This is a genomic window from Ruegeria sp. CDSC068, from assembly GCF_059610545.1.
Map to the genome: position 1 here is coordinate 510,131 of NZ_JBXWNV010000002.1, position 52,807 is coordinate 562,937.

General features: G+C 58.2%; 60 protein-coding genes and 1 tRNA gene (1 of these 61 only partly in view). 47 read left to right on the forward strand and 14 right to left on the reverse strand.

Going from position 1 to position 52,807, the window contains the following annotated elements; translation table 11 throughout:
* The 34 genes from AC2FID_RS07200 to AC2FID_RS07365 all read left to right on the forward strand — a co-directional run.
* Positions 1-507: the end of an AMP-binding protein gene (locus AC2FID_RS07200; protein ID WP_496836133.1), read on the forward strand. The gene continues 957 nt to the left of window position 1, outside the view; the window shows 507 of its 1,464 coding nt (coding positions 958-1,464); the start codon falls outside the window, past its left edge; the stop codon is at positions 505-507.
* Positions 497-1,297, forward strand: a complete 801-nt coding sequence (locus AC2FID_RS07205) for a hypothetical protein (RefSeq protein ID WP_108861589.1) — start codon at positions 497-499, stop codon at positions 1,295-1,297. Before AC2FID_RS07200 ends, AC2FID_RS07205 begins: the two co-directional genes overlap by 11 nt.
* Positions 1,294-2,898 (forward strand): carboxyl transferase domain-containing protein, encoded by a 1,605-nt coding sequence (locus AC2FID_RS07210; RefSeq protein ID WP_496760795.1) that lies wholly within the window; start codon positions 1,294-1,296, stop codon positions 2,896-2,898. Before AC2FID_RS07205 ends, AC2FID_RS07210 begins: the two co-directional genes overlap by 4 nt.
* A gap of 1 nt (position 2,899) precedes the next feature.
* The gene (locus AC2FID_RS07215; RefSeq protein WP_108861587.1) at positions 2,900-3,325 is read left to right on the forward strand and encodes an ASCH domain-containing protein; all 426 of its coding nucleotides are present in this window, start codon (positions 2,900-2,902) and stop codon (positions 3,323-3,325) included.
* A gap of 3 nt (positions 3,326-3,328) precedes the next feature.
* Positions 3,329-5,257 carry an acetyl/propionyl/methylcrotonyl-CoA carboxylase subunit alpha gene (locus AC2FID_RS07220; protein ID WP_496836090.1) on the forward strand — a complete coding sequence of 643 codons (1,929 nt, stop codon included), beginning with the start codon at positions 3,329-3,331 and terminating at the stop codon, positions 5,255-5,257.
* A gap of 66 nt (positions 5,258-5,323) precedes the next feature.
* Complete coding sequence (locus tag AC2FID_RS07225) at positions 5,324-6,178, forward strand: hydroxymethylglutaryl-CoA lyase (RefSeq protein WP_496768031.1); 855 nt, start codon at positions 5,324-5,326, stop codon at positions 6,176-6,178.
* A gap of 9 nt (positions 6,179-6,187) precedes the next feature.
* Positions 6,188-6,976: a crotonase/enoyl-CoA hydratase family protein gene (locus AC2FID_RS07230; RefSeq protein WP_282119178.1), complete on the forward strand. Its 789-nt coding sequence runs from the start codon at positions 6,188-6,190 to the stop codon at positions 6,974-6,976.
* Positions 6,977-7,164: 188 nt separating this feature from the next.
* On the forward strand, positions 7,165-7,530 hold the full coding sequence (locus AC2FID_RS07235; RefSeq protein WP_058274389.1) for an NADH-quinone oxidoreductase subunit A: 366 nt from the start codon (positions 7,165-7,167) through the stop codon (positions 7,528-7,530).
* Complete coding sequence (locus tag AC2FID_RS07240; RefSeq protein WP_037307875.1) at positions 7,521-8,054, forward strand: NuoB/complex I 20 kDa subunit family protein; 534 nt, start codon at positions 7,521-7,523, stop codon at positions 8,052-8,054. Before AC2FID_RS07235 ends, AC2FID_RS07240 begins: the two co-directional genes overlap by 10 nt.
* Before the next feature lie 11 nt (positions 8,055-8,065).
* Positions 8,066-8,671, forward strand: coding sequence for an NADH-quinone oxidoreductase subunit C (locus AC2FID_RS07245; protein ID WP_058274390.1), 606 nt, complete (start codon positions 8,066-8,068; stop codon positions 8,669-8,671).
* The gene (locus AC2FID_RS07250; protein ID WP_058274391.1) at positions 8,671-8,844 is read left to right on the forward strand and encodes a hypothetical protein; all 174 of its coding nucleotides are present in this window, start codon (positions 8,671-8,673) and stop codon (positions 8,842-8,844) included. The genes AC2FID_RS07245 and AC2FID_RS07250 overlap by 1 nt, the downstream gene beginning before the upstream one ends.
* A gap of 1 nt (position 8,845) precedes the next feature.
* On the forward strand, positions 8,846-8,977 hold the full coding sequence (locus tag AC2FID_RS07255; RefSeq protein WP_496836093.1) for a hypothetical protein: 132 nt from the start codon (positions 8,846-8,848) through the stop codon (positions 8,975-8,977).
* Positions 8,977-10,200: an NADH-quinone oxidoreductase subunit D gene (locus AC2FID_RS07260; protein ID WP_472723305.1), complete on the forward strand. Its 1,224-nt coding sequence runs from the start codon at positions 8,977-8,979 to the stop codon at positions 10,198-10,200. Before AC2FID_RS07255 ends, AC2FID_RS07260 begins: the two co-directional genes overlap by 1 nt.
* Complete coding sequence (locus AC2FID_RS07265; RefSeq protein WP_282119181.1) at positions 10,197-10,673, forward strand: hypothetical protein; 477 nt, start codon at positions 10,197-10,199, stop codon at positions 10,671-10,673. Before AC2FID_RS07260 ends, AC2FID_RS07265 begins: the two co-directional genes overlap by 4 nt.
* Positions 10,673-11,779 carry an NADH-quinone oxidoreductase subunit NuoE gene (nuoE, locus tag AC2FID_RS07270; protein ID WP_496836018.1) on the forward strand — a complete coding sequence of 369 codons (1,107 nt, stop codon included), beginning with the start codon at positions 10,673-10,675 and terminating at the stop codon, positions 11,777-11,779. The genes AC2FID_RS07265 and nuoE overlap by 1 nt, the downstream gene beginning before the upstream one ends.
* 34 nt (positions 11,780-11,813) lie before the next feature.
* Complete coding sequence (locus tag AC2FID_RS07275; protein ID WP_496836019.1) at positions 11,814-12,035, forward strand: DUF5337 domain-containing protein; 222 nt, start codon at positions 11,814-11,816, stop codon at positions 12,033-12,035.
* A gap of 12 nt (positions 12,036-12,047) precedes the next feature.
* Positions 12,048-13,346 (forward strand): NADH-quinone oxidoreductase subunit NuoF, encoded by a 1,299-nt coding sequence (gene nuoF / locus AC2FID_RS07280; protein ID WP_496754911.1) that lies wholly within the window; start codon positions 12,048-12,050, stop codon positions 13,344-13,346.
* 58 nt (positions 13,347-13,404) lie between these two features.
* Positions 13,405-13,821 carry an MAPEG family protein gene (locus tag AC2FID_RS07285; RefSeq protein ID WP_282168782.1) on the forward strand — a complete coding sequence of 139 codons (417 nt, stop codon included), beginning with the start codon at positions 13,405-13,407 and terminating at the stop codon, positions 13,819-13,821.
* A complete protein-coding gene (locus AC2FID_RS07290; protein ID WP_282119184.1) occupies positions 13,821-14,210 on the forward strand; it encodes a hypothetical protein in 390 nt (129 codons plus the stop codon). The genes AC2FID_RS07285 and AC2FID_RS07290 overlap by 1 nt, the downstream gene beginning before the upstream one ends.
* The gene (locus AC2FID_RS07295; protein WP_496836097.1) at positions 14,207-14,713 is read left to right on the forward strand and encodes a DUF5333 domain-containing protein; all 507 of its coding nucleotides are present in this window, start codon (positions 14,207-14,209) and stop codon (positions 14,711-14,713) included. Before AC2FID_RS07290 ends, AC2FID_RS07295 begins: the two co-directional genes overlap by 4 nt.
* A gap of 3 nt (positions 14,714-14,716) precedes the next feature.
* The gene (nuoG, locus tag AC2FID_RS07300; RefSeq protein ID WP_496836099.1) at positions 14,717-16,738 is read left to right on the forward strand and encodes an NADH-quinone oxidoreductase subunit NuoG; all 2,022 of its coding nucleotides are present in this window, start codon (positions 14,717-14,719) and stop codon (positions 16,736-16,738) included.
* Complete coding sequence (locus tag AC2FID_RS07305) at positions 16,735-16,950, forward strand: hypothetical protein (RefSeq protein ID WP_108861577.1); 216 nt, start codon at positions 16,735-16,737, stop codon at positions 16,948-16,950. Before nuoG ends, AC2FID_RS07305 begins: the two co-directional genes overlap by 4 nt.
* Complete coding sequence (gene nuoH, locus AC2FID_RS07310) at positions 16,943-17,980, forward strand: NADH-quinone oxidoreductase subunit NuoH (RefSeq protein ID WP_496836100.1); 1,038 nt, start codon at positions 16,943-16,945, stop codon at positions 17,978-17,980. The genes AC2FID_RS07305 and nuoH overlap by 8 nt, the downstream gene beginning before the upstream one ends.
* A gap of 95 nt (positions 17,981-18,075) precedes the next feature.
* Positions 18,076-18,600 carry a hypothetical protein gene (locus AC2FID_RS07315; RefSeq protein ID WP_496836101.1) on the forward strand — a complete coding sequence of 175 codons (525 nt, stop codon included), beginning with the start codon at positions 18,076-18,078 and terminating at the stop codon, positions 18,598-18,600.
* Between the two features lie 3 nt (positions 18,601-18,603).
* Positions 18,604-19,098, forward strand: a complete 495-nt coding sequence (gene nuoI / locus AC2FID_RS07320) for an NADH-quinone oxidoreductase subunit NuoI (protein WP_050602762.1) — start codon at positions 18,604-18,606, stop codon at positions 19,096-19,098.
* On the forward strand, positions 19,095-19,505 hold the full coding sequence (locus AC2FID_RS07325; protein WP_282168777.1) for a carboxymuconolactone decarboxylase family protein: 411 nt from the start codon (positions 19,095-19,097) through the stop codon (positions 19,503-19,505). Before nuoI ends, AC2FID_RS07325 begins: the two co-directional genes overlap by 4 nt.
* Positions 19,502-20,104: an NADH-quinone oxidoreductase subunit J gene (locus AC2FID_RS07330; protein ID WP_282168776.1), complete on the forward strand. Its 603-nt coding sequence runs from the start codon at positions 19,502-19,504 to the stop codon at positions 20,102-20,104. Before AC2FID_RS07325 ends, AC2FID_RS07330 begins: the two co-directional genes overlap by 4 nt.
* A 4-nt stretch (positions 20,105-20,108) precedes the next feature.
* Positions 20,109-20,414, forward strand: coding sequence for an NADH-quinone oxidoreductase subunit NuoK (gene nuoK, locus AC2FID_RS07335; protein WP_005984024.1), 306 nt, complete (start codon positions 20,109-20,111; stop codon positions 20,412-20,414).
* A 6-nt stretch (positions 20,415-20,420) separates the two neighbouring features.
* The gene (gene nuoL / locus AC2FID_RS07340; RefSeq protein ID WP_496754903.1) at positions 20,421-22,574 is read left to right on the forward strand and encodes an NADH-quinone oxidoreductase subunit L; all 2,154 of its coding nucleotides are present in this window, start codon (positions 20,421-20,423) and stop codon (positions 22,572-22,574) included.
* Positions 22,574-24,118: an NADH-quinone oxidoreductase subunit M gene (locus tag AC2FID_RS07345; protein WP_496836105.1), complete on the forward strand. Its 1,545-nt coding sequence runs from the start codon at positions 22,574-22,576 to the stop codon at positions 24,116-24,118. Before nuoL ends, AC2FID_RS07345 begins: the two co-directional genes overlap by 1 nt.
* A gap of 15 nt (positions 24,119-24,133) precedes the next feature.
* The gene (gene nuoN / locus AC2FID_RS07350) at positions 24,134-25,576 is read left to right on the forward strand and encodes an NADH-quinone oxidoreductase subunit NuoN (RefSeq protein ID WP_058279639.1); all 1,443 of its coding nucleotides are present in this window, start codon (positions 24,134-24,136) and stop codon (positions 25,574-25,576) included.
* A gap of 54 nt (positions 25,577-25,630) precedes the next feature.
* On the forward strand, positions 25,631-26,380 hold the full coding sequence (locus tag AC2FID_RS07355; protein ID WP_496836107.1) for a biotin--[acetyl-CoA-carboxylase] ligase: 750 nt from the start codon (positions 25,631-25,633) through the stop codon (positions 26,378-26,380).
* 11 nt (positions 26,381-26,391) lie between these two features.
* Complete coding sequence (locus AC2FID_RS07360; protein WP_058274409.1) at positions 26,392-27,171, forward strand: type III pantothenate kinase; 780 nt, start codon at positions 26,392-26,394, stop codon at positions 27,169-27,171.
* Positions 27,168-28,835 (forward strand): ribonuclease J, encoded by a 1,668-nt coding sequence (locus tag AC2FID_RS07365; RefSeq protein WP_058274410.1) that lies wholly within the window; start codon positions 27,168-27,170, stop codon positions 28,833-28,835. The genes AC2FID_RS07360 and AC2FID_RS07365 overlap by 4 nt, the downstream gene beginning before the upstream one ends.
* A gap of 22 nt (positions 28,836-28,857) precedes the next feature.
* Here the strand turns inward: AC2FID_RS07365 and AC2FID_RS07370 are convergent, their stop codons facing one another.
* Both AC2FID_RS07370 and AC2FID_RS07375 read right to left on the reverse strand, forming a co-directional pair.
* Positions 28,858-29,559, reverse strand: a complete 702-nt coding sequence (locus AC2FID_RS07370) for an NUDIX hydrolase (RefSeq protein ID WP_058279673.1) — start codon at positions 29,557-29,559, stop codon at positions 28,858-28,860.
* 25 nt (positions 29,560-29,584) lie between these two features.
* Complete coding sequence (locus tag AC2FID_RS07375) at positions 29,585-29,983, reverse strand: DUF983 domain-containing protein (RefSeq protein ID WP_058279642.1); 399 nt, start codon at positions 29,981-29,983, stop codon at positions 29,585-29,587.
* 190 nt (positions 29,984-30,173) lie between these two features.
* Between AC2FID_RS07375 and AC2FID_RS07380 the strand changes: the two genes are divergently transcribed.
* The 4 genes from AC2FID_RS07380 to AC2FID_RS07395 are packed head-to-tail and all read left to right on the forward strand — an operon-like array spanning position 30,174 to position 32,078.
* Positions 30,174-30,641, forward strand: coding sequence for an EF-hand domain-containing protein (locus tag AC2FID_RS07380; RefSeq protein ID WP_058279674.1), 468 nt, complete (start codon positions 30,174-30,176; stop codon positions 30,639-30,641).
* A 6-nt stretch (positions 30,642-30,647) separates the two neighbouring features.
* Entirely contained in the window at positions 30,648-31,262 is a 615-nt protein-coding gene (locus AC2FID_RS07385) for an RNA polymerase sigma factor (RefSeq protein ID WP_282119195.1), read from the forward strand.
* Complete coding sequence (locus AC2FID_RS07390; protein ID WP_496704544.1) at positions 31,255-31,608, forward strand: hypothetical protein; 354 nt, start codon at positions 31,255-31,257, stop codon at positions 31,606-31,608. Before AC2FID_RS07385 ends, AC2FID_RS07390 begins: the two co-directional genes overlap by 8 nt.
* Entirely contained in the window at positions 31,605-32,078 is a 474-nt protein-coding gene (locus AC2FID_RS07395) for a periplasmic heavy metal sensor (protein WP_496754894.1), read from the forward strand. Before AC2FID_RS07390 ends, AC2FID_RS07395 begins: the two co-directional genes overlap by 4 nt.
* 5 nt (positions 32,079-32,083) lie before the next feature.
* Here AC2FID_RS07395 and AC2FID_RS07400 read toward each other — a convergent pair whose 3' ends face one another.
* A complete protein-coding gene (locus tag AC2FID_RS07400; protein ID WP_496836111.1) occupies positions 32,084-33,472 on the reverse strand; it encodes a diguanylate cyclase in 1,389 nt (462 codons plus the stop codon).
* 87 nt (positions 33,473-33,559) lie between these two features.
* On the opposite strand from AC2FID_RS07400, the gene AC2FID_RS07405 reads away from it, so the two are divergent.
* The 5 genes from AC2FID_RS07405 to AC2FID_RS07425 all read left to right on the forward strand — a co-directional run bounded on the left by AC2FID_RS07405 (position 33,560) and on the right by AC2FID_RS07425 (position 37,954).
* Positions 33,560-33,841, forward strand: a complete 282-nt coding sequence (locus tag AC2FID_RS07405) for a DUF3572 domain-containing protein (RefSeq protein WP_058279646.1) — start codon at positions 33,560-33,562, stop codon at positions 33,839-33,841.
* Between the two features lie 25 nt (positions 33,842-33,866).
* The gene (locus AC2FID_RS07410) at positions 33,867-34,559 is read left to right on the forward strand and encodes an HAD family hydrolase (protein ID WP_496836113.1); all 693 of its coding nucleotides are present in this window, start codon (positions 33,867-33,869) and stop codon (positions 34,557-34,559) included.
* 120 nt (positions 34,560-34,679) lie between these two features.
* On the forward strand, positions 34,680-36,239 hold the full coding sequence (locus AC2FID_RS07415; protein ID WP_282119200.1) for a trimethylamine methyltransferase family protein: 1,560 nt from the start codon (positions 34,680-34,682) through the stop codon (positions 36,237-36,239).
* Positions 36,240-36,359: 120 nt separating this feature from the next.
* Positions 36,360-36,947 carry a heme NO-binding domain-containing protein gene (locus tag AC2FID_RS07420; RefSeq protein WP_058274418.1) on the forward strand — a complete coding sequence of 196 codons (588 nt, stop codon included), beginning with the start codon at positions 36,360-36,362 and terminating at the stop codon, positions 36,945-36,947.
* Positions 36,944-37,954 (forward strand): diguanylate cyclase domain-containing protein, encoded by a 1,011-nt coding sequence (locus AC2FID_RS07425; RefSeq protein ID WP_496836115.1) that lies wholly within the window; start codon positions 36,944-36,946, stop codon positions 37,952-37,954. Before AC2FID_RS07420 ends, AC2FID_RS07425 begins: the two co-directional genes overlap by 4 nt.
* A gap of 31 nt (positions 37,955-37,985) precedes the next feature.
* Here AC2FID_RS07425 and AC2FID_RS07430 read toward each other — a convergent pair whose 3' ends face one another.
* The 8 genes from AC2FID_RS07430 to AC2FID_RS07465 all read right to left on the reverse strand — a co-directional run bounded on the left by AC2FID_RS07430 (position 37,986) and on the right by AC2FID_RS07465 (position 45,617).
* Positions 37,986-38,684: a CbiX/SirB N-terminal domain-containing protein gene (locus AC2FID_RS07430; RefSeq protein ID WP_496754883.1), complete on the reverse strand. Its 699-nt coding sequence runs from the start codon at positions 38,682-38,684 to the stop codon at positions 37,986-37,988.
* A 70-nt stretch (positions 38,685-38,754) separates the two neighbouring features.
* Positions 38,755-39,687, reverse strand: coding sequence for an AEC family transporter (locus AC2FID_RS07435; protein WP_496836118.1), 933 nt, complete (start codon positions 39,685-39,687; stop codon positions 38,755-38,757).
* A 63-nt stretch (positions 39,688-39,750) separates the two neighbouring features.
* Positions 39,751-40,548: an MBL fold metallo-hydrolase gene (locus AC2FID_RS07440; protein WP_496836120.1), complete on the reverse strand. Its 798-nt coding sequence runs from the start codon at positions 40,546-40,548 to the stop codon at positions 39,751-39,753.
* Positions 40,545-41,351, reverse strand: coding sequence for a TatD family hydrolase (locus tag AC2FID_RS07445; RefSeq protein ID WP_496836122.1), 807 nt, complete (start codon positions 41,349-41,351; stop codon positions 40,545-40,547). Before AC2FID_RS07445 ends, AC2FID_RS07440 begins: the two co-directional genes overlap by 4 nt.
* Complete coding sequence (locus tag AC2FID_RS07450) at positions 41,348-42,469, reverse strand: DNA polymerase III subunit delta' (protein WP_109310414.1); 1,122 nt, start codon at positions 42,467-42,469, stop codon at positions 41,348-41,350. Before AC2FID_RS07450 ends, AC2FID_RS07445 begins: the two co-directional genes overlap by 4 nt.
* A gap of 7 nt (positions 42,470-42,476) precedes the next feature.
* Complete coding sequence (tmk, locus tag AC2FID_RS07455) at positions 42,477-43,103, reverse strand: dTMP kinase (RefSeq protein WP_496760788.1); 627 nt, start codon at positions 43,101-43,103, stop codon at positions 42,477-42,479.
* Positions 43,100-44,266 carry a D-alanyl-D-alanine carboxypeptidase family protein gene (locus AC2FID_RS07460; protein ID WP_108861555.1) on the reverse strand — a complete coding sequence of 389 codons (1,167 nt, stop codon included), beginning with the start codon at positions 44,264-44,266 and terminating at the stop codon, positions 43,100-43,102. Before AC2FID_RS07460 ends, tmk begins: the two co-directional genes overlap by 4 nt.
* A gap of 16 nt (positions 44,267-44,282) precedes the next feature.
* The gene (locus tag AC2FID_RS07465; RefSeq protein ID WP_496836123.1) at positions 44,283-45,617 is read right to left on the reverse strand and encodes an SPOR domain-containing protein; all 1,335 of its coding nucleotides are present in this window, start codon (positions 45,615-45,617) and stop codon (positions 44,283-44,285) included.
* 202 nt (positions 45,618-45,819) lie between these two features.
* On the opposite strand from AC2FID_RS07465, the gene AC2FID_RS07470 reads away from it, so the two are divergent.
* Positions 45,820-45,909, forward strand: a tRNA-Ser gene (locus AC2FID_RS07470).
* Between the two features lie 374 nt (positions 45,910-46,283).
* On the opposite strand, the gene AC2FID_RS07475 is transcribed toward AC2FID_RS07470, so the two are convergent.
* From AC2FID_RS07475 to AC2FID_RS07485, 3 genes are read right to left on the reverse strand one after another with little or no spacing between them, the layout of a single operon-like run.
* On the reverse strand, positions 46,284-47,963 hold the full coding sequence (locus tag AC2FID_RS07475; protein WP_496836124.1) for a recombinase family protein: 1,680 nt from the start codon (positions 47,961-47,963) through the stop codon (positions 46,284-46,286).
* Complete coding sequence (locus AC2FID_RS07480; protein ID WP_271950132.1) at positions 47,960-48,376, reverse strand: DUF2924 domain-containing protein; 417 nt, start codon at positions 48,374-48,376, stop codon at positions 47,960-47,962. The genes AC2FID_RS07475 and AC2FID_RS07480 overlap by 4 nt, the downstream gene beginning before the upstream one ends.
* Positions 48,373-48,603 (reverse strand): DUF3489 domain-containing protein, encoded by a 231-nt coding sequence (locus AC2FID_RS07485; RefSeq protein WP_496677439.1) that lies wholly within the window; start codon positions 48,601-48,603, stop codon positions 48,373-48,375. The genes AC2FID_RS07480 and AC2FID_RS07485 overlap by 4 nt, the downstream gene beginning before the upstream one ends.
* Before the next feature lie 474 nt (positions 48,604-49,077).
* Here AC2FID_RS07485 and AC2FID_RS07490 point away from each other — a divergent pair, with 474 nt between their 5' ends.
* The 3 genes from AC2FID_RS07490 to terL are packed head-to-tail and all read left to right on the forward strand — an operon-like array spanning position 49,078 to position 52,364.
* Positions 49,078-50,472 carry a site-specific DNA-methyltransferase gene (locus AC2FID_RS07490; RefSeq protein WP_282168759.1) on the forward strand — a complete coding sequence of 465 codons (1,395 nt, stop codon included), beginning with the start codon at positions 49,078-49,080 and terminating at the stop codon, positions 50,470-50,472.
* Positions 50,465-50,899, forward strand: a complete 435-nt coding sequence (locus tag AC2FID_RS07495; RefSeq protein ID WP_271950126.1) for a DUF5681 domain-containing protein — start codon at positions 50,465-50,467, stop codon at positions 50,897-50,899. Before AC2FID_RS07490 ends, AC2FID_RS07495 begins: the two co-directional genes overlap by 8 nt.
* Complete coding sequence (terL, locus tag AC2FID_RS07500; RefSeq protein WP_496836127.1) at positions 50,886-52,364, forward strand: phage terminase large subunit; 1,479 nt, start codon at positions 50,886-50,888, stop codon at positions 52,362-52,364. The genes AC2FID_RS07495 and terL overlap by 14 nt, the downstream gene beginning before the upstream one ends.
* Positions 52,365-52,807: the final 443 nt, after the last annotated feature.

The following is a 52,807-nucleotide window of genomic DNA, read 5'->3' on the forward strand; positions in this document are numbered from 1 at the left end:
GAGGACGGCAACCCGACGGCTGATGAGGGTGACGTGGCCATCCGGCGAGGCTCGGCCTCAATGCTGTTGGAATATTGGAACCGCCCCGAGGCAACGGCTGAGAAATTTCGCGGCGATTGGCTGATTACCGGCGACCGCGGTGTGTGGGAGGGTGAGTACCTGCGTTTCGTCGGGCGCGACGATGATGTCATCACCTCGTCCGGTTATCGTATCGGCCCGGCAGAGATCGAGGATTGCCTGCTGACCCACCCGGCGGTGGCAACGGTGGGCGTGGTCGGCAAGCCCGACAAGCTGCGGACAGAAATCGTCAAGGCATATGTGGTTTTGAAACCGGCGGCTGACGCCTCGGAATCCGAGTTGCAGGAGTGGGTTAAAACCCGCCTTGCGCATTATTCTTACCCCCGTGAAGTGGCTTTTGTGCAAGAGTTGCCTTTGACCGTGACCGGAAAAGTAATCCGAAAGGAATTGAAGCGTCGCGCGTCTGAGGAGGGAAATCATGGCGGATAAGTCCAGTATCAGAACGGGGATTGAATTCAGCGCGACGGCAATTGCGGTCATTGGCGCTGCTTGGGCCGGTAAGGCTTACTTCGAGACGTGGATGCGGGACACAATCGATAAAGCCGTCGAAGACAAAATTGCAGTCATAGAGCAACTGCAACTGGCAGACCTTCTAGTTTATTATGATTATCCCGACGAGGCTATCTCTGAATTGCGCAAAGTAGCCGGTCGAGTGGCGAGCCTTGATGACGAAGACAAACGAAAAATTGCATTTTACGACAACTATTTAGATGCGATCTCTGCCTCTTACAGCACCTTGAAATATGAACCCGAAATTCGCATGCTGAGAAGTGTCTTCAGCACCGAGATGCAAACCGACGGATGGCATGATGAAAATCTGGCCTATGTCTCGATGTTCCTGCCGGAAGCGCAAGCGGATGAGAATTTTTACAATCGCGAAGTCGTCGGGCGTTTCAAACTTGCCGTGAGCCAGTACGAGGCGGACGGCGACTATGACGCAATGGGAGGCGCCTATCACAACCTATCCCTGGCCTATTTGTGCCGCGGGGATAACGAAGAGGCCATCGAGGCGATGGAGATGGCGGCCGAGATGCTGCCATTTGACTACTATTTTATGGTCCCGATGTCGGATCTGGAAGATTTTCTGGAAGAGCCAGAGATCAAAAAACTTGACGCAGTTTGTTCCAGCAACGTGGCGCAAGGTTACGCGCGTCTGATGCAGAGCTTTGCAGTCAGCGAAAACCCCGTTCGAGATTTTCTAAGAGAGTACACAAGATGAAGCTCCGATCCTCTGCTTTGCCCTCGTCCAAAGGCTTCCGGGAAAACCGCGCGGCTCATCTGGACGCGTTGGCGCAAATTGCCGACGCCGCCGAGGCCGCCCGCATGGGCGGCGGCGAAAAATCCCGCGCACGGCATGAATCGCGGGGCAAGATGCTGCCGCGTCGTAGGGTGGCGAACCTGTTGGACCCGGGGTCGCCGTTCCTTGAGATCGGCGCGACGGCGGCGCATGCGATGTATGGCGACGCCGCTCCCTGTGCCGGGGTAATTGCAGGGATTGGCCGGGTGCAGGGGCAAGAGGTCATGGTGGTGTGCAACGATGCCACCGTGAAGGGTGGCACCTATTATCCGTTGTCAGTCAAAAAGCACCTGCGCGCGCAAGAGATTGCCGAGGAAAACCAACTGCCCTGCATCTATCTGGTCGACAGCGGCGGCGCAAACCTGCCCAATCAGGATGAGGTGTTTCCCGATCGCGATCACTTTGGCCGCATCTTCTATAATCAGGCGCGGATGAGCGCGAAGGGCATCCCGCAAATCGCTGTGGTGATGGGGTCGTGTACGGCTGGCGGGGCCTACGTGCCCGCGATGTCAGATGTAACGATCATCGTCAGGGAACAGGGCACCATCTTTCTCGCCGGACCACCTTTGGTCAAGGCCGCGACGGGTGAGGTGGTCAGCGCCGAAGACTTGGGTGGCGGAGATGTCCATACGCGCCTGTCCGGGGTGGCGGATTATTTGGCCGAGGATGACGCCCACGCGCTAGCTTTGGCGCGGCGGGCCGTCGGATCGCTGAACCGGCGCAAGCCACAGACGGTGGATTGGGCCAACCCCGAGGATCCGGCCTATGACCCCGAAGAGATTCTGGGCGTCGTCCCCGCCGATCTGCGCACGCCCTATGACATTCGCGAGGTGATTGCGCGGTTGGTCGATGGCTCGCGCTTTGACGAATTCAAGCCGCGCTTTGGTGAGACGCTGGTGACAGGGTTCGCTCATGTCAAAGGCTGCCCGGTTGGGATCATCGCCAATAACGGCGTGCTGTTTTCGGAAGCTGCGCAAAAGGGCGCGCATTTTGTGGAACTGTGTTCACAGCGCAAAATTCCATTGGTGTTTCTGCAAAATATCACTGGCTTCATGGTTGGGCGGAAATACGAAAACGAAGGCATCGCGCGGCATGGGGCCAAGATGGTGACTGCGGTCGCGACGACCAATGTGCCAAAAATCACCATGCTGGTGGGTGGCTCATTCGGAGCGGGGAATTACGGCATGTCAGGACGGGCCTACCAACCGCGGTTCCTGTGGACATGGCCAAACTCGCGCATTTCCGTGATGGGTGGAGAGCAGGCGGCGGGTGTTCTGGCCACCGTAAAACGCGATGGGATTGAACGCCAGGGCGGAACTTGGTCGGCGGAAGAAGAGGCCGAGTTCAAGCGCCCCACGCTGGAGATGTTCGAAGAACAATCCCATCCGCTCTATGCCTCAGCGCGGCTGTGGGACGACGGAATTATCGACCCGCGCAAAAGCCGGGACGTGCTGTCCTTGTCGTTGAACGCGGCACTGAATGCGCCGATTGAGGAGACACGCTTTGGCGTGTTCCGGATGTAAGATGAGCACCGACCTGGAAAAAATAAAAGCGCGTTATCCCGATGCACAGACGTTCAAATTCGGCGACAGTGCAATCATGAGTGCCGAGCTTTTAGCGCTGGTTCGGGCAGGGCAAAAAACGGCAACCTGCGGCGCTCTGCGCGATTATCCCGAAGGCAGCCTTGATACCCCGGTTGTTGGGCGGCGCGATATTGCCCTTGAATGGGATGATCGTCCCGCGTTGGTGATTGAGACGGTCGAGGTTTCGATCTGCCGCTATTGTGACATGACCGAAGACTTCGCCTTAGCCGAAGGTGAAAACGAAACGTTAGACGGGTGGCGTGAGGATCATCGGCGTTACTTTGAGCGTAACGGCGGGTTTGATCCCGAGATGGAATTGCTTTGCGAACGGTTCCGCCTGATCGAAGACCTGGTGGATAAGGGCTAAACTATGTTCAAAAAAATCCTGATTGCCAACCGGGGCGAGATTGCTTGTCGGGTGATGGAAACCGCTCAGAGAATGGGCGTAACTTGCGTGGCTGTGTATTCTGATGCCGATGCGTCGGCCAGGCATGTGCAGATGGCGGACGAGGCTGTTCATATCGGTGGCGCGGCGCCGGCTGAGAGCTATCTCAAGGGCGACGTGATCATTCAAGCCGCCCTCGATACCGGGGCGCAGGCGATCCATCCGGGTTATGGATTTCTCTCGGAAAACCCCGATTTCGTGGATGCGGTCGAGGCGGTTGGCCTGACCTTTATTGGCCCTTCGGCGGATGCGATCCGCAAGATGGGTCTCAAAGACGCGGCCAAGGTATTGATGGAGCAGGCTGGCGTGCCGGTTGTTCCGGGGTATCACGGCGACAATCAGGACCCCGAGCATCTGGCGGGTGCGGCCGACACGATTGGCTATCCGGTCCTGATCAAGGCCGTCGCGGGTGGCGGTGGCAAAGGTATGCGGCTGGTCGAGCGGCCCGCAGATTTTACCGAGGCATTGGACAGCGCCCGGGGTGAGGCCCGCACCGCATTTGGCAATGATGCTGTTCTGGTCGAGAAATTCGTCTCCAAGCCCCGCCATATCGAGGTTCAGGTGTTTGGCGACGGTACCCATGCGGTGCATCTGTTTGAACGCGACTGCTCGCTGCAACGGCGGCACCAGAAAGTGATTGAAGAAGCGCCGGCCCCGGGCATGACCGTTGAGATGCGCGACGCGATGGGTCAGGCGGGCGTGCGTGCCGCCGAGGCCATCGGCTACAAAGGCGCGGGGACGGTTGAATTCATCGTGGATGCCTCGGACGGGCTGCGCCCGGATCGGTTCTGGTTCATGGAGATGAACACACGTTTGCAGGTTGAACACCCGGTGACCGAGGCGATCACCGGCGTGGACCTTGTCGAATGGCAGTTGCGTGTTGCAGCGGGCGAGAGCCTGCCGAAGCAGCAGAGTGACCTGTCGATCTCAGGCCATTCCTTCGAAGCGCGGCTTTATGCCGAGGACGTGCCAAAGGGCTTTCTGCCGGCGACCGGTACACTGACCCATCTGCGCTTCCCGGCGGCATGCCGCGCAGATAGCGGCGTGCGTGCGGGTGATACGATCAGCCCCTGGTATGATCCGATGATCGCGAAGGTGATCGTGCACGGCCCCACACGCGCTGTCGCATTGGAACAATTGCATCGCGCCCTGAAAGGCACTGAGGTTGCGGGGACAGTCACGAACCTTGGCTTTCTGGGGGCACTGACGCGGCATCCGGGCTTTGCCGTCGGTGATATTGATACTGGCCTGATTGGTCGCGATCTGGATGTGCTGGCCCGTGCAGAGCCGATCCCGGCGTCTTCGATCGTCGCGGCGGCGATGACGGCTTTGGATCTGGTGGATACAGATGAGGAAACAGGGTTTTCGCTATGGGCCCCGCTGCATCGCGCGGTCCAGTTGCGGGCAGGTGATGATATTGATCTGGACGTTCAGGTAGAAGATCAGAACCGTCAGGTCTGGCAGGTCGGAGAACACACGATCCTTGCCCAGCGCGGTCCGGGCGGTTGGATGATCGACGGAGCCCCTATGCCGCGCGTGTCTGTTTCGGGTTCGCAGGTCACAGTTTTTGAAAACTATGGTCAAGTCCTGGAAATTGTTGATCCATTGGACCGCGATACCGGTGCCGCTGGCGACACCAATGTGATTGAGGCCCCGATGCCGGGTCTGGTCAAAGCTGTCTTTGCGCAAGTGGGTCAAGCCGTGCAGGAAGGCGACCGGCTGGCAATCCTTGAGGCCATGAAAATGGAACATTCCCTGCTGGCCGCCCGTGACGGCATCGTTGCCGAAGTGCTGGCTGATGCCGGGGCGCAGGTCGAGGCTGGGGCCGCGTTGGTCCGGCTGGAGGAGGAATGAACTGTCCCCTTCTCGAACAACGTGGCACAGTCGGATCGAATGCGGCAATCAGAGAAGGACACAGCAATGGGTGAACGGGTCGAAATCTTCGAAGTAGGTCCGCGCGACGGTCTGCAAAACGAAAAGCGCGAAATTGCCGTGGCGGAAAAAGTGGCGCTGGTCGATTGCCTGAGCAAGGCCGGTTTTAACCGCATCGAAGTGGCCAGTTTTGTCTCGCCCAAATGGGTGCCGCAAATGGCGGGCAGCGCGGACGTGTTGGCCGGGATCAAACGGGCCGACGGCGTCCGGTATGGAGCGCTGACACCGAACATGCAGGGATACGAAGACGCTTTGGCCGCAAAGGCGGATGAGATCGCGGTATTCGCTTCGGCTTCGGAAGGGTTTTCAAAAGCCAATATCAACGCGACTATTGAAGAATCCATCGACCGCTTTGCCCCGATTCTTGAAGCTGCGCGCCACATCGACCTGCCAGTACGTGGGTATGTGTCCTGCGTGACTGATTGCCCCTATGACGGACCAACACCGCCCGAGAAAGTGGCTGAAGTTGCAGACCGGCTGTTCTCGTTGGGATGTTACGAAGTATCGCTGGGGGATACGATCGGGCAGGGCACGCCCGACACTATCGCCCATATGTTGCTGGCCGTGCGCGAACGCGTTCCGATGACGCGGCTGGCGGGGCATTTCCACGACACCAACGGGCGGGCCATCGACAATATCGACGCTGCGCTGGCGCTGGGCGTTCGGGTTTTCGACAGCGCCGTTGGCGGTTTGGGCGGGTGTCCTTACGCGCCGGGCGCTGCCGGAAACGTCGCCACCGAAGCTGTTGTGGCTCATTTGGAGCGGCTTGGATATCAGACCGGCCTCGACCTTGCGGTCATTGAAGAGGCCGCGCAGATGGCACGCGCCATGCGATCCCAGTAAGGAGCAGACATGTTTGAAACGATTGCGGTGACCACGGACGCGCGCGGTGTGGCCACTCTGACCCTGAACCGTGCCGACAAGCACAACGCCATGTCGGCCCAGATGATCACCGATCTTACGCAAGCCGCGCACCAGCTTGGAACCGACGACGCCGTGCGTGTTGTTGTACTGACCGGTGCGGGCAAAAGCTTTTGTGCTGGCGGTGATCTTGGGTGGATGCAATCTCAGATGGCGGCAGAATCCGAGACCCGGTTTGTCGAGGCGCGTAAGCTGGCCGAAATGTTGCAGGCGCTGAACACGTTGCCTAAACCGCTAATCGGCGCGATCCACGGCAATGCCTTTGGCGGCGGTGTGGGATTGGCGTCGGTTTGTGACGTAGCGATCGGAGTGGAAACGGTCAAAATGGGGCTGACAGAGACCAAGCTGGGGCTGATCCCGGCCACGATTGGCCCCTATGTCATCGCCCGCATGGGCGAAGCCCGCGCGCGGCGCGTGTTCATGTCGGCCCGGGTCTTCGAAGCCGCAGAAGCTGTAGAGCTGGGCCTGCTGGCCAGAATTGTGCCCGCTGCCGACCTGAATGATGCGGTTGAGTCCGAAGTCCTGCCCTATCTTACCTGTGCACCCGGCGCGGTGGCATCGGCCAAGCAATTGGTTCGCCAGCTGGGGCCGCGCATTGACGATGCCGTGATCGACCACACGATCCGCGAGCTGGTTGACAGGTGGGAAACCGAAGAGGCCAAGGAGGGAATCGGCGCATTCTTTGAAAAAAGAAAACCTGCATGGATTAGTAAGGTTTAGGCGCCACTTGTGATGTGGCCGCGATTGTGTGGGTGACCTTCTGGGACAGAGCTTCGATAAGTCGAATATTAACCCCCTGTGCGTTTGTGTTCGGTTGACCCTCTGACCCCGCAGGGATAGAGAATGTCCAGTCAACACGCCAATTGACGGCGCTCCCTTTCAGGGTATGCGCAGGAAAGGAGCTGTACGTGGAAGACCTATTGCGGGAGTATCTCCCGATTCTGGTGTTTCTGGCCGTAGCTGTGGGCCTTGGAATCGTTTTGATTCTGGCGGCAGTCGTTCTGGCGGTCCGCAATCCCGACCCCGAGAAAGTCAGCGCATATGAATGTGGTTTCAACGCGTTCGATGATGCGCGGATGAAGTTTGACGTCCGGTTCTATCTGGTCGCGATTCTCTTCATCATATTCGACCTGGAAATCGCGTTTCTGTTCCCCTGGGCTGTCGGCTTCAAGGACATCAGCGACGTTGGCTTCTGGTCCATGATCGTGTTCCTGGGCGTTCTGACCATCGGCTTTGCCTATGAATGGAAGAAGGGGGCCCTGGAATGGGAGTGATGACGGGTGCAAACACCGCCGGCGTCGACAAAGAAGTCGCCACCCAGGCCCTGAATGCCGAGCTGCAGGACAAAGGGTTTTTGCTGACCTCGACCGAGGACATCATCAACTGGGCTCGCACCGGCTCGCTGCACTGGATGACTTTCGGTCTGGCTTGCTGCGCGGTTGAGATGATGCACACCTCGATGCCGCGTTACGATGCGGAACGTTTTGGCATCGCACCCCGTGCTTCCCCCCGTCAGTCGGACGTGATGATCGTGGCTGGCACCCTGACCAACAAGATGGCCCCCGCTCTGCGCAAGGTTTATGACCAGATGCCCGAGCCACGCTATGTGATCTCAATGGGCTCCTGCGCCAATGGCGGCGGCTACTACCACTACTCATATTCCGTTGTGCGTGGTTGCGACCGTATTGTTCCAGTGGACATCTACGTCCCCGGCTGCCCCCCGACCGCTGAGGCGCTGCTGTACGGTCTGATGCAGTTGCAACGCAAAATCCGCCGTACCGGCACCATCGTGCGCTGAGGAGAGAGTTGATGAGCGAAGCACTCAAAGAACTCGGCACCCAGCTGGAGTTGAAGCGAACTGATTGCGTTCTGTCCTGGGACGTAACCCATGGTGAGTTGAACGTAGATGTGGCGCTGTCGAACGTTGTGGAATTCATTGAATTCCTGAAGTCCGACCGCGGCTGCCAGTTCTCCACGCTCGTCGATATCACCGGCGTCGACTATCCCGAACGGGCCAAGCGTTTTGACGTGGTTTATCACTTCCTGTCGATGTATCAGAACCAGCGCATCCGCCTGCGGGTCTCGATCCGCGAAGAGGACATGGTGCCTTCGATCGTGGATGTGCATCCCTCGGCCAATTGGTTTGAGCGCGAAGTGTTCGACATGTTCGGCATCTTGTTCTCAGGCCACCCGGATCTGCGGCGCATCCTGACCGACTATGGATTCCGTGGCTATCCGCTGCGCAAGGATTTCCCAACCACAGGATACACCGAAGTTCGATATGACGAGGCCCAAAAGCGCGTTGTGTATGAGCCTGTGTCGCTAGTCCAGGAATACCGTCAGTTCGATTTCATGTCCCCGTGGGAAGGCGCGAATTACATACTGCCGGGTGATGAAAAGCAGGAGGCCGAATAATGGGTGGCATTTGGTGGCTGATCCTGTCTGCGCTGACCATCATCCCGATGGTGAAGATATTGCCGTTTTTCGGGATCAATAAATTCTGGTGCCTTCTTTGTCTGGTTCCATTCGGCACGATCGCGTTGCTGTGGTGGGTCGGGCTGAAACTACAAGAGTTGGAGCGCCGATAAGATGCTGATGCTGCTGGGGGAACTGATCGCTTTGGGTGCGCTGGGGGTCCTGCTGGCAGGGGCTGCGGCCAAGGCTGTCGAGGCGGAAAAGGTCCGGGTTTGGGCTGATGCGAAAAAGAAACGGGGGCGTTGATGGACGGCTCAAGATACGATGACGGCAGCACTGACGCGCTGAGCGGAGAACAGAAGATCCGCAATTTCAACATCAACTTCGGCCCGCAACACCCAGCGGCGCACGGGGTTTTGCGTCTTGTGCTTGAGCTGGACGGCGAGATCGTTGAACGCTGTGACCCGCATATCGGCCTGCTGCACCGTGGCACCGAAAAGCTGATGGAAAGCCGAACGTATCTGCAGAACCTGCCGTATTTCGACCGTCTGGATTATGTGGCGCCAATGAACCAGGAGCACGCCTGGTGTCTGGCCATCGAAAAGCTGACCGGCGTCGAGGTTCCGCGCCGTGGCTCACTGATCCGGGTTTTGTATTCCGAGATCGGGCGTATTCTGAACCACCTTCTGAACGTGACCACGCAAGCGATGGATGTGGGCGCGTTGACCCCGCCTCTGTGGGGCTTTGAAGAACGCGAAAAGCTGATGGTGTTCTATGAGCGTGCCTGCGGTGCCCGCCTGCACGCGGCTTATTTCCGGCCCGGTGGTGTGCATCAGGACCTGCCGCCCGAACTGCTGGACGATATCGAGGCGTGGAGCCACGAATTTCCCGCCGTTTTGGACGACATAGATGGCCTATTGACCGAAAACCGCATCTTCAAGCAGCGCAATGCCGATATCGGTGTCGTGACCGAGGAAGATATCCAGAAATACGGCTTCTCGGGCGTGATGGTGCGTGGATCGGGTCTGGCATGGGACCTGCGACGCGCGCAGCCCTATGAATGCTATGACGAGTTCGAGTTTCAGATCCCCGTCGGCAAAAACGGTGACTGCTATGACCGTTACCTGGTCCGAATGGAAGAGATGCGTCAATCGCTGTCGATCATCCAGCAGGCCATTGTCAAAATCCGTGACTGCCCCGGTGACGTCCTGGCACGCGGCAAGATCACTCCGCCGAAACGTTCGGACATGAAAACCTCGATGGAAAGCCTGATCCATCACTTCAAGCTGTACACCGAAGGCTTCCATGTGCCCGCAGGCGAGGTCTATGCCGCCGTCGAGGCCCCCAAGGGTGAGTTCGGCGTCTACCTCGTCGCTGATGGCACCAACAAACCTTACCGCGCCAAGCTACGCGCGCCGGGTTTCCTGCACCTACAAGCCATGGACCATATCGCCGGGGGCCACCAACTGGCTGACGTGGCCGCGATCATCGGGACGATGGATGTTGTGTTCGGAGAGATTGACCGGTGAGACGCCTTGTTTTGATCCTGGCGCTAGCAGCCGCCACACCGTTGCAGGCCGCCTCGACCCATCCGACGGCAAAAGTGCTTGAGGTGATGCGCGAAAACGGCTGCCGGCTGGATGTATCGCGCGCCGAGGAAGCCTTTTCTGCCCATGACCTGCGACCCGAAGATGTCAGCGCTGTGATTAATTCCTGGGCTGAACAGGGGGTGGCCGGGCTGGACGGTGCGACATTCGAAATTGCTCCGGCGATCTGCGGTGCGCATGGGCTTGCGCCAGAGGACACGGCGGGCCGTGCCGATGCACTTTATGATTTTGTGCGTCTGAACGGGTGCCGCATGGTCGACGAAGAAGCTCAGATCAAACTGCGCCCCGCCGGTTTTACTCAGGCCGAAACGCCTGATCTGATTGCCCGCCTTGTCAATCAAGGCCGCGCGCATCAGGAAGACCCCTATATTATCGTGATCGGAGATGCCTGCTAATGCTGCGCCGTCTGCACCCCGAACAACCTGAAAGCTTTGCCTTCACTGCTGCCAACCAGCAGTGGGCCACAGCACAGATCACCAAATATCCTGACGGCCGTCAGGCCAGCGCGGTTATCCCGTTGCTTTGGCGCGCGCAGGAACAAGAAGGCTGGCTGAGCCGTCCCGCGATTGAATCTGTCGCCGACATGCTGGGCATGGCCTATATCCGGGTGCTCGAGGTTGCGTCGTTCTACTTCATGTTCCAACTGCAACCGGTTGGATCTGTCGCGCATATTCAGGTCTGCGGAACGACCTCCTGCATGATCTGCGGGGCCGAAGACCTGATCGCGGTTTGCAAGGAGAAGATCGCTGCCAAACCGCATGAGCTTTCAGTTGATGGTAAATTGAGTTGGGAAGAGGTGGAATGCCTTGGGTCCTGCACCAATGCGCCGATGGCGCAGATCGGCAAGGACTATTACGAAGATCTGACCGCTGACAGTTTTGGCAAGATCATTGACGATCTGGCCGCAGGCAAGGTGCCGACACCGGGTCCGCAGAATGGCAGATACGCGGCAGAACCGCTGAGCGGTCTGACCAGCCTCACGGACTACGATGCCGGAAAACCGCAGTACAATGCCAGTGTCGAACTGGCCGAAGTACTTGGTGATACGGTCAAACGCATCGACGGGACCGAGGTTCCGATCCTGACGCCATGGCTGGGCAAAGACGGCAAGGCTGCGGCGACCAAGGCCGCGCCAAAGCCACCAAAGGCGCCGGCACCCGCCAAACCCGCCGTGAAGCAGGCGGAAGAGGCAAAGAAGGCCCAGATCAAAGAGGATCAGCCCGAAACTCTGACCGCCGCGCGGGATGGCAAAGCGGACGACCTCAAGATGCTAAAAGGGGTCGGGCCCAAGCTTGAACAGACGCTGAACGAACTTGGCTTTTTCCACTTTGACCAGATCGCAGCATGGACGCCGGAACAGGTGGCCTGGGTAGATGCGCGGCTGAAGTTCAAGGGTCGGATCGAGCGGGACGGTTGGATCGAACAAGCAGCCCAACTGGCGACAGGCGAAGAAACCGAATTTGCAAAACGTGCCAAAGAAGACGGCACCTACAAAGACTGAATAGGACGGTGCCCGTTCGGGGCATCAAGGTGAGATGGACAAAGAAAAAGAACAGGCCGTGGCCCGCAAGGGCCGACATATCGGGGTGGTCATCGCGGTGACCATGCTGTTGTGGCTTGCCATTTCGTTGTTCATCGGCCCGGCACTGGGATTGCCCGGGCGCTATGCGCTGCTGTTTGATTTCGCCGCTTTGGCGGGTTTCATCTATGCGGGCGTGAACATTTTTCAACTCTGGCGCATGCGTCAGGACAGCTGAAGGTAAGACATGATGCTGAAGGATCAGGACAGGATCTTTACCAATATCTACGGGATGCATGAGCGTACGCTGAAAGGCGCGCAGACCCGCGGGCATTGGGACGGCACAGCTGGCCTGATTGGGAACGGGCGTGACTGGATCATCCAGACGATGAAGGACTCGGGCCTGCGCGGTCGCGGCGGTGCGGGTTTTCCCACCGGTCTGAAATGGTCGTTCATGCCCAAGGAAAGCGACGGTCGTCCGGCCTATCTGGTGGTGAACGCGGACGAATCCGAGCCCGGGACTTGCAAAGACCGTGAGATTATGCGCCACGATCCGCATACGCTGATCGAAGGCTGCCTGATCGCGTCTTTCGCGATGAATGCACATACCTGCTATATCTACCTGCGTGGTGAGTACATCCGCGAGCGCGAGGCACTGCAAGCCGCGATTGATGAGGCCTATGATGCCGGATTGCTGGGCAAAAACGCCGCCGGTTCGGGTTGGGATTTCGACCTGTTTCTGCATCACGGGGCCGGGGCGTATATCTGCGGTGAGGAAACAGCCCTGATCGAAAGCCTTGAGGGCAAGAAGGGCATGCCGCGCATGAAACCTCCGTTCCCGGCGGGGGCGGGGCTTTACGGCTGCCCGACCACGGTGAACAACGTGGAATCCATCGCCGTTGTGCCGACCATTCTGCGCCGTGGTGCGGATTGGTTTGCTGGATTTGGCCGCCAGAACAATGCGGGCACCAAGCTGTTTGCGATCTCGGGCCACGTAAATAACCCCTGCGTGGTTGAAGAGGCGATGTCGATCCCGTTTGAGCAACTGATCGAAACCCATTGTGGCGGCATTCGCGGCGGATGGGACAACCTGCTGGCGGTGATCCCCGGTGGTTCTTCGGTGCCTTGTGTGCGCGGTGAAGACATGCGCGAGGCCATCATGGATTTCGACCATTTGCGCAATGATCTGGGGTCTGGTCTGGGGACGGCGGCTGTAATCGTGATGGATAAGTCTACGGACATCATCAAAGCGATCTGGCGTTTGTCGAAGTTCTACAAACATGAAAGCTGTGGTCAGTGTACTCCTTGCCGCGAAGGCACCGGCTGGATGATGCGCGTGATGGACCGTCTGGTGCGGGGTGAGGCCGAACTGGAAGAGATCGACATGTTGTTTGACGTGACCAAGCAGGTCGAAGGCCACACGATCTGTGCGTTGGGCGATGCGGCCGCCTGGCCAATCCAGGGCCTGATCCGCAATTTCCGTGAGGAAATCGAGGATCGTATCAAGGCCCAGAAATCGGGCCGTATGGGCGCGATGGCGGCGGAGTGATCAAGTTGCATGATATCGGATCAAACCCAAACCAAGTTGAGATCAGGGAGTTGAACTAATGGAATCTTTTGCTGAGTATTCACATGCAATCGCATCCCTCGTGGTCTTTACGTTGATCATTCTGGCGCTTGCGCCGTTTTCCGCGCTGGCCAAACAGGGCAAGGGCCTGGCCCCCGGGGCAACGCCGGAACAGGACTATTCGGACAAGGCGTATCGCCTGAACCGGGCTTATCTGAACGGGACCGAGACGCTGCCGGCCTATATCGCTGTCACAGTCGCGGCCATGTTGCTTGGGGTCAGCCCGTTCTGGGTGAACCTATTGGCATCGGTCGCTCTGATTGCGCGCATCGTCATGTTGGTTATTCACATGCGTGGTATTGGACAACCGCACAGCGGCGTTCGATCGGTATCCTACGTTGTCGGATGGGCCTGTATGGTTGTGATGGGCTTCATGGCATTGGTGGCGGCGTTCTAATGGAAAAGAAAGGTACTTATCCGTTGACTGGATCAAAATTCAGGATGGGACGTGTGGTACTGACCGCCGCCTTGGGTGCTGCAGTTTTTGTCTCGGCCTGCGGCACGTCGTCCAGTGACCGAATCCTCTTTGATGGCAAAGCCTTCCGGGCCAAAGCGAAGGCCGTCGACAAAAGGAACGCTCCGACGGATTTTACGGTTGTGGTGAACGGCGTGTCCGCGTCTTTGGATGGCGCGCGCGAAGCGGGGCGGCACGAAGGAACCAAATTCTGTATCGACGCCTTTGGGACTTCTAAAATCAACTGGAAAGTCGGACCCGACACCGAACCGCAGAATTTGCGCATCACCGACAATAAATTGACCTTTGCAGGAACCTGCCAGCGACCATGAACCGGTTTTTCGCATATCAGAGCGTGACGCAGGGCGTGTTATTGAATAGCGCGCCAGTCCTGGATCGTTTTGGCCTGTCCAAGACGAAAGGATTTGTCATGTCTGGTGTGAAACTGCTTATTGTGCTGTCTGTTCTGGCTATCCCGGCTATGGCCGACGCCAAACCGCCCATGCGGGAAGTCAAAGAGATTGACGACGAACTCTATTACATCGCTATCGCAAACGAGATTTCGGATTACTGCCCGTCGATCAGCGGGCGCAGGCTGAAGGCGATTGGCGTGATGTGGGGGCTCAAGTCCAAGGCGAACAGTATGGGGTATTCGGACGGCGAAATCCGCGCTTACGTGGAATCGGATGCCGAAAAGGACCGGATGCGTGCCAAAGGCGAGGCGTACCTGGCCGCGAACGGTGTGTCTTATGACAATCCCAAATCTTTCTGCACGTTGGGGCAGGCAGAGATCGAAAGAAACAGCGCCATCGGCGTTTATTTGAGGGCGAACTAGACCATGTCTGACCTCCGCAAAGTCAATATCGACGGGCAGGAAATCGAAGTCGATGGTGCGATGACCCTAATCCAGGCCTGTGAGCAGGCCGGGGTCGAGGTGCCGCGCTTTTGCTATCACGAGCGTCTGTCGATTGCCGGGAATTGCCGGATGTGTCTGGTCGAAGTTGTTGGCGGCCCGCCCAAACCTGCGGCGTCGTGTGCGATGCAGGTACGCGATCTGCGCCCGGGACCGGAAGGTCAGCCACCAGAGGTCAAGACGAACTCGCCCATGGTCAAGAAAGCGCGCGAAGGGGTGATGGAGTTCCTGCTTATCAACCACCCGCTGGACTGCCCGATCTGTGATCAGGGTGGGGAGTGTGACCTGCAGGATCAGGCGATGGCGTATGGTGTGTCGGGCTCGCGCTTCAAGGAAGCCAAGCGCGCCGTAGACGATCTGGATCTGGGGCCGCTGGTCGGAACCGCGATGACCCGCTGCATCAGCTGCACCCGCTGCGTGCGGTTCACGACCGAGGTCGCCGGGATCACGCAGATGGGCCAGACCGGGCGTGGCGAAGATGCCGAGATCACGTCCTATCTGAACGAGACGCTGAATTCGAACTTGCAGGGCAACATCATCGACCTTTGCCCGGTTGGGGCGCTGACTTCCAAGCCTTACGCCTTTACCGCCCGCCCGTGGGAGTTGACCAAGACTGAATCCATAGACGTCATGGATGCGCTGGGGGCCAATATCCGTGTGGACACCAAGGGGCGCGAGGTCATGCGTTTCCTGCCGCGCAACCATGACGGCGTGAACGAAGAATGGATCAGCGACAAGACCCGGTTCGTTTGGGATGGCCTGCGTCGTCAGCGTTTGGACAAACCTTACGTGCGCGAAAACGGCAAGCTACGCCCGGCCTCGTGGCCCGAGGCGCTGACCAAAGTTGCCGAGGCGCTGAAAGAGGCCGAAAAGCCGGCGGGTATCGTAGGTGATCTCGCTCCGGTCGAGGCCGCGTTCGCGCTGAAGCAATTGATCGAAGGGCAGGGCGGTGTTGTTGAATGCCGAACCGATGGGGCCAAGCTGCCTGCGGGAAATCGCGGTGCCTATGCCGGGACGGCCGCGATTGAGGATATCGACACAGCCGAGCGTATTCTGCTGATCGGAACGAACCCGCGCGACGAAGCTCCGGTTTTGAACGCGCGTATCCGAAAGGCCTGGGCACATGGGACGGAGGTGGCCTTGGTTGGGCCAGCGGCCGATCTGACCTACGCGTATCACCATATGGGCGACGACCGCGCGGCGTTGCAAAAGGTCGTCGATATGGCCGGCGATGTTGAGATCAAGGGCAAAGCCTCGCTGGTCATCGTCGGGCAGGGTGCGCTGCTTGAAGCTGACGGCGCAGCTGTGCTGGCCGCCGCGCAAACGATTGCAGCCAATACCGAAAGTGGATTGCTGATACTGCACAGCGCTGCGTCTCGCGTGGGGGCGATGGATGTGGATGCCACCAACGAAGGCGGAATGGATGCGGTTGGTGCGGCTGACGTGATCTACAACCTCGGCGCAGATGAGGTTGAAATCGGCGAAGGGGCCTTTGTGATCTATCAGGGCAGCCACGGTGATCGTGGCGCGCACCGTGCCGATGTGATCCTTCCTGGTGCCGCGTATACCGAGGAAAACGGCCTATTCGTGAACACTGAAGGCCGCCCGCAACTGGCGATGCGTGCCGGGTTCGCTCCGGGTGAGGCGAAAGAGAATTGGGCCATCTTGCGGGCGCTGTCGGCAGAACTGGGCGCTACGTTGCCTTTCGACTCGCTGGCGCAACTGCGCACAGCGTTGATCGAAGCCGTGCCGCATCTGGCCCAAATCGACCACGTGATCGAGAATGAGGTCCAGCCGTTGGATGCCGGCCCTCTGGGTCAAGCAACGTTCCGCAATGTGATCAGGGATTTTTATCTGACCAACCCGATTGCACGGGCGTCGCAGTTGATGGCCGAGCTTTCTGCTCAGGCGCAGTCTCGGAATACCGGGAAGATTGCGGCAGAATGAACCAGACCCGTTTCATATCGCTTTCAGAAGCCAACATCGCTTGCGGTGCGGGCACCAGGGAACTGCGCATGAAACGCAATGAAAAAGGTAGCGCGATGGCTGTGGATGCTGTTTACACCTATGCGCCGACCCAACCGCAAGATGCGCAGGCACTTGGCCTGATCATCACCCGCGAAAAATTGAATACCCACGGTGTGAGGACCAATGGCTGATTTCTTTAACACCCCAGGCGGAATAGCCATCATCATTCTGGCGCAAGTGCTTGCAGTTGTTGCCTTCGTGATGATTTCGCTGTTGTTCCTTGTTTACGGCGACCGCAAGATCTGGGCCGCCGTCCAAATGCGCCGCGGCCCCAACGTGGTTGGCATCTATGGACTGCTGCAATCGGTGGCTGACGCCCTGAAGTACGTGGTGAAAGAGGTGGTCATACCGGCGGGTGCCGACCGCACAGTGTTCATCCTCGCTCCGCTGACCTCATTCGTATTGGCGATGATCGCCTGGGCCGTGATCCCGTTCAATGATGGCTGGGTGTTGTCGGATATCAATGTCGCAATTCTGTATGTCTTTGCCGTATCCTCACTGGAAGTTTATGGCGTGATTATGGGTGGTTGGGCGTCGAACTCAAAGTACCCTTTCCTTGGATCATTGCGCTCTGCGGCTCAGATGATTTCCTATGAAGTCTCCATTGGCCTGATTATTATTGGGGTTATCATCTCAACCGGCTCGATGAATTTCGGCCACATTGTCGAGGCGCAAGATGGCCGGTTCGGTTTCTTCAGCTGGTACTGGTTACCGCATTTCCCGATGGTCTTCCTGTTCTTCATCTCGGCGCTAGCGGAAACCAACCGGCCTCCGTTTGACCTGCCCGAGGCGGAGTCGGAGTTGGTCGCCGGTTATCAGGTCGAATACTCGGCGACACCGTTCCTGCTGTTCATGGCAGGCGAGTACATCGCTATCTTCCTGATGTGTGCGCTGACCACGCTGCTGTTCTTCGGCGGCTGGCTGTCGCCGATCCCCGGCTTGCCGGACGGAGTGCTGTGGATGGTCGCCAAGATGGCGTTCTTCTTCTTCCTCTTCGCGATGGTCAAGGCAATCACACCGCGCTACCGCTATGACCAGCTGATGCGGCTGGGTTGGAAAGTCTTCCTGCCCTTCTCGCTGGCCTGGGTGGTCTTTGTGGCCTTCGCGGCAAAATTCGACTGGTTCTGGGGCGCGTTTGCCCGTTGGAGCGTAGGGGGATGAGGATAAGTCTTCTGAATCTGTTGGTGGCTTGCACGGTGGCTGCTGGAAGCGGTCCTGTCGCGGCTGATAAAGCGGAGCCATTGGAGCAGCGGAACATGCTTGATTTGGCACGCGGGTTCTGCGGATCCGAAATTGACGCTGTATCTGCTATCGACGATAAGGTTCTAGGCATTCTCGCAAATAACACAGGTGGGTTGGACCCGCGGGTTGATGTGGACCAGCATTCTGCCTTCGATAAGTTTGCCATAGGTGCCCTTGCTAACGCGCTCCAGGTTGGCGACATGGCGGTTTATCGGAGCCACCTAGCCAATGGTGATCCGATTTCAGCGAGGATGCGTAACAAATCTATCGCTTTGTTGGATCTGGTTGATTGCCTTTGGATCACACAGGAAGACCGTGCTCACTTGGAAGAGTTCGTCAATTGGGGAATCGAAAACGGTGATTTTCCGAGCGATATGAAGGTGGATCAATTGCTGAGCGCGACAAATATGTCGGAATGCACGCGTATGAGAGAGTTTGACCGTCGCACATTAGCGCTCGATCCTGATACGCCAGATATCGTGGATCAGGTGTCGGCGATTGCAGAAGACACAATTGGACGCTGCGAGAAGGAGTCCTAAGCCATGACCCAAATCGATTACACTCGTGCCGCCAAATACTTCCTTCTGCAAGACTTCTGGGTCGGCATGAAGCTGGGACTAAAGTATTTCTTCGCCCCCAAAGCCACCATTAACTACCCGCATGAAAAGGGCCCCCTGTCTCCGCGTTTTCGCGGTGAGCACGCGCTACGCCGTTATCCGAACGGCGAGGAACGCTGCATCGCCTGCAAGCTGTGTGAAGCGATTTGCCCGGCACAAGCCATCACCATCGACGCCGAACCGCGCGAAGACGGCAGCCGCCGTACCACGCGGTATGACATCGACATGACCAAGTGCATCTATTGCGGCTTCTGCCAAGAGGCCTGTCCGGTGGACGCCATCGTCGAGGGGCCGAACTTCGAATTTGCCACGGAAACCCGCGAAGAGCTGTTCTACGACAAGGAAAAGCTGCTCGACAACGGCGAACGCTGGGAAGCTGAGATCGCCCGCAATCTGGAAATGGATGCGCCGTACCGATGACTGACACGCCCCAAAATCCGTTCGACCTGATGATGAAACAGGCGCAGGACATGGCCAAGGCGATGAATCCCGCGATGGAAAACTTCTCGCCCAAAGGGTTCGAGGCGCTGTGGCCGACTATGCCCAAAGAGGTCATGGAGATGATGTTTGGCAACACCGTCAACAAGGACGGTCTGGATGCCAAGACGCGCCTGCTGCTGACGCTGGCCGGGCTGACCTGTCAGGGCGCGCAGGCGGATGCGGCCGTAAGGCAGACCGTGCGCCATGCACTGGAGGCGGGCGCAAAGAAACAAGAGATCGTGGAAACGATCGGTCAGATGTCGGTCTTTGCCGGCATCCCGGCTATGACCCGCGCGTTGGAACTGGCGCAAGAGGTCATGGGCGACAACGAGGATGAGGATCAATGACCGTCTTTGCCTTCTACCTGTTTGCAATCAGCGCCATCACCGGCGGGCTGTTCACGGTGATCAGCCGTCAGCCGGTGCACTCGGTGCTATGGCTGATCCTGTCGTTCCTGTCAGCGGCGGGGCTGTTCGTGCTGCTGGGGGCCGAGTTCGTGGCGATGCTGCTGATCATCGTCTATGTCGGCGCGGTCGCGGTGCTGTTCCTGTTTGTGGTGATGATGCTGGATGTTGACTTTGCCGAGCTCAAGGCCGAGATGGCGCGCTATATGCCGCTGGCCCTGCTGATTGGTCTGATCATCCTGATGCAGTTCGTCATGGCCTTCGGGGCTTGGGACAGCGCGCAGGGTGCAGCGGCCAACTTAGCGCAACCGGTCCCGGCGGACCGTCACAACACCGAGGCCCTAGGTGTTATCCTTTATGATCAATACTTCCTTCTGTTCCAACTGGCGGGCCTGATCCTGCTGGTGGCCATGATCGGCGCCATCGTTCTGACGCTGCGCCACCGCAAGGACATCAAGCGTCAGGACATCGTCGGCCAGATGATGCGCGACCCGGCCAAGGCGATGGAGTTGAAGGACGTAAAACCGGGGCAGGGGCTTTAAGACGATGATCGGACTTGAACACTATCTTACAGTCGCGGCGACGCTGTTCGTCATCGGCATCTTCGGTCTCTTCCTGAACCGCAAGAACGTCATCATCCTGCTGATGAGCATCGAACTGATGCTGCTGGCGGTGAATATCAACCTCGTGGCGTTTTCCAGCTTTCTCGGCGATCTGGTCGGGCAGGTGTTTACGCTGTTCGTGCTGACCGTGGCGGCGGCCGAGGCCGCGATCGGGCTGGCCATTCTGGTCTGCTTCTTCCGCAACCGTGGCACCATCGCGGTTGAAGACGTCAATATGATGAAGGGGTAAGAGAACATGGAAACCACCATCCTCTTTGCCCCGCTGGTGGGCGCGCTGATCTGCGGGTTCGGCTGGAAGTTCATTGGCGAGAAAGCCGCCATGTGGACCGCCACTGGCCTTCTGTTCCTGGCCTGTCTGCTGTCGTGGATCGTGTTCTTCTCGTTCGACGGTGTGACCCAGCAGATCGAAATCATGCGCTGGATCGAAAGCGGTTCGCTGTCGACAAGCTGGGCCGTTCGACTGGATCGTCTGACCGCGATCATGCTGATCGTGGTGACGACGGTTTCGGCGCTCGTGCACCTCTATTCCTTCGGCTACATGGATCACGATCCGCAATGGCGCGAGGGCGAGAGCTATAAGCCGCGCTTCTTTGCCTATCTGTCGTTCTTCACTTTCGCCATGCTGATGTTGGTGACAGCCGACAATCTGGTTCAGATGTTCTTTGGCTGGGAAGGTGTGGGTGTGGCCTCTTACCTGCTGATCGGGTTCTATTATCGCAAGCCCACGGCCAATGCGGCGGCGATGAAAGCATTCATCGTAAACCGGGTTGGCGACTTTGGCTTTGCTCTGGGCATCTTCGCGTTGTTCTTCCTGACGGACAGCATCAATTTCTCGGACATTTTTGCCTCGGCCCCTGCGCTGGCCGAAGAGAAGTTGCACTTCCTGTGGGGTGAGTGGACCGCAATCGAGGTGATCTGCGTCCTGCTGTTCATCGGCGCGATGGGGAAATCAGCGCAGTTGATCCTGCACACCTGGTTGCCAGACGCGATGGAAGGCCCGACGCCTGTTTCGGCGCTGATCCACGCTGCAACCATGGTGACGGCGGGTGTGTTCCTGATCTGCCGGATGTCGCCATTAATGGAATTTGCGCCGGGTGCCACCGGGTTCATCACCTTCCTTGGGGCCTCGACCGCGTTTTTCGCCGCGACCGTTGGCCTGGTTCAGACCGACATCAAGCGCGTCATTGCCTATTCGACCTGTTCTCAGTTGGGCTACATGTTCGTGGCCGCGGGTGTTGGTATGTATTCGGCAGCGATGTTCCACTTGCTGACCCATGCTTTCTTCAAGGCGCTGTTGTTCCTTGGCGCAGGTTCGGTGATCCACGCGATGCATCACGAGCAGGAGATGACCGAATACGGCGGCCTGCGGAAGAAGATCCCCTATACATTCTGGGCGATGATGATCGGCACCCTTGCGATTACAGGCGTCGGCATCCCGCTGACCCAAATCGGGTTCGCCGGGTTCTTGTCCAAGGACGCCATCATCGAAAGCGCTTTTGCCGGCGGCACCGGATATGCCTTCTGGATGCTGGTGATCGCGGCGGCGTTCACGTCATTCTACAGCTGGCGTCTGATATTCCTGACCTTTTATGGCGAAGAGCGTGGCGACAAGCATACGCATGAGCACGCGCATGAAAGTCCGATGACCATGCTGGTGCCGCTGGGTGTTCTGTCCTTGGGCGCGGTGTTTGCCGGGATGATCTGGTATGGCAACTTCTTTGGTCACACAGACAAGGTCGGCAAGTTCTACGGTATACCGGTGGCTGAGGCGTCCGAGCATGCAGAGGCCAGTGATCACGGTACAGCCGATACGACCCATGGAGACGATACGCATGCGGATGAGGCGCACGCGGATGAAAGCCATGGTGATGACGCCGGACACGAAGAAAAAGCGGCGCACGGCGACGACCACCATTACGTCTTCGCGGGTGAGCCGGGCGAGGGCGCGATTTACATCGCGCCGGACAATCATGTTCTGGACGATGCGCATGCTGCCCCCAAGTGGGTCAAGGTTTCGCCTTTTGTCGCCATGGCTTTGGGCTTTATCGTGGCCTTCTGGTTCTACATCGTGAACACATCGCTGCCGACGCGTTTGGCGCAGAACCAGCGCCCCCTGTACCTGTTCCTGCTGAACAAGTGGTACTTTGACGAGATCTATGACGCGGTTTTCGTCAAACCCACCATCGCGCTCGGCCGGTTCCTGTGGAAACGGGGTGACGGCAACACCATTGACGGTTTCCTCAACGGGGTGGCCATGGGTGTTGTACCCTTCTTTACCCGCCTCGCTGGCAAGGCGCAGACGGGCTACATCTTTACTTACGCCTTCTGGATGGTTCTGGGTATCGCTGCCCTTGTCACTTGGATATCGATCGGCGGAGGCGCACACTAATGGATAATATCCTCTCCATTGTCACCTTCATCCCCGCTGTGGCAGCAGGCATTTTGGCCCTGTTCTTGCATGGCGAGGACGTGGCCGCACAGCGCAATGCCAAATGGGTTGCACTGGTGGCTACCACGGTGACGTTCCTGGTCTCGATCGGCATTTACACGGGTTTTGATCCGTCCAACACCGGCTTCCAGATGGTGGAAGAAGGCGAATGGCTGCTGGGCCTGAAATACAAGATGGGCGTGGACGGTATCAGCGTTCTGTTTGTCTTGTTGACCACCTTCATCATGCCCCTGACCATTCTGGCCAGCTGGCATGTCACGGACCGCGTCAAGGAATACATGATCGCCTTCCTGCTTCTGGAGACGCTGATGCTGGGCGTGTTCATGGCGCTGGATCTGGTGCTGTTCTACCTGTTTTTTGAGGCTGGGCTGATCCCGATGTTCCTGATTATCGGCATCTGGGGCGGCAAAGAACGCATCTACGCCAGTTTCAAGTTCTTCCTCTATACCTTCCTTGGATCAGTGCTGATGCTGGTCGCGATGGTCGCGATGTATGCGGACGCGGGCACTACGGATATCGAAGCACTGATGAGCCACCACTTCTCGTCCGAAGGGTTCAGCGTGCTTGGAATCTATATTGTCGGCGGTATGCAGACACTTATGTTCCTGGCGTTCTTTGCATCATTCGCAGTGAAGATGCCGATGTGGCCAGTACACACCTGGTTGCCGGATGCGCACGTTCAGGCGCCGACCGCCGGGTCGGTCGTTCTGGCGGCGATCCTGTTGAAGATGGGCGGCTATGGTTTTCTACGGTTCAGCCTGCCGATGTTCCCGGTGGGCTCGGCAGTAATGACCGATGTAGTGTTGTGGATGTCAGCGATAGCCGTTGTCTATACCTCGCTTGTGGCGCTGGTGCAGGAAGACATGAAAAAGCTGATAGCTTATTCCTCAGTCGCGCATATGGGCTTTGTGACCATGGGTATTTTTGCGGCGAACCAGCAGGGCATTGACGGCGCGATCTTCCAGATGCTCAGCCACGGGTTCATCTCGGCTGCGCTCTTCCTGTGTGTTGGCGTGATCTATGACCGGATGCATACTCGCGACATCGAGGCTTACGGTGGGTTGGTCATTCGCATGCCAGCCTATGCATTGGTCTTCATGTTGTTCACCATGGCCAATGTAGGTCTGCCGGGCACCAGTGGTTTCATCGGAGAATTCCTGACGCTGATGGGAACCTTCCAGGTCAACACATGGGTGACAGCTGTTGCGGCTTCTGGTGTGATCTTCTCGGCAGCTTATGCGCTATGGCTGTATCGCCGAGTGGTCTTTGGCGATTTGATCAAAGAAAGCCTCAAGGCGATGACGGATATGAGCTCGCGCGAGCGGCTGATCTTTGCGCCGCTGATCGTGATGACCATCTTGCTGGGTGTCTACCCGTCGCTGGTGACCGATATTGTCGGCAACTCGACCGCCGCGCTGATTTCGAACTATGACATGGCTCTGGCCGCGGCTGAGGCCGCGACCCAGTCAGCCGCATCGCATTAAGGGGGCTTTGGAGACATGATCCAGGCTGATCTGACGATAATCCTGCCAGAGATTGTTCTGGCCGTATATGCGATGGCGGCGCTGTTGGCGGCTGTCTACACGACGAAAGACGGGCTGGCACCTTTGCTGGTCTGGACAACCGCTGGGTTGATGGCGCTGCTGGCGATTTGGATCGCGACCAACGGCGATGGCACCAATGTCGCGTTCAATGGCATGTTTGTCGATGACGGGTTCGCAAGGTTCTCGAAGGTGGCGATCCTGCTATCAGCGGCTGCCATTCTGGTGATGAGCCAGGAATATATGGCGCGTCGGGATCTGCTGCGATTCGAATTCCCTCTATTGGTTGCGCTGGCCGCTGTCGGCATGATGATGATGGTCAGTGCTGGCGATCTGATGTCGCTGTACATGGGGCTGGAGCTGCAGTCACTGTCGCTGTACGTCGTGGCCGCGCTGCGCCGGGATAGTGCCAAATCGACCGAGGCCGGTTTGAAGTACTTCGTGCTTGGTGCGCTCAGCTCGGGCCTGCTGCTGTACGGTGCCTCGCTGGTTTATGGGTTCACAGGCACCACGCTGTTCTCGGGTATCATCCAGACGGTTCAGGATGGTGAGATTTCGGTTGGCCTTCTGTTTGGTCTGGTGTTCCTGATCTCGGGTCTGGCGTTCAAAGTGTCCGCTGTGCCGTTCCACATGTGGACACCGGACGTGTATGAAGGCTCGCCCACGCCAATCACCGCTTTCTTTGCCACAGCGCCGAAAGTGGCGGCCATGGCCCTGTTCGCACGCGTAATGCACGACGCTTTTGGTGGTGTGATCAAGGACTGGCAACAGGTGATCGTCTTGCTCTCGGTCCTGTCGATGCTGTTGGGTGCGGTCGCAGCGATTGGCCAGCGTGACATCAAGCGGCTGATGGCGTTTTCGTCGATTGCCCATATGGGCTATGCGCTGATCGGACTGGCTGCGGGAACCGAGTTGGGCATCAAGGCTATGCTGATGTATCTGGCCATCTATGTGACGATGAATATCGGCACTTTCGCTTTCATCCTGATGATGGAGAGAGACGGCAAACCGGTCACGGACATCGACGCCCTACGCCAATATTCCAAACGCGAACCGGGCAAGGCGCTGGCGGTGCTGATCCTGATGTTCAGCCTGGCGGGCGTCCCACCAATGCTGGGCTTTTTCGCCAAATTCGGTGTCTGGCAGGCTGGCGTAAGCGCGGGCCTGACCGGGCTGGTGATCGCCTCAGCCATCGCCTCGGTCATCGGCGCGTTTTATTATCTGCGGATCGTGTTCTACATGTATTTCGGAGCTGAAAACGACGACCCGATCGAAACGCATTCTTCGCCGGTTCTGTGGGTTGCTCTAATGGGCTCGGCTGCGTTGATGCTGGTGGGTGTGTTCTATCAGTTCGGTATTGAAGGCGCGGCGGCAGCTGCGGCGGCCACTCTTGTCAATTGATCAGCGTAACACAGCAAACTTGGGGGCTCGGTCAGCAGACCGGGCCTTTTTGACATGACAGACTGGCCACAGGGATACGGCCTGCACGTGCTGCAAGAGGTCGACAGCACATTGAACGAGGCCACCCGCATGGCCCCGACCACGACCGGTCCGGTGTGGATCATGGCGCATCACCAAACGGCGGCGCGTGGGCGACGGGGTCGGGCATGGGCAAATCCCAAGGGAAATCTTGCCGCGACCCTTTTGATGCGGCCACAGGGAAATCCGGAACAGGCCGCACTGCGCAGCTTTGTGGCTGCGCTGGCGCTGTTTGACGCCTGCGTTGCAGTGACTGGTCGGGCGACGGGCTTGTCCCTAAAATGGCCCAACGACGTATTGCTGAACGGCGGCAAACTGGCGGGTATCTTGTTGGAAAGCACAGGGCAGGGGCACGGCGTCTCGCACCTGTCCATCGGCATCGGTGTGAACCTGTCAGAGGCACCCGGAGCAGATCAGGTAGAACCCGGCGCCGTCCGACCGGTTTCCCTATTATCGGAAGCCGGAGCCAACGTAACGCCCGAGGATTTTCTGACCGAACTGGCTGTCGCCTATGCCAGATACGAGAACCAATTCGTGACTTACGGGTTCGAACCGATCCGGACCGCGTGGTTGGCCCGGGCTGCCAAGTTGGGTGAGGTCATCACCGCCCGTACCGCAGCGTCGGAAACGGTTGGAACCTTTGAAACGGTGGACGCAGCGGGCAATCTTGTCCTAAACACCGCCAAAGGCCGCGTCAGCATTCCGGCGGCGGATGTGTTTTTCTGAAGGAGGCCCAGATGCTTCTGGCTATTGATTGCGGCAACACGAACACTGTGTTCTCGATCTGGGACGGTGAAAGGTTTCTGTGCACCCTGCGCACATCGACCCACCATGCGCGCACGGCGGATGCCTATTTCACGTGGTATTCGACGCTGGTGAAACACTATGGGATCGAGGCTGAAATTACTGATGTGATCATCGCCTCGACCGTGCCTCGGGTTGTGTTCAACCTGCGGGTCTTTGCTGATCGGTTCTTTGGATGTCGGCCGCTTGTCGTGGGCAAGCCCGATTGTCTGTTGCCGATGAATCCGCGTGTAGACGAGGGCACAGTGCCCGGTCCGGATCGTCTGGCCAACGCGGTGGCTGCGTTTGACCGGCATGGCGGCAACGTGGTTGTTGTGGATTTTGGCACGGCGACGAACTTTGATGTGGTTGCGGCGGATGGGGCCTATGTCGGCGGGATCATTGCGCCGGGCGTAAATCTCAGCCTCGAGGCGTTGCACCAGGGCGCGGCTGCCCTGCCGCATATCGATATCACCCGCCCTGAAAATGTGATTGGCACGAATACGGTTGGCTGTATCCAATCCGGCGTGTATTGGGGCTATTCCGGATTGATCGAGGGGCTGATTTCCCGGATCAAGGCGGAATATGGAATGCCGATGAAAGTCGTTGGAACCGGTGGGCTCGCGCCGCTGTTCGATCAGGCGGACGTGGGGTTTGACGCAATCGAAGATGATCTGACGATGCACGGGCTTACCGTGATACATCGCTATAACAAGGACAATGGCTCGACATGAGCAGCGAAAGATTGATCTACCTACCGCTGGGCGGTGCCGGCGAAATTGGCATGAACGCCTATGTCTACGGCTATGGCAAACCCGGTCAGGAACGGCTGATCCTTGTGGATCTGGGCGTGACATTTCCGGACATGGACACCACCCCGGGCGTTGACCTGATCCATGCCGACATTTCTTGGCTGCGCGAACGTGCCGACCGGCTGGAAGCCGTGTTCGTTACCCACGCACACGAGGACCACGTGGGCGCTGTGGCGCATTGCTATGAGGCGCTGGGTGCGCCTGTTTACGCACGGGCCTTCACCGCCAACATCGCGCGCCGCAAGATGGAAGAGCACGGACACCCCGAGGATGCCGTACATACTGCATCGGCCTGGCCCGAACAGATTTCCGTTGGTCCGTTTAAGGTGGGTTTCCTGCCGGTCTCGCATTCGATCCCCGAAAGCGCTGCCCTGGTGATCGACACGCCAGAGGGGCGGATCGTACATACCGGCGACTTCAAGCTGGATGAAAATCCGATCGTGGGTGAACCTTTTGACCCCAATCTCTGGGCTGAGGTTGCCAAGTCTGGCGTCAAAGCGCTGGTGTGTGACAGTACGAACGTGTTTTCCCCCCATGCGGGTCGTTCGGAATCCGAGGTCGGCCCCGAGATCACCAGGCTGGTTGAGGAAGCCAGCGGCATGGTTGTTGCCACCACATTTGCGTCGAATGTCGCACGTGTGAAAACGCTGGCCGAGGCGGGTGAACGGGCGGGGCGCTCGGTCGTTCTGCTGGGTCGCGCGATGCGCCGGATGATCGAAGCCGCGACCGAAACGGGCATTCTGACCAGCTTTCCACGCGTCGTCAGCGCCGAAGAGGCTGTGGACATGCCGCGCCAGAACCTGATGCTGATCGTCACCGGCAGCCAGGGAGAACGCCGCGCGGCCAGCGCACAACTTGCGCGGGGCAAATACCGCGGGTTGGAACTGAAAGAGGGCGATCTGTTTCTCTTCTCGTCCAAAACCATCCCAGGCAACGAGCGTGGCGTGATTTTCATCATGAACCAGCTCAGTGAAAAGGGCGTGGATGTGGTCGATGACAGTGCGGGCCTGTACCATGTGTCTGGTCACGCCAACCGTCCGGATCTTGAGAAAGTACACGGGCTGGTCGATCCGCAGATGATCATTCCGATGCACGGTGAACATCGTCACCTGCGCGAGCATGCCAAACTGGCCGAAGCTGGTGGGCGTACCGGTATTCTGGCCGTAAACGGAACCATGCTGGATCTGACAGGGAATGCGCCACGGGTTGTCGATTATGTCGAAACCGGACGGACCTATCTGGACGGCACGGTCAAAGTTGGCGCCCTGGATGGGGTTGTGCGTGACCGGATTCGCATGGCGCTGAACGGGCACGTCACTGTCACGGTCATTCTGGACGAAGAGGACGAACCACTGGGCGAGCCGTGGTGCGATACGATGGGTCTGTCCGAGATTGGATCGTCCCGGGCTGCATTGGTTGAAGTTCTAGAAGAAGACCTGAATCAGTTCCTGATGCGGGCCGATGCCAAGACCCTGCGCGATGATGACAAACTGGAAGAGGCAATACGCCGGATCGTTCGCCAAACAGCAAAGACCGAGATTGGGAAAAAGCCCGAAGTCACCACGGTAATCAGCCGCATGAAATAACGTGTCTGAGGGCCACCGGCCCTCAGTCTGCTTCTGGCATGGGATAACCGCGAAGTTTGAGGAAAAGGCTTTCCTCCTCACTGTTCAGAAAGAACGGAACAGTTTCAGGTGGTGTTGGGTCTGTCACCCGAGCGGCGATTTCGGCCAGCACGACTTCTGTAATGAACGGCAGGTCGAATTCGCGCGCCCGGTCCAGCGGCACCCATTGCAGATGTGACAGCTCGTCCGAGGCGTGGCTGAAATCATCCAGATCGCCCTGTATTGCGGCGGCGTCTACCAGGAAAAAGCGTGCATCGAACCGGCGGGGTCGCCCAGGCGGGGTGACGGCACGAAAAACGAACTGAAGTGCTTGTGCCGATGGGCGGTATCCCATCTGCGCAAATGTCGCCCAATCTTCGGTCCGCGGGCCCGCCCAATCACCTGGTTGGCCCAAAATCAGTCCGGTTTCTTCCCAAAGCTCTCGGATCGCCGCCGCCGCCAAGGCATTTTGCAGCCCGGCTTGTGACCGCTCCGCAAGGCGATCACAGCACACAGCGGGCAGATCTGTTGACAGTGCAACATCTGCATCAGACGCATCGACAGCGCCGCCTGGAAAGACAAATTTGTTGGGCATGAACGCGGCTTTTGCACCGCGTTGCCCCATCAGGATGGATGGATTGGTCAGACGATCCCGCAAAACGATGACTGTCGCCGCGTCGCGTATGGCTGTTTTGTCCACCGTCATCCGTTGCTCAACTTGCGGTCCAAGATCACGCGGACTGGCCAAAGCCGTGCATGCGACGAGCCCATTGATAGGCGACAACTGCCCCTTTCAATCGTGGCAGCAGGAATAGTGACAGGGCAGTACAGCCAATTGCCAAAACCAGGAACATCGTCAGGGGCTCAGGGCGCCAATGGACATAAGATAAGTGCAGCGCCGGTGCCAGCAGGTGACCCACCAGAAGAATAGTCAGATAGGCCGGCCCGTCATCGGCGCGATGGTGAAACAGCTCTTGCCCGCAATTCGAACATTCGTTGTTAACCTTGAGGTAGCTGTGCAGCAGTTTGCCCTCGCCGCAATTTGGGCAACGGCAACGGAACCCTTTGACCAGTGCTGGCTTTGTCGGGCGGTCTTCTACATCGTGGGTTTCGATCGTCTGATCTGTCATGTTGATACTCGCGCGTTCCAATGATGAGGATATAACGCTTGTTTGCAGCTTCGGGAAAGGGGGTGCGTCGCTTTGCATCGCTAAGACGTTTCTAAAAAAGTTTCACTTCCTGCGACGGAATGGGATGCCTGCCCCGTTTGAACCTATGTAAGCAGCGGCAATGGCGCCGCGAAAACAAGGGAAAAACGTTATGAAAAGCGCCAAATTCATTCCGGCAATCATTGTGTCAGCACTGGCAATCACTGGCACATCCGTTTTCGCCGCAGGCGGTAAAGATCGCGAACCTGTGACCTTTCAACAGCTCGATGCGAACGGTGACGGGCAGGTGACCAAGGAAGAAATGCAGGCTCATCGGAATCAGCGTTTCACCAATGCCGACACCGATGGCGACGGCCAGCTGAGCGTCGAAGAGATGCAGGCAGCAGGTCAAAAGAAGGCCAACGACCGTGTTACGAAGATGTTTGAACGCAACGATGCCAACAAGGACGGTTTTCTGAGCGAGGACGAGTTGCCCAAGCCGCGCCGTGCTGACAAGATGTTTGACCGGATCGACGCGAACGAGGACGGCGCTATCTCGGAAGAAGAATTTGCCGATGCAAAAGACAGAATGGGAAAGCGCCACAAGAAACATGGGAAAGCGGACTCTGACGACAGCTGATGCGGGATGGAGGACCTGACCTCTGCTCCACAATACGTTCGCGGCGTGGATTACGCCGCGGACGAATTGGGCGACGATGTGTTGCTCAGGCAGTTTGCCGATGGCGATGCTGCGGCGGCGCGCGTTCTCACCGATCGGCTTGCGCCGCGCAGCTTATCAGTGGCCCTTCGGTTTCTGGGCAATCGCGCCGAGGCTGAAGATGTGACACAAGATGCGATGATGCGCCTGTGGCAGATGGCACCCGATTGGGTGCCCGGTCAGGCCAAAGTATCGACATGGCTCTATCGCGTGACGCTAAATCTGTGTGTTGATCTGCGCCGCAAAAAGACGCCGGACCGACTGGCGGATGTGCCAGAGCCAGCAGATGAAAAGGCCAGTGCGGCCGATCGTCTGCAGGACGCAGCCCGAAAGGATGCCCTGCAAATGGCACTATCACAACTGCCGGAGCGTCAACGACAAGCTGTTGTTTTGCGGCATATTGAGGAATTGCCCAACCCTGAAATCGCTGGGATCATGGGTATTTCGGTGGAAGCGGTGGAAAGCCTTACGGCACGAGGAAAACGGTCGTTAGCGGCGATTCTGGCCGGGCGACGTGATGAACTGGGGTACGACGATGACTGACGACAAAGACAATCTGGATCTGTTGTTCGCCCAAGCCCGGCAGGATCGGCAAGACTTGCCGGATGATCTGGCTGTGCGCATTCTCACCGACGCGGAATCTGTTCGGCTGGGTCGCCTGAAGCCAGATGAGCCAAAGACAAACTCTCTTTGGGCGCGCCTGCTGGCCGGGTTTGGCGGCTGGCAGGGAATGGGCGGTTTGGTTGCCGCCAGTATGGCGGGCGTCTGGATCGGCTTTTCAGCACCGGCGTTTTTGCCTGATCCCGCCAATTACATTTACGCGCAGGATGTTAGTTTCGTGGTCGCTGACCTAAGTCTGGATACGAGTTTTCTGGAGGACGCCGAATGAGCGATAGCCCCAAACCCAAAAACCGCTGGATGTCGGTTCTACTGGTCATCTCGCTGGCCTTGAACCTGTTGATCGTCGGCGTTGCCCTGGGGACCGCGCTGCGAGTCAAAGGGGGGGATCATGCAAAATCTCCGCCAGGTTTTGGTTCGGCGCTGTATCGTGCGCTGCCAAAGGAAGAGCGTAAAGCCATGCGGGGCGAGCTGTTCGACCGACACAAAAAGGGTGCACACAACCGATCCCAGGATTTTGCCCAACTCAGCACTGCTTTGCGGGCAAACCCCTTTGACGCTACGGCGGTTCAAGCCCTGCTGGACCAACAAGCGCAGTCCATGGCCGACTTGCAGAACGCGCTGCAGCAAGAGTGGTTGGCCCGGGTTGAAGCCATGAGCGATGAAGATCGTCTGGTCTATGCCGACCGGCTGGAAGAGGTCGTAAAACGAGGCCCGCGTGGTCACAAGAAAAAGGACTGAGGGTTTCAGGCAGCGCTCTGTCTGATCCTTACTTGATTGCGACCAGCCTTCTTGGCTGCATAAAGCGCAGAATCGGCGGATTTCAGCAACCGCTCCACCGGGTCACCAAGGGGCAGGGGCGGGATCGGCGCCGTCAGGCCGATGCTAATGGTGACTGGCACAGGGGCCGAGGTATCGGGCAGAGAAAATGGTGTCTTGCTGATACAGTCGCGCAGGGTTTTAGCCAGATCCATCGCCCCAGCCTGAGAGCTGTCAGGCAGACCTATCATAAACTCCTCTCCCCCGATGCGCGCGACAAAACCCGCCGCGCCAACCGTGCGCTTCATGCGCTTTGCGGCCTCGATCAAAACCTGGTCGCCGCTGACATGCCCAAAACGGTCGTTGATGGTTTTGAAATGATCCAGGTCTGCCAACATGACAACGAAACCGTGACCGGTTTGCGATGGTTGTCGTGCCAACTTATCCATAGCTTGCATAGCATAGCGACGGTTGTGCAACCCAGTCAGGGGGTCGACCCACGACTCGGCCAGCCCGCGCTTTAATGAGGCGCGCATTTGGTCCATTCGGGCCTTTCGCGTGATCTGGTTATCCATATGTAGTTGAACCTCTTCGACGTAGAACCCCCCCATACACACGGCGTCAGCGCCACGATCCAGCGCCTCGCTCGCCATTGTCGCATTTTCATCGGCCAAGACGGCGATCAATACGGTATGCCGAGTTGCCCCGCGTGACTTCAGGTCCGCCAACGTATTCAGGCCCGCGGCCGTCGTATCTATTTCGATTAGGATCGCGTCTGGCACTGGCCCTGACAGCAAAGCACGCATGTTCGAAGCTGCATGTGTGCTTAGGCTGTGATGCGATCTCTCGGACAACGCGGATTTCCACAATGTCCCGATCCGGGCGCTTTGGGTCAGTATGGCCACATGGGCCGATTTCGACGGCGTAATCAGCACGGTCGCGGGTTCTGCAAATCCGACTGGATGTGATCCGCCGCCCAGCTGAAGCTCTTGCGTATCTGCGCGCGCGCGCAGCAGACTGCGAATTCGCGCCAGAAGCAGGGTGTCCTTGAACGGGGCTGCCAACACGTCGTCTAACCCATCCGACAGTGCCTGCAATCTTGCCGCCTTGTCGTTCTGCGGCGCGATTGCAACGACCGGTACATCGGCCAGTTCCGCGTTGGCCATCACCAGTCTTTTGACGTCCGCAGCTGAGCCATCGGGCAGCGATTGCGCCACCAGCACCAGATCGGGGCGTGTGCGACTTAGCAGCCCGGCCAACCCCTGCAGCTTTTCAGCCTGAACCACGTGATACCACGCCGCCGTCAGCTGAACTTTTAGCATAATGCGATTGGTCGAAGTCCCGTCTAGGACAAGGATGGTTCCCTGCACGGACATATCTGTCACCGTTGATTGCATGCGTTGCCAAAGTGTTTATGAGTCTGGTTAACAAACCCTTTCCAAATGCATATTCGAGGCCTCTTTATGCCGATCACCGCCCAATCCGCCGAAACGCTTGCCCTGAACGTCCTGGGCTGGCTGGTCGGGAATGACGAATTGCTGCCGATCTTTTTGGGCTCGACGGGTGCATCCACCGAGGACTTGCGGGTTCGCGCATCAGAGTCGGAGTTCCTGAGTTCGGTTCTTGAATTCTTGATGCTTGACGATTCGTGGGTGATCGCCTTTTGTGACGCCAATTCCGTGCCCTATGACCTGCCGGGTCAGGCGCGGGCTGTTTTGTCTGGTGGCGACGTTCACTGGACCTGATTCAATTCACTGACAGGAGCATGTAATGCCCATCGATGCGATCTTGTTCGACAAGGACGGAACATTGTTTGACTTTGCGGACACATGGGGTGGTTTCGGGCGCAGCGTGTTGGAAAAGTTGTCAGATGGCGACCAAAAACGGGCTGCCGAACTGGGCCGGGCCATCGGGTTTGATCCGGTTTCGGAAGAATATGCCGACGACAGCATCGTGATTGCGGGGACCGTCGAGGAGATCGCCGAAGCCCTTGCACCCTACTTCCCGGATATGCCCAGCGATGAGCTGATTGACATTCTGAACACGGAATCGGCGACGGCGACACAGGCCCCGGCTGTTCCGCTGGTTCCCTTCCTCGATGCTTTGCGGCAGGCGGGCCTAAAGCTGGGCGTGGCCACGAACGACGGGGAAATGCCAGCGATGCAACATCTCGCCTCAGTCGGGATTCGCGACCACTTTGATTTTGTTGCTGGCTACGACAGCGGCCATGGGTTCAAACCCGGGCCCGGGCAATTGATTGCCTTTGCAACCCATGTTGGTGTCGACCCGTCGCGGGTGGCGATGGTGGGGGACAGCCTGCATGATCTTCAGGCCGGGCGAGCGGCGGGGATGATCACAATCGGTGTGCTGACGGGGTTGGCGCCGGCCAAGGCGCTTGCTCCGATGGCAGATGTCGTGCTGCCGGACATCGGTCACATTCCCGCCTGGCTGGCAGAAAACTGATCCAGCTTCGGCTGAATTCGACTGTCCAAGTAATAAAACCGACAAACCTTGTCGCAGACAGAGCGGCCACTGGGCCGACTTCAGGGCTTGCTTGAAGAAAGCAAGTTCCGGAGGGATCCAATGGCTGACACACAGACTCGCAAACGGCGCGGAGGGGGACGGGCAGGTGCGGCAGCGCGCAGGGGCAGCGCGGTGATCGACCAAATGCCGTGGAACCCGCCGATCAATACCGACAAACCCACCGAACCGCTGGACCAAGCTGGAATCGAAGCGATCCACGAGGGGGCCATGCGCATCCTCGAAGAGATCGGGATCGAGTTCTACAACGAAGAAGCCCTTGGCATCCTGAAAGAGGCAGGCTGTACGATCAATGGCGACAACGTTCGCATGGGTCGTGACTTTGTGATGGAAATGGTGGCCAAAGCGCCATCAAAGTTCACGATCACGCCGCGAAATCCTGACAAGACGATTGAAGTTGGTGGCAAAACCCTGTTGTTCGGGAACGTGTCTTCTCCTCCGAACTACTGGGATCTTGAGATTGGTACCAAGGTGGCCGGAAATCGCGAGATGTGCCGGAATTTGCTGAAGCTGACGCAGTACTTCAACTGCATTCACTTTGCGGGGGGCTATCCGGTCGAGCCGGTCGATATCCACGCCAGCGTCCGACATCTGGACGTGCTCTATGACAAGCTGACGCTGACCGACAAGGCGATGCATGCCTATTCGCTGGGTAAGGAACGCGTTGAGGACGTGATGGAGATGGTGCGGATCGCTGGAGGTCACAGCCATGAAGAGTTCGAAGCGACCCCGCGGATGTATACCAACATCAACTCGACCTCACCGTTGAAACACGACCATCCGATGATTGACGGCTGCCTGCGTCTTGCGCGGCGCGGGCAAGCAATTGTCGTGACACCGTTCACATTGGCCGGTGCGATGGCGCCCGTTACGATGGCCGGTGCGGTTGCGCAATCCTTGGCCGAGGCGTTGTGCGCAATTGCGCTGTTCCAATATGTCCGGCCGGGAATTCCCTGTGTTATCGGGACGTTCACGTCCAACGTTGACATGAAATCTGGCGCGCCTGCGTTTGGAACGCCCGAATATATGCGCTCAACCCAGATGACCGGCCAAATGGCAAGATATTATGGTTTGCCGATGCGGTCTTCGGGCGTGTGTGCGGCGAACGTACCCGATGGGCAAGCTGTGTGGGAGACGTCGAACTCGCTCTGGGCTGCTGTGCAGTCGGGCACCAACATGGTGTATCATGCGGCTGGATGGCTTGAGGGCGGGCTGATTGCGAGCCCCGAAAAATTCATTATGGATTGTGAAATTCTGCAGCAAATCCAGCGATACATGCAGCCCGAGATCACAGCAACAGGCCCAGATGAAATCGCGCTGGATGCTATCAAGTCTGTTGGGAACGATGGCCATTTCTTTGGTATTCAGCACACCCAGGACCGCTACACGACCGCGTTCTATCAGCCGTTCCTGAGCGATTGGAAAAACTATGAAGGTTGGGACGTGGCTGGCGGCATCTGGACCGCTGAGCGCGCCCACCACATGTTCAAGGAAATCGTAACCAGCTTTGAGCCCCCGCCGATAGATGACGGGATTCGCGAGGAGTTGGAGGACTTTGTTGCCCGCCGAAAGGCCGAGGGTGGCGCGCCGACGGATTTCTAATGTAACAACAGTGACTTCCAGATTGAGACTCTGTCGGATTGCCATCACCGCAACGTGGTTTTTGGCTATTTGTTAAGGATTGTCTGTCCAGATTGGGGCGTAACCAATTTGGGGCATCTCATGCATGGTCTGATCAATCGGGCAATACAATCATTTGTTTGCGCGACTTATGGACAACCCTGCTGGCTGCGGGTGACCGAGGCTGCGGGCCTGGGTTTTGCCGAGTTTGAGGCAATGCTGCTTTATGACGACGCCATGACCGCGCAGGTTTTGGACGTGTTATGTGCTGACCTGAATCGTCCACGGGCCGAGATACTGGAGGATCTTGGGACCTATCTGGTGTCGCACCCCAATATGGAAGATTTGCGCCGACTGCTTCGGTTCGGCGGTGTGACATATGTCGAATTCCTGCACTCGCTGGATGACTTATCGGATCGTGCCCGCCTTGCAGTATCCGATCTGCGTCTGCCAATGCTGGAGTTGTGTGAGGTGTCACCGGCAGAATATCACTTGTACTGCTACCCCGGCCTGCCAGGCTATTCCAGCGTGATGGTCGGCGTATTACGGGCAATTGCAGACGATTATGGAGCATTGGCCATGTTGTCGCATGAAGGGCAGCAGGCCGACGCCGAGGTCATCACGATCGTTCTGATCGAAAGCGCCTTTGCCGAAGGGCGTCATTTCGATCTTGGGGCGCGCAAGTCATGATGCAAGCCTCTGAACTCTCAGCTCTTTTGGACACGTTGTGCCCCATGTTCGTGATGGTGGATGACAAGGGCATGATCGTAAACGCAGGACCAACGCTGCAAAAGCTCCGTCCGGACCATCCGATGCAGGGGCGCGATTTTCTGGACGTTTTTGGACTTGTGCGACCGCGAACAATAACAACGATTTCCACGCTGTTATCTCTGACCGGTGGCAAAGTACATCTGAAATTTCACGACGAGCCTCGGACCGCGCTGACCGGGCTAATCGCGCCCTTGCCAAAGGGGAACGGGGCCATCATCAACCTGTCCTTCGGGATTTCGATACTGGATGCAGTTCGTGACTATGCCCTGACTAGCGCGGATTTCTCTGGCACGGATCTGGCGATCGAACTGCTGTACTTGGTTGAGGCGAAAACAGCCGCGATGGAGGCATCGCGCTCACTGAACTTGCGACTGCAGAGAGCTATGCTGGCCGCTGAAGAACAGGCGGTGACAGACATGTTGACGGGGTTGAAAAACCGCCGTGCGATGGATGTGGTTCTCGGCCACCTGATCACGGCCAATTGCGCTTTTGCGCTTATGCATCTGGACTTGGATTTCTTCAAAAGTGTCAACGACCGCCTTGGCCATGCGGCGGGGGACTTTGTGTTGCAACAGGCCGCATGCATTATGGAGGAAGAAACACGAACTGAGGACACGGTCGCCCGGATCGGTGGTGATGAGTTTGTTATCATTTTTAAAGGTCTGGTCGACGAAAGTGTCCTGTCTGACATAGCGGGGCGCCTGATCAGCAGGCTATGCCAACCCATGATGTTTCAGGGTGCCCAGTGTAAGATTTCAGCTAGCATCGGAACGGCCTTGTCCACGCAATTTGGCACGCCGGATGCGGCAGAGCTGCTGAATGCAGCGGATCAGGCGCTGTACGAGGCAAAGCGGCAGGGGCGTTCGCGGCATTGTCTGTACTCGGCACTTGCGACCACTGGGCTGAAGCCGGCCAGTTCTCAATGACTTATGAATCCGCGCGGGGCGGGTATTTAAGCTAATCCAGCGCAATAGCCCGTGTCAGAATTTCCGCAATATGGCGCTTGATCGGGGGAAGCTCTCCGACAACCGGCATCACGTGGCCTTTGAACCGCGCTCGCTCTAGCTCCTGTGGCACGTCATCCAAAACATGCCCGCCGGTGCAGGCAAAGAAGGGTAGGCACAGAGAGTGATCGCCAGCCCCGGTCGCGGCTTCGGCAATGGACGGGGCCTCTTCCACAAACCCGACGCGGATGGATTGGAAGGTCATGCACCGGGCCAGTTCCCTGGAAAACTCAATGGCGACAGCTGATGGATTGCGGCTACGGCCCGATCCATGTGCCGCCAGAACCAGATCCGTTTTGTCCGCGTCCCACCCCTTGCCCGATAGCGCATCCAGCAATGCGCCCGCAGCCAAAGCGGGGAGTTCTGGGTCAACGCCCAACGGGTCCAGAATTTGGATGTTTCTATCACCCAGACGCTTGGGCAGCGCACGTGTCACGAACCACCCCTTGGCCATAAAAAGGGGATAGATGACAGTGTCGTCGGGCAGTTCATCCAAACGAGCCTCCAGCATTCCAGGCGCAGCAAGCGTAGCTGAATGAACGCTGACGCCATCGCAATACGCATCGACCTCTGCCGCATAGGAAGCTAGCGCCGCTTCGGCAGGGGCCGGGTCCGAGGGTTGGCCGTGGGCGACGATCAGGGCGTGCGGCATTTAGGAGTATCCTGTGGCTTTTCAGTTAGGTGTGTCCGGCTGGTGCAAAGTCAATCCGTGGGACGTCACGCTATCCCAATAATGTCAGCCAAAGCCAGACTGTCAGGATCGAGACGCCGGTTCCGACCAGAACGGACGAGGCCGCGACCCGTTTTGCCCGTCCGTACATATTGGCAAAGATGTAAGCATTAAAACCGGGAGCCATCGCTGCCGTCAGCACGCCCGAGCGGAACAGGTCTTGCGGCAGGCCAACTGTTGAACCGAATAACCAGACAAGACTGGGATGCAGCATTAGTGAAATCGCGCAGACAAAGGCGATGGCGCGCAGGTCACCTTCGGGCTTGTACTTCACAAGCACTCCGCCAAGCGCGAACAGCGCCCCGGGCAGGGCGGCGCGGGTCACAAGGCCCAGCGCTTCGTCCACGACCGCAGGTATGCCAATGCCTGACAGGTTCACGGCAAAACCCAGCGCGATGCCTAGGATCAGTGCGTTGCGGAACATGGCCGACAAGATGGATTTGACCATGCGGGGGCCACCTTGGCCGCGATTTCGAATAACCTCCATCACCGTGATGCCAACGCCGTAGCAAAAGGGTGAATGGAAGGCGATGATCGCATAGTTGCCGGTCAGGTTTTCGGGGCCATAGGCGCGTTCGGTAATAGGCAATCCCAAAAGAACAGAGTTCGAGAACAGACAGCAAAACCCGATGGCGACACAATCTTCCCAATCCCGGCCAAAGATCAACCGTGCACCGAGCAGACCAGCAGTGAAACACAGGCCAGCTGCTGAGTAGAAGCTGACCAGAAGCCGGGGATCAAAACTAGCGCTTAGATCCAGATGCGAGATTGCAAGGAACAGAAGGCATGGGATTGCAAAGCCCTGGGTGAACTTCATCAACCCATCGATGTGGATTTCCTTGAAATACCCCAACCGCGTCGATGCATAACCTGCTCCGATCACAAGGAAAACCGGTAGAATGACGTCGATCAGACTTTGAAGCATGGCACCGCTTTGCAGGCTGGGCCGACGCAAAATTGCTGCGTCCCAGGTTGGTTGCGTGGGGTCTTAAAGCGCCTGATGGATCACCATTCCGTCATAGGCTGGGGTGATGTTGTCGGCGGTTTCTGCATCAACCGTGGCATAGTCCAGATCGATATGCATGTTGGTCAGGACCGCCCGCTTGGGGTTCAGTCGTTCGATCCAGCCCAGCGTCCTTTCCAGATGCGCATGGGTCGGATGAGGTTTCCGACGTAGCGCGTCGATCACTAGACAATCCAACCCTTCCATCGTCGCCCAGGCTTCGTCGTAGATTTCCGCCACATCCGGCAGGTACGCCAGGTTGCCCATCCGGAAACCAAGCGAGTCGATCGAGCCGTGGTTGACCTTGAATGGCTGGAACGGGATCGGGCCGCCGGGGCCGTCCACCTCGAACGGGCCGTCGATGGACTTCAGGTCAAGGATCGGCGGGTAGGGTGAACCTTCGGGCTGGACAAAGGCGTAACCGAACCGTCCCAGCAAGGCGTTCTGTGTGTCGCCATCGGCCCACACGGGCACGCGCTCGCGCATATTGAACACAATCATACGCAGGTCATCGATGCCGTGGACGTGATCGGCGTGCGAATGGGTGTAGATAACTCCATCCAGACGTCCGGTCCCGCTGTCGAGCAATTGGCTGCGCATGTCGGGGGAGGTGTCGATCAGCACCGAGGTTGTACCGTCCGGGCCGTCCCGTTCCACCAGCATTGAACAGCGGCGACGGATGTTTTTGGGGTTCTTGGGGTCGCAATCGCCCCAATGCCCGCCCAGCCGGGGGACGCCGCCGGATGATCCGCAGCCAAGGATGGTGCATCGCAATTCGGTCATGCAGCCGCCTTGTAGGTCGCTGCTTTGGTGAACAACCGGTCAAAATTTGCCTGCGTATGGGCAGCAAAATCGGCGTAGTCCATCCCAAACACCTCGGCCCCTTTGCGCGCTGTGTGGGCGGTATAGGCGGGCTCGTTCCGTTTGCCGCGATACGGGGGGGGGGCCAGGTATGGCGCGTCGGTTTCAACAAGGATGCGGTCGACCGGGGCGCTGGCAAAGATATCGCGAAGCTCTTGGCTTTTGGGAAAGGCCGCGATGCCGGACATCGACAAGTAGAACCCCAGTTCAAGGGCGGCTTTGGCCAGTTCGGCAGAAGATGAAAAGCAGTGCATCACGCAGGAATAGGGCGCGTTGCGGTGTTCCTGGGCCAGAATGCGGGCCATGTCGTCATCGGCGGCACGGGCGTGAATGATCAAAGGCAGGCCAGTGCGTTGGGCAGCCTCAATATGCAACCGCAAGGATTGCTTCTGCACCGCTGCGCTGTCGGCGGTATAGTGATAATCCAGCCCGGTTTCGCCGATACCTACAAATTTGGGGTGCCGGGACAAGGCGACGAGTTCATCGACCGATGCCATCGGCTCATCAGCGGCACTCATCGGGTGCGTTCCAGCCGCGTAGAAGACCGGCGCGTGGGTTTCGGCGATGGCGCGGACGGTTGGTTCGTTCCGCAAGCGGGTGCAAATTGTTACCATGCGGGTCACGCCAGCCTCGGTAGCATTGGCCACGATCTGATCCAGCTGACCTTCGAAATCGGGGAAGTCCAGATGGCAATGGCTGTCGGTGATTTCGGGCGTATTGCTCATCTGCTCTGACCGGCGGTTTCCTGTATCTTGAACACCGTATCTAGGACCAGAGCGGCAGGGTCAAGGTTCACCGCCTGCCCATGACGCGCACGTGCGGTGATCACTGCAGCGACCTCTGCCCATTTGCGGGCCTGCTGCGGTGAGGCAGACAGGCGGGCAAGGGTTTCTGCCTCGTTCGGAGCGGCCTCGGGCATCGGGGCCGCGCCGGTTGCACCGGTCAGCGCAAGCCGGGACAGGGCGACGTCGATCAACGTCAGTAACAGTTCAAACCGCTCGGCCGCGCCACGTTGGGCAGCAGCCTCGGCCAAGGCAAGCGCGCGCTGACGGTCCATTCGGGGCAGGGTGCCCAGAATGGCGATCAGCTCGGCGTAAATCTCAAGCCCGCCCAGGTTTATCAGGCGCACCGCATCACCCACGGACCCGGCAGCCAGTGCAGCCAAATGATCCGCCTGTCCCGGCATTTCTGTGCCGGTCTGCATCAGCGCGGCTTCCATATTCTCAGATCCCAGCGGAGACAGGCGCAGTGTCCGGCACCGCGACCGGATTGTCGGCAACAGACGCGACGGCTGGTGCGAGATCAGCAGCAGGGTGGTGCGGGCCGGGGGCTCCTCGAGCATTTTCAACAGCGCGTTGGCGGCGCTGACATTCATCTCATCCGCGGCATCCACGATCACAACGCGACGGCCACCGTCAGTCGAGGAAAGGCCGAAGAACTTGCCAAGCTTGCGAATATCATCAACCACAATCTCATTACGCAACCGCCCCTGATCGTTCAGAGATCGGGTAATTGCGGCCAAGCCGGGCTCGGCCCCAGCCTGAATACGGTGCGCGACGGGGTGTTCAGGATCGATCTCAAGGCTATCGGGCGGTGGCGGTGCACCAAATAGCCCGTCATCCTCAGTCGGAGGTGTTGCCAGTAAAAATCGCGCGATCCGCCAGGCCAGCGTCGCCTTGCCGACCCCACGTGGACCAGTAATCAACCAGCCGTGGTGCAGACGCTCAGAGGTATAGGCACTTAGAAAAGCCTGTTCCGCCGCGTCCTGACCAAACAGGCGCAGTGTCTCGCGCGGATGTGGGGCACCGGGTGCCTGATCCGGGGTTGGGGTGTCGTCGCTCATCTATCGTCTATCGCAAAGCTTGCAGAACGATATCTGTCACATCCTGTGCAACACTGTCCATGTCCCGGTTACCATCAACCACGCGGAAACGGTCGGAATACTCATCCGCAAGGGCCAGAAACCCTGCACGCATCTGTTGTTGCAGATCCAGCCCGAAATCTTCGAACCGTTCTTCTGTTCCCTGACGCCCCTTGGCGCGGGACAGCCCGGTTTCGGGGTCCATGTCGATCAAAACGGTCATGTCGGGTTCGCGCCCGATCATCAGGTCGTGCAATTGATCGACCAATCCCCGCAGATCGCCGCGCGACAGGCCCTGATACATGCGGGTGCTGTCGGCGAAGCGGTCGCAGATCACGACTTTGCCCTCGGCCAGCGCTGGCCTGATCGTGCGTTCCAAATGATCCCGGCGGGCGGCCGTAAACAGTAGGATTTCCGTCTCTGCGGACCAGCGATCCGTGTCACCTTCCAGAACAAGGCTTCGGATCTCTTCAGCGCCTGCAGATCCTCCGGGCTCGCGGGTCAGAACGACATCGTAACCGAGGCCACGCAAATGTTCGGCAAGCATTCGTGCTTGTGATGACTTTCCAGACCCGTCAATACCTTCGAAGGTCAGAAACAACCCTGCCTTCGTCACATCGCCTCCAGCGGATTGCCGATCACGTCTTCCAGAACAATACCGCCAACGGTTTTCATGCGCACGACAAAGCCGCCTACAGGCACGTCTTTGGCCGCGAAAAGTGGGCGACGGATTTCGGGCAATCCTTCGGGTGTGATCACCAGCTCAGCCAGTTTCTGCCCCTTTTCCACAGGCGCGTTGATCGGACCTTCATAGACGACCTCAGCTTTGACATCCTTGTCATTGAGAACTGGGAACAACAAGGTCAGATCCCCTTCGGGCACCAGCCCAACAGTCTTTTCTGCGCCCATCCAAATCTGGGCTTCGGCTATCGGCGTTTCGGCGTCGGCAATTGTCCTCTCGACAAAATTGCGAAACGACCAGTTAACCACGGCCTCAGCCTCCTCTGCGCGACGGGCGGTGCTATCGAGGCCAGTCAGGACAAAGACAACCCGACGGTCGCCTTGCTTGGCCGAGCCGACCAGGCCATAACCCGCCTCTTGCGTATGCCCGGTTTTCAGGCCGTCGGCCCCGATCCCCAGTTTCAGCAGCGGATTGCGGTTACGTTTGTTAGAAGGCGCACGGCCATCAAACTCAAACTCTTCTTCTGCGAACAGAGGGTAGTATTCGGGGAAGTCGCTGATCAGCCGGTTGGCTAATACGGCAAGGTCATGGACCGACATCATGTGGCCCGCCGCCGGCCATCCGTTCGAGTTGGCGAAGTTCGAGTTGTCCATGCCCATCTGCTTGGCGCGCTGTGTCATGTAGCGGGCAAACCCGGCCTCGGTCCCATCGGGGCTTAGCGCCTCGGCAATCACCACGCATGCGTCGTTACCAGACAATACGATGATGCCACGCAGCAGATCCTCGACGCTGACACGATCCTGCGTGTTCAGGAACATGGTCGAGCCACCATAGCTCATGGCGTGTTCCGACACGGGCAAGGTTTCACCCAGGGTCAGGCGGCCATCGCGCAACGCCTCAAACGCGACGTAGAGCGTCATCAGTTTGGACATCGACGCAGGCGGCAGCGGCTGGTCTGCTTCTTTCGACAGCAGAACCGTTCCGGTCGTCTGATCGATCACATAGGCCGCGCGGGCGGTTGTGTCGAAAGCGTGGGCGGGCAGGGCAAACAGCGCCAGCCCGAGGGTCAAAACAGATGATCGCAGTGAGGACAGCATGAGGGCCTCCTTGGTTTCAATTTTTGACGGTAAACGCGTCGTTAAAGCCCAGGTCTTTGACATCGCGTTGCATGGCATTGCGTTCCGAGCGCGACGTGGCTGGGCCGACTAGGACCCTCCAGACCGTTTTGCCGTCCGAGGTTAGTTCTCGCACCTCGGCAGGCATTCCGTTGCGGCGGATCTTGTTGGCAGCGCTATTGGCGTTGGTTTCAACCCCGAAAGTGCCAACCTGGACGAACGGTTTTGACAAGGACGATACCGAAGCCGCCGTGGCTGCCGATGCGTCCGCGGTTGTGGCAGAGGGGGTTCCGGCCGGTGTGGGTTCTGCCGCGTCAATCGCCGCAGCCGCGCCCGCGATCGGGTCCAGCGGCGTTTCGGTGATTTCATCGGGACTTTTCTTTTGCCACCATTTACGTTTGGCCGGTTGTTCAGTCGGGGGGGTAACCTCTGGGTCCACCAGTGAAGCCGATGATGTTGCTTCTGCCGTCGTTTCGACCACCTCAGTCGCTGTGTCGGTCGCCGTATCGGTCGCAGCATCAGCGGCCACGGCCGCCGTGGCTGGTTTCTTGCGCTGCCACCATTTGGGCTTGGCCGGTACTTCAGTCTCTGTGACGGTTTCGACCGCCTCGGCGGCTGTTTCCGCCGCTGTGTCGGTTGCCGTGTCGGTCGCGGCATCTGCGGCTACAGCAGTCGCGGCGCCGGCCGCCGCCGCAGGTTTTTTGCGTTGCCACCACTTGAGCTTGGCTGGCTGTTCAGCTTCTGCGGCCTCACTTTCGGCGATGTCGGTCTTGGGCTCATCCGCTGCTGCGGTTTGCGTTTCTTCGACAGGGGCCTCTTCGGCTGCGGGCTTTTCTTCAACCGGCTCAGGTTTCGGCTCGGGCGCTTTGCGACGCAGGGCAACGACATCAACCTGTGTAGGCGCGCCAGCCAGAATGCCCAGTTTTTCGGCCGCAGCAGAGGAAAGCTGCAGTTCAGGACCCGGCAGGTTTCTTTCGCGACGGAACAACGCGGCTGTGATCGTTTTATTGTTCTTGGGGTTTTTGACGCGCACACGCTCGGGCTGTGTCACATCCGGGTGGGCAACCCATATGCCGCCCAATGACGGGCGGCCATCCCATAGTCCGGGCTCAGACAGCTGAAACACCTCGGGCGCTTCGACATCATCTTTCGGGCTTCCGCTTGGAGTGGGGAAAAGGTCGGTCCGACCGTCTGGTGCGGATTCGGCGCTCTGGGTATCTGCCGAGACATTTTCGGGGGAAAGCACCTCATCGCAACCAACCAAAACCACGGACACAACGGCCAAAGCCGCTAACGCTCGCGGATGTGCGCGTGTCTCTGTCGCTCGCTTCATCTTGTCATCCCTTGCCTGATTGGGCCTCGTTTCCCGAGACCCGCCGCCGATTGCTGGTTCTGTGATGCCAGCCTGCTTCGGTCTTTCCTGCAGATCATAACGCGGCCAAAGTGTCATGGAAAGACCGCAGCGGGCGCTTCGGCAAGAATTCCCTATTTGGTCTTGCCACCGGTTCGCGATGGCCTTAGACCCGGCCCCACGCGGGGAGGTGGCAGAGTGGTCGAATGCGGCGGTCTTGAAAACCGTTGAACGTGAGAGCGTTCCCAGGGTTCGAATCCCTGTCTCCCCGCCACTCATACCTGTCTCACTTGAATTGTTTTTTCTGATCCTGAATTGTGCCGCAATTCCCGCGAGTTGGCGCATGCGCTTTCAATCAGAGACGGAGCAGGCCGTACACTCAGAGCGCAATTCAGGCCTCAGTCTCAGTGGCGCATTTTGGCGGGGTCGCTTTGGGCTGGGTTTCCCTGATAACCTGCGATTTACAGGGAATTTTCGTGAGATGGCTTCGATTTCAGACATTATGCATGTCAAAATTGTATTTTTTCAGAGGTTTATGTTGCAAATTCCCTAAAAGGTGGAACAGGGAATTTTCTTGAGCGAACAGGGAATTATTCCGACGGATCAGGGAGGGCGAACCCTGTATCAGGGAGGCCGGTTCTTGAGGTGTCAAAAGTCGAACAGACATTCCTGTTCGGCCCAATCAAGTGGGTGGGTCACGCTGACCAGGCGCTTGAGTGTGAGTTCGGGCGGCTGGGTGCCGTCGAGAATCGCGGCCTGAATCTTCGGTGAGAGAAAGGCGAGCTGAGCACGGGTACGGATGAAAGCGCCGGGAACGCTTTCCCGGCGCGCGATTTCCATCAGTTGAACTCCTGCTTTCAGATCACGGGCCCAGCCATGGGCGCGGATCAGCATGGAACGGAGGTGGGGGTCGGGTTGGGGTACCGTGTCTCCGGCGATGACCTTGACCTCGACACCGCGGCGGCGCAGATCGAAGGATGCGGTAACGTGGGCGAGATCCGGGTGCAGATGGTCCGCGGCGATGCCAAGTGCGCTTGCCAGGGTTTTGCGGTTCAATTCGAGGTCGATCTGGCCTCGTGCAATTCTGCCGCTGGCCAGAATATCAGCGCCGAACTGACCGCCTTGGCCTTGAAGCCGGGTCACTAAATCCGCAACTGAAGTCTGCACCGCCTCGGCTGATCTGGCTTCCGGCAGCGCCAGAACTCGATGCGTGATTGCAGCGTCTTGCAATTGTCTGACGATGACATCAATGACAGCGTTTTCCAGCGCCGGGCCGGGCAGTCGCCAGCCGGAGATATCCTTGCCGCCCGAGATCAACCGATTGGAGATATAGTAGCGCAATCGTCGGCCTTTGCGCGTGGTGTGGGTTGGCGTCAACCTGTCACCAGTTTCGTCCTGCATCAAACCGGTGAGCCAGGCGCCGGGGTCATTGGAGCGTTGGCGCGCATCGGAGCCGCCGCGTACCCGGGAGCGGTTCGATGCCTGTCGCATTTTCTCCTGTACCCGGTCCCAGACGCCCTGGTCGATGATCGCCGGGTGTTGTCCGTCCCAAGTCTTATCCTTGTGGCGGATTTTTCCGAGGTAAACCGGGTTGCGCAGCAGGTAATAGATCTGGCCGCGTGACAGCGGACAATCCCCCTTCACGCTGCCATCTGTCCGAATAACCCGTTTTGACCGCAGCCCTTCTGCCGTTGCTTCTTCTTCTACTTTGCGCAGGCACCCCAACTCGTCATAGAGACCAAAGAGATGCCGGACCGTTCTGGCCTCCTCCTCATTCACCACCAGCGTTCTTGCTTTTGGATCGGGGTGGCGATCATAGCCAAGGGGCAGATTGCCGCCCATCCAAAGCCCCTTTTTCTTTGACGCCGCGATTTTGTCACGGATGCGTTCAGCAGTGACCTCGCGTTCGAATTGGGCAAAGGACAGAAGCACGTTCTGAGTAAGACGACCCATGGAGGAAGAGGTGTTGAAGGCCTGCGTGACGGACACAAACGAACAATCCGCCTGTTCCAGCCGTTCGACCAGCTTCGAGAAGTCGGCGAGCGATCGGGTCAGCCGGTCGATCTTGTAGACCACCACCATGTCGATACGCCCGGCATCGATCTCTTCAAGCAAGTGTTGAAGGGCAGGGCGTTCGAGTGTGCCGCCCGACAGGCCACCGTCATCGTAGCGGTCTGACAAAAGGGTCCAGCCTTCATGTCGCTGGCTGGCGACATAGGCCGCGCAGGCCTCGTACTGGGCATCGAGTGAATTGAAGTCTTGGTCCAGCCCATCTTCCGATGACTTGCGCGTGTAGATCGCGCATCGGGTTTTGCGGCGCGGCCTCATTTTGCCGCCTTTCCGGTGAGCCCGAAGAAGCGCGGCCCCGACCAATGCGCGCCGGTAATCTCCCGAGCGATGGCCGAGAGTGAGCGATAAGACCGACCGCTCCAGACAAAACCATCCTTGGTGACATCGACCACATGGGTCACGCCGTTCCACTCGCGCAGCAGGCGCCCGCCGGGTTTAAGGGCAGGGCATTTAGGCCGGGGTTTCTTATCAGAGCCCTTTTCCAGCGTGGCTTTGACCTGGCGGGGTAGCCCGCCATGACGGCGGGACTGCATCTCAAAGGCGATAAAACGGCGCAGGAAGGGTTGGCTGAGCATGGCGGGTGCGGGTTGATCAAACAGTTGCTGCCAAATCGTAACCAGATCCAATCGACCCATGGCGGCGAGATCGGCGACATCGCTCGTCTTCGTCATGACTCTTTTCCTGTTCCCACCGTCAGGTGATACGTGGATGGTCCATTTGGTTTGTCGGATGCCCGCCTTTCAATTGTGACGCCTTTTTTCCGCAGACCGCTTAGAGCCGCTCGGACCGAATGAGGCTGCCACCCCGTTGCTTTGCAGAGCGCCTCAAGGCTGGTGCCGCTCGGGCGACGCAACAAAGCTTGCAACTTGTCAATTTTGCTTTGTTTGGATTTGGACATGTATTGTCTCCTCTGATCTGGGGCTGGCGAAATGCCGAACCCCGGTACCGAGGAGCGCCCGAATGGCTCGGGCTTGGATCCAGTGATGCGTGGTTCACAGCAACAGTCCAGCTCTTTCTGCAGCGATTACTGGAGGGGTGTGTTTTGCAGGGCGCTGCTTCCGTACCCCCGATTATTCGTCAACAATCTTAATTGGTTACGACTTAGTTACTTTTGGTTTTGGGGGTTGCAATTGAAAAAGCCCGTGCATAGATTCTATCCAGCCCTACAAGGGACAAGGTCCCACGGGGAGGTGAATACATCTCCCAGGCAGCATTCGGCCCCGCATTTTTTGAAGCGGATAAGACCGAGAGCATTCGAAGGGGCAACGAACCGGATCGATTGGTCCGGAGAGTTGCTTTCGTGCTCTCTCCGAATTCCCAACACGATCCTTTCTTGTCGACGCTAACGAGCGTCAAACGAAAGGAGGCGGCTATGTCTGCCAAAAAAACACAGAGCGACGCCAAGGCGTCCAACACGCCGATCTGGATGGCGGACAAAGTCGTCCAATCTCAGATCAGCCAGATCAAGCCATACGCCAACAACAACCGCGTGCATGCAGCCAAGAACATCGACAAGCTTATGGCGTCGGTGGCCCAGTTTGGCTTTGTCACCCCGATCCTGTTGGATGGTTCGGGCACAATCATCGCGGGTCATGGCCGCTATGAGGCCGCCAAGGCTCTGGGGTTGACGTCCGTGCCGACAGTTGTCGCGGATCACTTGTCAGAAGCAGAAGTGCGCGTTCTGCGCATTGCGGATAACAAGCTGGCGGAATTGTCCGACTGGAACGAAGCGGCCCTCCAGATTGAGTTTGCCGAGTTGATGGATCTCAGCCTTGATGGTGAACTGGACTTCAGCCTCGATATCACTGGGTTTGAGACGCCGGAGATCGACATCATCATCGACGGCGCGGGCGAGGCCACGGAGACGGAAGCGGAGACTGTAGAGGCCCCGGACCCTGCGGCACCCGTAATCACTCAGCCGGGCGATCTTTGGGTTCTTGGAGATCATCGCATCTTCTGCGGGGATGCCCTGCAAGCCCAGAGCTACGACACTTTGCTGAAGGGCGAGAGCCCGCAGATGGTCTTCACCGATCCTCCATACAACGTACCGGTCAATGGGCATGTCCGCTGTGGCATCAGTGGCGAACATCGCGAGTTTGCCATGGCGTCGGGTGAAATGTCTAACAGTGAGTTCCGCGTCTTTCTTTCAGGCGTGGTCACCCGGCTGTTTGACTGCTTGCCGGACGGAAGCATTGCGATGATCTGCATGGACTGGCGTCACATTGAAGAACTGATTGCGGCCGGCAAGGCAGGCGGCTTGGATCTCATCAATCTTTGCGTCTGGAATAAGACTAACGGAGGGATGGGCAGCCTTTATCGTTCCAAACACGAGCTGGTCGCAATCTTTAAGAAGCCCGGCGCGTCGCATATCAACAATGTCGAACTGGGCAAACATGGGCGCAACCGCACCAATGTCTGGGATTACGCCGGTGTGAACAGCTTTGGGGCAGGACGCGAAGCGGATCTCGCTGATCATCCCACGGTGAAGCCGACAGCTTTGATGGCAGATGCCATGATGGATGTAAGTCATCGCGGCGATGTCGTGCTGGACGTCTTTGGCGGGTCCGGCGCGACCTTGCTGGCAGCTGAGAAAACCGGGCGCCGGGCGCGGCTCATTGAGCTTGACCCTGTTTACGTCGATGTCGCCATCCACCGTTGGCAGGAGATGACCGGTGAAAGCGCGGTGCATGCTGTCACGGGGCAAACGTTCGATACGCGTTCTGCAGCCAACGACACCACTTCAGAGCAGGAGGTGGATCATGTCTGACGATACGAAAGAGTATGAGGTGGGCTACGGCAAGCCGCCCAAAGCGACCCAATTCAAGAAAGGCCGCTCCGGCAATCCGAAGGGACGACCAAAAGGTGCCAAAGGGGTGAATGCTAGCTTGAAACGCGAACTGGAAGCCAAGATCACCGTCCGCGAAGGCAACAACGAAGCTCGGATTTCCAAGGCGGAGGCAATTGCAAAGCGGCTCACGGCCGGTGCGTTGAAGGGCGACACGAAATTGCTAATGGCGCTTCTCAAGGTCGACGCTGATCTGTTCGGCGGTCCAGATGATGGGAGCGAACAGGCTGGCTCTGAAGTGAATGGGCCGGAGGCAGTTGACTATGACATCCTCCGGGATTTCTTTTCCAGCCAACTGGACGGTGACGGTGGTCCGGAAAACGAGGAGGCGGAAGATGACGACTCCTGATCCAAAAATGGTCCTGCAAGCCGCTCGCGAGGTTTGCCGGGACAATTTCTTTCCTTTCGTGTGGCGTGTGTTTGACACGCTGCACCAAGGGACTGACCGCAGCTTTGATCCGGCTTGGCATGTGCGTGCCATGTGCCATGAGTTGGACAATGTCCGCCAAGGCGAAAACAAGCGGCTGATCATCAACATCCCGCCACGTTGCCTGAAATCGGTCACCGTGGCCGTTGCATATGTCGCTTATCTTCTGGGGCACTCACCCAGCGCCAAGATTATTGTTGCCAGCTACGGGCTGGATTTGGCGCGCAAGCATTCTGAAGATTGTCGTCGGATCATGTCCGCGCGCTGGTACCGGGAAATGTTCCCTGAAACGGTTTTGGCCCAAAAGGGCAACTCCTCAGAAGAAATCCGCACCACAAAGGGAGGCAGTCGCAAGGCTGTCTCCATCGGCAGTTCTGTTACTGGCCATGGCGCTGATTACATCATCATCGATGACCTGCTGAAAGCTGGTGATGCGGGTTCCGAAGCCGAGCTGGTCAAGGCACAGGAGTTCATTGAGGGGACCTTGCTGTCGCGCTTTGACAACCCGGCCGAAGGGCGTGTGGTTATGGTTGCACAACGGTTGCACGAGATGGATCCGCCAGGCTACCTGCTTGAACGCGGTACCTATCGGCACCTGAATCTGTCTGCCATCGCCGAAGAATATGAGACGGTGCCTCTTGGGCGTGGAAGGGCCATGCACCGCAAACCGGGTGATCTCCTTTGCCCGTCGCGCCTGGATCAGCAAACGCTGGATACCAAGCGCCGTGAAATGGGCGCAGCCGTGTTCAATTGCCAGTATCAGCAGAACCCGATTGCACCAGACGGATCGCCCCTTCGCTGGGAGTGGTTCAGTATTTATGAGACCATCGAAAATCGTCGCTGGTTCCAACTGGTGGTTCAAAGCTGGGATACGGGCATGTCAGCGGATCCCCGGTCCGACTTCTCGGCCTGTACAACCTGGGGATTCCGCGAAAATGCGTGGTACCTTCTCGACGTCTGGCGCGGGCAGGTGGACTACCCAGACCTGAAAGCCAAGGCGCTACAGCTTGTCGGCCTTTGGGATCCGGATCGTGTTTTGATCGAAGATGCGGCCTCCGGTAAACCGCTTCTGGACGAGCTGTTTCGTGATGACCGTCGGCGCTACGAACGCATTAAACCCGACAAGGACAAGGAAACCCGGTTCCAGTCCGCTTGCGGTCCTGTCGAAGAGGGCAAGGTGTATCTGCCTGCAGACGCACCCTGGCTGCCGGTATTCAAACGAGAGCTTCAGTCCTTTCCACGCGGGCGTAACGACGATCAGGTCGATAGCTTCGCGCATTTTCTGAACTGGTCCAAGGGACTGGGGTTCTACCGGGCATTGGGTCGCGACCACCGGATCAACATCGAACGTCGGGAGCGTAATCGAGAGAGGATCAGGCGACGGTAGAACCTCAGCGTCAAGCTTGAAAACTCGTTGAATAGTGCTGGGAGGGCCGATGTCGGACCAATCCTGAGAGCGGCCCCAATGACCGCTCGCAACCACAAACCAGTCTCATCGCTAATGCTGTCGGATGACGGCTTCGAGCCCAGAGCAACTAATGCTGCACCATGCACGAAGGACTGCATTGTGCAGAAAGCGGGCCTTGCAGAGCCGATAACTGGAGCCAGCTAAGGCTGTTCAATCGCTGACTTAGTAAACCCCAGATCAGTCGGTGGGCAAAATCAAAGAACGTCCAGAAGCTTCGAATACCCAGCGTTCAAAACAAGAGCCGCAAGTGTCCCTGTTATCGTCGCCGGTATACCCTGCTTCCAAGTATCGAACACTAGATGGCAGAATATCGCTCCGACAGATGTGCAGAGCAACGCAAGTGCTCCTAGCGGCCCGATCCA

Excerpts from the sequence above, each read along its gene's own strand:
- AC2FID_RS07370 (WP_058279673.1), bottom strand. The coding sequence starts at position 29,559 with ATGACGGTGGACAAAACAGCCATACGCGACGCGGCGACAGTCATCGTT.
- nuoK (WP_005984024.1), top strand. The coding sequence starts at position 20,109 with ATGATCGGACTTGAACACTATCTTACAGTCGCGGCGACGCTGTTCGTC.
- AC2FID_RS07230 (WP_282119178.1), top strand. The coding sequence starts at position 6,188 with ATGTTTGAAACGATTGCGGTGACCACGGACGCGCGCGGTGTGGCCACT.
- nuoE (WP_496836018.1), top strand. The coding sequence starts at position 10,673 with ATGCTGCGCCGTCTGCACCCCGAACAACCTGAAAGCTTTGCCTTCACT.
- AC2FID_RS07420 (WP_058274418.1), top strand. The coding sequence starts at position 36,360 with ATGCATGGTCTGATCAATCGGGCAATACAATCATTTGTTTGCGCGACT.
- AC2FID_RS07305 (WP_108861577.1), top strand. The coding sequence starts at position 16,735 with ATGAACCAGACCCGTTTCATATCGCTTTCAGAAGCCAACATCGCTTGC.
- AC2FID_RS07275 (WP_496836019.1), top strand. The coding sequence starts at position 11,814 with ATGGACAAAGAAAAAGAACAGGCCGTGGCCCGCAAGGGCCGACATATC.
- AC2FID_RS07410 (WP_496836113.1), top strand. The coding sequence starts at position 33,867 with ATGCCCATCGATGCGATCTTGTTCGACAAGGACGGAACATTGTTTGAC.
- AC2FID_RS07440 (WP_496836120.1), bottom strand. The coding sequence starts at position 40,548 with ATGACCGAATTGCGATGCACCATCCTTGGCTGCGGATCATCCGGCGGC.
- AC2FID_RS07415 (WP_282119200.1), top strand. The coding sequence starts at position 34,680 with ATGGCTGACACACAGACTCGCAAACGGCGCGGAGGGGGACGGGCAGGT.
- AC2FID_RS07210 (WP_496760795.1), top strand. The coding sequence starts at position 1,294 with ATGAAGCTCCGATCCTCTGCTTTGCCCTCGTCCAAAGGCTTCCGGGAA.
- nuoN (WP_058279639.1), top strand. The coding sequence starts at position 24,134 with ATGATCCAGGCTGATCTGACGATAATCCTGCCAGAGATTGTTCTGGCC.
- AC2FID_RS07355 (WP_496836107.1), top strand. The coding sequence starts at position 25,631 with ATGACAGACTGGCCACAGGGATACGGCCTGCACGTGCTGCAAGAGGTC.
- AC2FID_RS07295 (WP_496836097.1), top strand. The coding sequence starts at position 14,207 with ATGAACCGGTTTTTCGCATATCAGAGCGTGACGCAGGGCGTGTTATTG.
- AC2FID_RS07450 (WP_109310414.1), bottom strand. The coding sequence starts at position 42,469 with ATGAGCGACGACACCCCAACCCCGGATCAGGCACCCGGTGCCCCACAT.
- AC2FID_RS07245 (WP_058274390.1), top strand. The coding sequence starts at position 8,066 with ATGAGCGAAGCACTCAAAGAACTCGGCACCCAGCTGGAGTTGAAGCGA.
- AC2FID_RS07475 (WP_496836124.1), bottom strand. The coding sequence starts at position 47,963 with ATGAGGCCGCGCCGCAAAACCCGATGCGCGATCTACACGCGCAAGTCA.
- AC2FID_RS07380 (WP_058279674.1), top strand. The coding sequence starts at position 30,174 with ATGAAAAGCGCCAAATTCATTCCGGCAATCATTGTGTCAGCACTGGCA.
- AC2FID_RS07225 (WP_496768031.1), top strand. The coding sequence starts at position 5,324 with ATGGGTGAACGGGTCGAAATCTTCGAAGTAGGTCCGCGCGACGGTCTG.
- AC2FID_RS07260 (WP_472723305.1), top strand. The coding sequence starts at position 8,977 with ATGGACGGCTCAAGATACGATGACGGCAGCACTGACGCGCTGAGCGGA.
- AC2FID_RS07390 (WP_496704544.1), top strand. The coding sequence starts at position 31,255 with ATGACTGACGACAAAGACAATCTGGATCTGTTGTTCGCCCAAGCCCGG.
- AC2FID_RS07480 (WP_271950132.1), bottom strand. The coding sequence starts at position 48,376 with ATGACGAAGACGAGCGATGTCGCCGATCTCGCCGCCATGGGTCGATTG.
- AC2FID_RS07425 (WP_496836115.1), top strand. The coding sequence starts at position 36,944 with ATGATGCAAGCCTCTGAACTCTCAGCTCTTTTGGACACGTTGTGCCCC.
- AC2FID_RS07250 (WP_058274391.1), top strand. The coding sequence starts at position 8,671 with ATGGGTGGCATTTGGTGGCTGATCCTGTCTGCGCTGACCATCATCCCG.
- AC2FID_RS07430 (WP_496754883.1), bottom strand. The coding sequence starts at position 38,684 with ATGCCGCACGCCCTGATCGTCGCCCACGGCCAACCCTCGGACCCGGCC.
- AC2FID_RS07445 (WP_496836122.1), bottom strand. The coding sequence starts at position 41,351 with ATGAGCAATACGCCCGAAATCACCGACAGCCATTGCCATCTGGACTTC.
- terL (WP_496836127.1), top strand. The coding sequence starts at position 50,886 with ATGACGACTCCTGATCCAAAAATGGTCCTGCAAGCCGCTCGCGAGGTT.
- nuoI (WP_050602762.1), top strand. The coding sequence starts at position 18,604 with ATGACCCAAATCGATTACACTCGTGCCGCCAAATACTTCCTTCTGCAA.
- AC2FID_RS07485 (WP_496677439.1), bottom strand. The coding sequence starts at position 48,603 with ATGTCCAAATCCAAACAAAGCAAAATTGACAAGTTGCAAGCTTTGTTG.
- AC2FID_RS07315 (WP_496836101.1), top strand. The coding sequence starts at position 18,076 with ATGCTTGATTTGGCACGCGGGTTCTGCGGATCCGAAATTGACGCTGTA.
- AC2FID_RS07385 (WP_282119195.1), top strand. The coding sequence starts at position 30,648 with ATGGAGGACCTGACCTCTGCTCCACAATACGTTCGCGGCGTGGATTAC.
- AC2FID_RS07495 (WP_271950126.1), top strand. The coding sequence starts at position 50,465 with ATGTCTGACGATACGAAAGAGTATGAGGTGGGCTACGGCAAGCCGCCC.
- AC2FID_RS07360 (WP_058274409.1), top strand. The coding sequence starts at position 26,392 with ATGCTTCTGGCTATTGATTGCGGCAACACGAACACTGTGTTCTCGATC.
- AC2FID_RS07325 (WP_282168777.1), top strand. The coding sequence starts at position 19,095 with ATGACTGACACGCCCCAAAATCCGTTCGACCTGATGATGAAACAGGCG.
- AC2FID_RS07395 (WP_496754894.1), top strand. The coding sequence starts at position 31,605 with ATGAGCGATAGCCCCAAACCCAAAAACCGCTGGATGTCGGTTCTACTG.
- AC2FID_RS07240 (WP_037307875.1), top strand. The coding sequence starts at position 7,521 with ATGGGAGTGATGACGGGTGCAAACACCGCCGGCGTCGACAAAGAAGTC.
- AC2FID_RS07220 (WP_496836090.1), top strand. The coding sequence starts at position 3,329 with ATGTTCAAAAAAATCCTGATTGCCAACCGGGGCGAGATTGCTTGTCGG.
- AC2FID_RS07375 (WP_058279642.1), bottom strand. The coding sequence starts at position 29,983 with ATGACAGATCAGACGATCGAAACCCACGATGTAGAAGACCGCCCGACA.
- AC2FID_RS07290 (WP_282119184.1), top strand. The coding sequence starts at position 13,821 with ATGGAAAAGAAAGGTACTTATCCGTTGACTGGATCAAAATTCAGGATG.
- AC2FID_RS07285 (WP_282168782.1), top strand. The coding sequence starts at position 13,405 with ATGGAATCTTTTGCTGAGTATTCACATGCAATCGCATCCCTCGTGGTC.
- AC2FID_RS07345 (WP_496836105.1), top strand. The coding sequence starts at position 22,574 with ATGGATAATATCCTCTCCATTGTCACCTTCATCCCCGCTGTGGCAGCA.
- nuoF (WP_496754911.1), top strand. The coding sequence starts at position 12,048 with ATGCTGAAGGATCAGGACAGGATCTTTACCAATATCTACGGGATGCAT.
- AC2FID_RS07215 (WP_108861587.1), top strand. The coding sequence starts at position 2,900 with ATGAGCACCGACCTGGAAAAAATAAAAGCGCGTTATCCCGATGCACAG.
- AC2FID_RS07460 (WP_108861555.1), bottom strand. The coding sequence starts at position 44,266 with ATGCTGTCCTCACTGCGATCATCTGTTTTGACCCTCGGGCTGGCGCTG.
- nuoG (WP_496836099.1), top strand. The coding sequence starts at position 14,717 with ATGTCTGACCTCCGCAAAGTCAATATCGACGGGCAGGAAATCGAAGTC.
- AC2FID_RS07255 (WP_496836093.1), top strand. The coding sequence starts at position 8,846 with ATGCTGATGCTGCTGGGGGAACTGATCGCTTTGGGTGCGCTGGGGGTC.
- AC2FID_RS07400 (WP_496836111.1), bottom strand. The coding sequence starts at position 33,472 with ATGTCCGTGCAGGGAACCATCCTTGTCCTAGACGGGACTTCGACCAAT.
- AC2FID_RS07465 (WP_496836123.1), bottom strand. The coding sequence starts at position 45,617 with ATGAAGCGAGCGACAGAGACACGCGCACATCCGCGAGCGTTAGCGGCT.
- AC2FID_RS07405 (WP_058279646.1), top strand. The coding sequence starts at position 33,560 with ATGCCGATCACCGCCCAATCCGCCGAAACGCTTGCCCTGAACGTCCTG.
- AC2FID_RS07365 (WP_058274410.1), top strand. The coding sequence starts at position 27,168 with ATGAGCAGCGAAAGATTGATCTACCTACCGCTGGGCGGTGCCGGCGAA.
- AC2FID_RS07205 (WP_108861589.1), top strand. The coding sequence starts at position 497 with ATGGCGGATAAGTCCAGTATCAGAACGGGGATTGAATTCAGCGCGACG.
- AC2FID_RS07435 (WP_496836118.1), bottom strand. The coding sequence starts at position 39,687 with ATGCTTCAAAGTCTGATCGACGTCATTCTACCGGTTTTCCTTGTGATC.
- AC2FID_RS07330 (WP_282168776.1), top strand. The coding sequence starts at position 19,502 with ATGACCGTCTTTGCCTTCTACCTGTTTGCAATCAGCGCCATCACCGGC.
- nuoL (WP_496754903.1), top strand. The coding sequence starts at position 20,421 with ATGGAAACCACCATCCTCTTTGCCCCGCTGGTGGGCGCGCTGATCTGC.
- AC2FID_RS07490 (WP_282168759.1), top strand. The coding sequence starts at position 49,078 with ATGTCTGCCAAAAAAACACAGAGCGACGCCAAGGCGTCCAACACGCCG.
- nuoH (WP_496836100.1), top strand. The coding sequence starts at position 16,943 with ATGGCTGATTTCTTTAACACCCCAGGCGGAATAGCCATCATCATTCTG.